This is a genomic window from Paenibacillus sp. LX16, from assembly GCF_036252815.1.
Taxonomy (GTDB): domain Bacteria; phylum Bacillota; class Bacilli; order Paenibacillales; family Paenibacillaceae; genus Paenibacillus; species Paenibacillus polymyxa_B.
In genome coordinates, this window is the sequence record NZ_CP141152.1 from 1,202,843 (window position 1) to 1,260,513 (window position 57,671).

Consider the following 57,671-nt stretch of genomic DNA (forward strand, 5'->3'; position numbering starts at 1 on the left):
GGAATTCGGCAGGAGCAGAAGGATCAACAGGACTGTTCGGTGTCAGTTCATCGGCATCTGGGACGTCCTCCAGAGGAGTATCTGGCCCTTCCGTCAGATTCTCCCAGTTGGTTTCTGCATTTTGCAGAGAAGGCTCAAAATCATTGTCATGTAGCTCAGTAGTTCGATCATCACGATTGGCCATGTTACTCAGCTCCTTTACTTTTTGTTGCTTATTCCGACCTTACCCAAACAGAAGAACGGCTAAACCTTGAGTTAGTGTGTCTGTAGGAAGTTAAAATCATGCGAATAGGGATATGCCCATTCTCAATTAGCGTTTTTTTGGTAACTGCTGTGATATGATAAAGAAGATAGGGAGGGATATGAATTGGAATGGTACATGTTTGGTCCGATGATTAGTCGTATCCGAGTAGGTCAAAAGGCATCTACCCCGGGATTTTCCCGCACCCTCATTCGGCGCCCGGAAGGCTTATACTGGACAGATGGCGGACAGGCTGGAAAAATAGTAGAAATACGCGATTACTTATTTTCCGATATTTGGACGATCTATGAAGATGAAGATTCTGAACCATGGTTGGGGCTTAGAGAGCAGAAGGAGCGGCGCGAACAGGAAATGATCATTAATCAATATGAAGATTTTACAAAAAATGAGTAAAAAGAACATGATACCCTTCTTATGAAGAAGGTATGCACATCATCGTATAGAATAATATAATTTCAGGACGTAAAAAATGTTAAAACGTATACAATCTTGTAAATCCTACTATGTAACTTTGAGGTGCTTAATATGAGGCATGTGCCCAAAGCTGTCGCCGCCCTGCTAGCGGTCATTGTGATACTGTTGTCGCTGGGTCACTCCACCTATGCGGCTAAAATGACCCCGGAAAGGGATTATAAAATACCCTCCTGGGATATGAGATGGGGAGCGGTAAACGAGGATGGCTCTTTAGATGAGGTAAAGGATCCCAGCAAGGTCTGGATGCATATTGAAGATGATACACAACTGCTTAGGCAGCCCGGTAATAAAGGATCTGCTTGGATTCGTATTAAGTTACCTTCGCTAAATGATGAAACGCCAGCGGTACTTTTTGAAAATATTTATGGCAGGCATATTACGCTGTATAAAGATGGGACCAATTTTTACGAATCCTACCGTGGGTACAATTATGAGAATAATCGTATTCTGATTCCGCTGAAGCCGGAAGACAGCGGTAAAACATTATACATATGGACGGAAAGCAGTAAGAATAGACTGGGCATTATCGGCAATGTGATGACCGGTGATTATCGTGATTTGTTGGGGACCTTGGTCAGAATGGATGTTTTAGATATTGTACTGGGCAGTACGTTTATCTTTATCGCCCTGGTACTACTGATCTGCTCATTTTTCCTGTTCCGTCCGAGTATGGCCATGTGGCTGTCCCTAAGTGCGATTGTATTGTCTATTGGTCTGATGATCGTAACGTATTCACCATTCTTGTATACATTCTATCGCGGCTATGGCAAGCTGTACTTACAACTTTTTGATGTGGCACTATTTATTCTGCTGCCTTCATTAGCTTTCTTTTTTGAACAAAATATCAATTCGATTATACTGATTCGCAAATTCAGAAAGTTTTTAACCGCATACTCTTTGTTCTGCTTTATCATGATGATTGTGAATTTAGGAGCACAGGAGCGGTTGAACGATATATATTATTTTTTTAGTGTAGTCATCCTGGGTATATTACTCGTCGCCTTAATGATACTGCTGGTATTTGCTTCGGTTCGCATGGCACTTAAGGGTGATCACGAAGCGATCATTTTATCGACAGGCTTTGCATTTTTTGCAGTCATCTCTATCGGGGAACTGAGCTGGTTCTTCATTCTGGACGGACACTACAATATGTTTTTGTGGAAATGGGGCGTGTTCGGTTTTGTACTGGCGTTGATCGCGATTTTGGGCAGAAGGCTGGCAGAAAAGCACAAGCAGGTGGTTCGGTACTCCAGGGAACTGGAGATGTTCAATAATGAGCTTCAACGTTCGGAGAAAATGGAGATTATTAGCGATTTGGCTGCATCTGTAGCTCATGAGGTACGTAATCCCCTTCAGGTTACACGTGGATTTCTTCAGTTGATGAGCAAGCAGGAGGATGGTAAAAATAAAGACTATCTACATATCGCTCTGGAGGAGCTGGATCGAGCTTCCGCGATTATTACAGATTTTCTGACTTTTGCCAAGCCAGAGTTTGACCAAACCAAAACGTTGACCATATTGGACGAATTCAAACATATTGAAGGAATCATCAGTCCAATGGCTAATTTGCAAGGTGGGAAAATTTCACTGGATATTCCCCAGGAAATCAAAGTACGCGGGAATTCCTCCAAGTTCAAGCAGGCGTTCATCAATATCATCAAAAATAGCATAGAAGCGCTGCGCGACCAGGGTCATATTCATATATGGGCTTATGTGGACAACGGAGAGGCGGTCATTCATATTCGGGATAATGGTGAAGGGATGGATGCTCAGACTTTATCCAGACTAGGTGAGCCTTATTTCTCGAATAAGACAAAGGGCACGGGTTTGGGGATGATGGTGACTTTTCGGATTATTGAAACGATGAATGGCAAAATAACTTTTACAAGTGCAAAAGGGGTGGGAACAGAAGCGACCATCCGCTTCCCCGTAGCCGGATAATATCCGGCTTTTTTGCATTCGGAGAAAACGGAGGGAAGCTTGCTGAGCCCACCCACATGAGATTAAGGAATATAGATTAAATAAGCATTAACAACTAATTTACCACATCGAGCGAGGTTTCTGGGATGCAGCGAGCACGCCGGAGGGGTCTGGGGGGATTACCAGATAAAACTGATCAGGTGTTTCCTCTAACGTTTTGATTTGGATATGATCGGGGATCACGACTCCTAACACATCACGAATTGCAGATTTGGGATCTGTCATCAGCTTTTCTCTAAAACTGGCATCCTCCCAAGCTTTTTGAATGACTTGTGTTTGAAGAACTTCAGTAGCCATCAAAAATCACCCTCTCATTCAATTGGTTATATTTACCTAGTCAGTATACCACGAAAGACTCAGAAAAATCTAGCATTATTTCATATTTTTGGAGAGCCAGTAATCAAGTCCGCCTCTTCTCAAATGCGAGCGTCCGGCTTCAATTTCCGCCGCCACTTCGCCCAGTTCTGCTGTGATAGAATGTGCAAAGCTACGTAGGCCGTGGATAGAAGGCTCCAGGGTCTCTAACTGTTGGACTACTTGATCGGCAATGTTCACATAGGTGGCGAGCGTGCCGCGTACATAAATCGCTTCCTGAATCTGTTTGGGTCCCAATCCTTCACAGTAAGCCGTCTTCTGTTCGGCACTGATATGGGACAAAAGACAGTTATAGCTATCCTCCACCAAATCTTCTGCCCAGTCCGCCCAATCATCCGACATTTGAAGCACGAGTAGCGCCAAGTCCGTCATATCTGTAATGATCTGGATCAGATCGGCACGGCCTGCAAGCAGTAAAGCACCCGTTCCAGCCATTTTTAATGGACTTGCTTTCAGCGCGACCTTATTTCTTTCTCCTTGAAAATAGTCCTCTGTTCCTTCGGATATCACACTAACGGCCCATTCATCAACATACGCTCGGGCATATGACCAAAAAGGAGAGGTTGCAGGAAAAAGGTCCCGATATACGCTTAGACACTCAGTATAGAATAGCTGGCTTAAGGCGAGTTGCGTTTTACGGTTGTCTGCTGCTGTGTCCATCACATCGTCTTGAATTAAATAGTGAGCCATGACGAACACGTTGCCAAGTGACAGCTTGCGGCATGTCTCGGGGGGCAGTCCGGTGAGTTCTTGCAGCCAAAATGGAAGCAAATAGCATATGTAATTACGCGTGCTGTCTTCCCGCAACGGATTAAAACGCGCCAGAAAGTCCAAACCCTCTTGCTGAAAGGGAGCTGGAAACGTGGACGTCCGTTCCTCCGCTTGACGAAATACTTTTTCCAATTCGTCTTTGTATGCAAAATACCATTCCATCGCCATCACCTGCATCTCTTATGAATATTTTTATAGCGATTTCTAGTTGTTACCCGCCATTATACAACAGATTGCAATTTTCAAGATTTTGTTATTTTTACATTGAGAATGTTGTAAAAAGGATATCGACAAAAATCCCGGCTGGGAAGATCCCGCCGGGATTTTGTTTTTTTAAAATTAGATGATCTCTAAATAGTCAATATAAGCATCCCATGTCCCATTATCGGCTGTTACAACAAGCTCAATCTCTTGATTTCCGGTTCCATGGCTGACATTGTTTAAAGTATAGACCGCAGGACTGCTCCCGCCGTAGTAGAAGGTACCCTTCGTTTGTCCACCAATTTTCAAGTCAACTTTGGCCATGTTGGAATTATTTGAAGCACCACGGAGTGAAAAACTATGGGTGCCGCTGGTAAAATTCTGTGTGAATTTCACTGAATCATTGTTGGAGTATAAAGCCACTCCGTTGAACGGCGAGCTGATATTTGAAGTATACTGACCGCCTTTGGTCATATTCTCTGCTTCCACTTTTGTGCCTTTGTTTGGCGGCGTTTCGCCGTTTCCGCCATCAGGCGCTACCGCCCGGCCATTGCTTGGTGAGATCATACCAGAGCAAAGGTTACGTTTTTTGAGGTTCTGTGCAATTTGTGGAATAGCTTGGAGTGTAGTCTGGTACTGATCATGCATCAGGATCACATCGCCGTTTTTAAGTTTGCCCGCAGCAGCTACGATCTGTGCGGTGGAGGCGCCGTTCCAGTCTTGGGAGTCAACGTTCCACAATACTTCGGTAAGACCGTTTTGGGTCTCAATGGATTTGAGGGTTGCGTTGGTCTCGCCATACGGAGGACGGAACAACTTTGGTGCCGTGCCAGTAATGGACTGTATCGTTTGCTGCGTGCGTGTAATTTCCGATGACATCTGCGATGTGCTCAGTTGTGTCATATGCGGATGTGACCATGAATGATTACCGATCCACATGCCTGCTGCTTGCTGGTCACGTACAAGCGAAGGATTATTCTGCGCGTTTTGTCCAAGATTAAAGAGCGTCGCGCGTAAACCGTTTTGCTTCAGAGCACTAAGCAGCGCTTTGGTGTTAGAGGGATTGGGACCATCGTCGAAGGTTAACGCTACATAACCGCTCGAGCAATCAGCCGCAAGCGCCTGGTTGCTCGAGATCACCAGCGAGCCTGTGAATAAAGACAAGGTGATTGACATAATCGCCGTCCATTTTCCTGCTTTAGCTATAAACATGGGTCTACCTCCTAGCTATTTTAATATAGTATGGATGTTCCGATACTCCGAACCGATTCAACTCTTTACTAGATTTGAAATTTTAGTCGATCTCCAAATAGTCAATATAAGCATCCCATGTCCCGTCATCGGCTGTTACAACGAGCTCGATCTCTTGGTTTCTGGTGCCATTATTGCCGCCAATCGTAATTGTATTACTAGTTACATTGGCACTCCGACTGCTTTGGTATCCCTCTACAGTAAGTGAAGCTTCATACATCTTGTCCATGTCTTCCCACTTTTTGAAGTGCTCGCTGACCGATATGGTTTTGCTCGTGCGTTTGGATGTCCATAAAAATAACCTTATTTTTTTGTTTCATTGGACTTTTCTCCTGTAGCCTCACTATGATGCAGTGCATTCTGTAGTAGCTTGATGCAACATGTCTTTCCAAAAATCAAATTGTAAACGTTTACAATTTGATTTTATCATATTTTCCTTAATATATAACTTGAAAAATTTCAAGTTATATTGTAGAAAGTATAGTTATTCATTCTTGCTCACTCTACAGGATAGGGTTCCCAAGGAGCGCGTGTAGATCGAAGGTTGGGTGTAATTGTGATAGCAATGTTCATAATTTCTTTTTTCCCGTCTTATGGTTACTTAACAGGCGAAAATATGAATAAAAATAGCAGGAAAAGAAAATATTATTTTAAAAAGGATGAAAGAAGGGTCTGCAACATGAAAAAACAATGGAAATTGACCGCTGCTATTCTGTATGGAGGAGTGATGATGTATGGCACTGCGGGTGCAGCTGGAGCTTCTGGGACGGAACCGAGTAATTCGTTGCAAACTCTCACTCCCAACGACTCTATCCAAGGGGCAGCCCGCCAATGGAATGCTGAACCACAGGACGACCACGGGCATGGGCATGTTCACAGACATAGACACGGCAAACGGCCTGGCGGCTTGAATCACCATCTCAACGAGAAAGTAGCCAAGCTGCTGGGCATCACTCCTGTCCAATTAGAGAAAGAACTGGGACAAGGGAAGTCATTGGCCGAGGTTGCTAAAAGCAAAGGCATCCAAGAAGACCAGCTCATTGATAAATTGAAGAATGAAATGACCGTGGATTTGAAACGGCTTGTGAACCGTAAAGGCCCGATTACATTCGATCGTAAGTCCGGGGCTTCGAATGAAGCTCAATTAAAACATGAGGCAGGGACGCCCTCAACCTCGACTAACGAAAACTAAATGTATCTTTTTGCACTAAAAAACCTTGAGAATGGCGGTCCTCAAGGTTTCCATATTCACCGGGCAGTACGCATCGGATTCCTGCTCTCGCAGGGTACCTTGGTCTGGCACAGTCCGCAGCCAGCACCCGATTTGGCCTCGCCGCCGTTTAGAACCGCAAAGTCCCGTGAGGCCTGTCCGTACACAAAATTCATGCAGGCGATTTTGTCATGTCCGCCGTCCTTGCTGATGGCTTGCACAGGGCAGCGGGTAATGCACACACCGCAGATGCCCTTGCTGCACAGCAGGCAGTTTCCGGTATGGCCTGTGACTGAAGATGCTCTGGCATCAGGCGGCACCTTGAGATCGGTCACCACGGACAGCAGGCGGATGGCAATTCCTTTTTCGGTGATGAAGCCGTCGTTGATACTGAAGGTGCCAAGACCCGCAGCATATGCAATGTGGCGCTCCGACCAGTTGGAGATCGGCCCCCCCTCGGCGCCATGGATGCTGTACCAATCCGTATCCAGCGGTGCAACTGCACGGTAACCAAGGCCTGTTAAGTATCCCGCCAAATGCCGCCTTGCAGACTGTACAAAATATTCATCGCCAAAGGTCCGCAGCAGCGCCCATTCCCTTGAGGCTCTATCTTTTTGCGCCCGATTAGCCTTGCGGATCGTCTCGCTGATCGGCAGCACAACGCTGATAACGGTACCTCCATCAAAACTCCCCATTCCAAAGGAACGTTCAAATGCTTCCTGCGGCGTGGAGTGGTCGGGCCCGACCACTCTTTTGTACTCCTCAAACAAAGGATCATGGCCCGCGGCAAATTGAATAATCGGCTCCTCGTAATAAGGACTCTGTAGTTCTTCACAAACATTGCCTTTGTCTTCGCTCACATAGGTTTTCATCTCGGCTACGATGTTTTCTCTCATATCCGGTACGGATTCAACCATCCTATCCACATCCCTCTCCGTGGTTATTGTTCACAGTAAAGCTTCCCTTCAGAAGTCTTGTGGCGGGCTAAGGTATATCACTGACCTCTTACTACAGCTGGAAGTACTTCTCCGATGACCCGCAGTGGTGATCAAATGCAATGCGATCGCTATAATAGCATTTTAAAGACATCTCTAGCCTTGATACCGCAATAAACATTTCGATCTTTTTCGTGTATATACACGAATTGAACACAACTCCACCTGGATGAGGAGCCGTCTAATATCCATCCAAATTTTCAATCTTGGATAAGAGTGAGGTCAGTATCTGCAGATTCCCGTTTCCCAATGACTCCTGCAAAAAACGTTGCGCCTCCTCCCAAAGCCCTGCTGCGTCATTGTATACCGTTCTTCCCCTCTCCGTCAGAGTAAGGCAGCGGTTGCGACTGCCCTCAGCAGATGTATCCTCCACATACCCGTTATGCTCCAGCGCTTTCAAATTGCGAACAATCGTGGTCCGGTCGAGCCGCATCTCCAGCGCCAATTCACTTACACTTGCGGGGCCCAGTGCAGTTAAGTGCTTGAGCAGCGAGAATTGGCTAATATTGAGTCCGCTCGGGGCCAGATACCGGTCATACAGTCCTGTAATAGCCATCGAGGAACGGCGCAGATTGATGCAGGTACAGACTGAGGCTGATCGCTCCTGCGAAGATTTCTTATTCTTTCCTGTCGTTTTCATAAGTTCTCCATTCGTGTACTGTTTCGTGTATCTACACCATCTCAAAAGTGGTAGGTTTTGTAAGCGATATTTGTCACAGCAGTCAGTTCTGTCGGTCTATCATGATTTATCCCCTGTAGTCCTTCCTACTAATGAAAAGTTGAAATAACCAGTCGCGCGAAATCAACCAGCGACTGGTTATTTAGCATGGCTAGAATATGAGTTGAGCGATACCTATAACAGCTTTTTAAGCTGGGAAATACGGCCTTGGGATACGCCGAGCCATTCAGCATATTCGCCTTGCTTGGCTGTTGGATGCTCGCGCATGAGTTTTCTTAGATTTTCAACTAAATGTTGTGAAGACGACCGATGGTTACTTTTTTCTTTGTACGCAGGTTTCTTTACAACAGGAACAGGTAATGGACTCACACCTATATTTCCCTTCAGATCGTTTATGCATTTTTTACATAAAAATGAATCCCTGAAATAGCTTAAGTCCTGAATCGAATAGCATAAGTGACAGCAGACTCCAATATACTTCCGCATACTCAATAATCCTGTTTCAACATCTAAATAAAATTCTAAAGACTCACCAGCTTGAATACCCATAGAGGTTCGCAACTCCTTAGGGATAACAATCCGGCCTAACGTATCCAAGGGGCGTGTCATGCCTGTATTTTTCAAATGATCTTCTCCTTCCATTGTCCAACATCCAATGATCCCCTAATAAAAATATAAAAATCAATAAAGTAAAAGCATTTATGTTTGTTCCAAAAGATGGTATTATCGTGAAGGAAAATCAATAATTATACTATTAGTTTCCAAACTATATTGTTTATTGAAATTGAAATTCTATGAAAATGCTGAAAGGGTGGTTTGTCCATGGAAATCACACCTACGATACAGGCAGAAATTCAAACTTATCTGAAACGAAAAGGTTTAACTATGACCAAGTTTGGTCACACAATTGATTTGAATGTAGGTACAGTTAGTAGCATTGTGACCGGTAACCGATCTATTTCTGTTCACCAACTGGATAGTATTACTGCGGGAATGAATTTACCACCGGATTATTTTTACGAACGTTATATTGAAGAATGCATTGAAGAATCTCCGCTAAACTGGAAAAAAATCAGCCCTTTCCTATACCGATGCATTGAGCTAGGACGACTGGACTGCTTGCAGCGAGTGGTAATTTTATTATTGGATAACCCTAATTATCCGCCATCACTCTTTGAAGTAGCCGAAAATGTATACAAAGACGGTTACAATGAAGCAGCGGCATACCTTTACAAAAAGGTGGCTGAAAGTGAGAAACAGCAGCATTCAGAGCGATTGGCGATCTGCCAGTATCGTTTGTTCCAAATCAATATTGGACAAGATAGAGCTGTAAATCTTCAAGCTGCCATTGAATTTGCCCCTTTTGTGGATCGTTTAGACGAGATAGAGCAATTAGATGCTTTAAAAGATTTAGCGAACATACATCGTTCATTGAATCATTGGGACACTGTATATGAGTTAGCTCAGGAAATGGGGCGTAGAGCAAAAATACAGTACAAATTGAATCGTGACTGTGACAAACAAAAGAAACCAAGCAGGCCGCTTTTTGTATATATTGCTTACGCAGACCTGTTGTGCGCAGCCGTTTGTCATGCTCAGGGAGATTACGTACAAGGTCTTAAATACATCCAGGCTCACGCCGATTTAAGTTGGGTAAAGGAAAGTGATCCTGAAACACAACATTGGATCGGTTTGTTTCAAGGATGGGGAAAAATCAATACATGTGTAAATCGGCTGATGGCAGGTGATGCTACTGTTTTGCCGGAATACGTAGAGTATATGGAAGGCAAAGATGAAATTTTTGCCGAACTCTTAAATATCGTAGAAGCAGCCAATCGGTATAATATTGATATAGATCATATCCTGAAACACTTTGAGCCTCAAATTGCAACCTATAAGGAACCAATGTCTGCTGATATGTATACTCAGCAAGTCTTGCCTGAGGAAGCTGCGCGGTTTTGGTACAAGTTAGCTAAGTACAACCTAAATAAAGGTAGATATCCATATGGTTTCAAATGTTTAATAGACGCATTGGAAAAATCTGATAAGATAAATAATGCACAGCTCTCTCATACTTGCGCAGGTTTATTTGATCGTTTCAGAGCTTGTGCCGATCCTGAAATACTGGATCAGTACGAAAAATTGTCACAGGAGGTGTGGGAAAAAAATGATCAAAAAGATGGCTTTGCTTTTGGCAATGACTAGCTTATTGTTGGTATTCGCAGTACCAATCCAAGGCTTGCCTCAAGGTCATGGAACGATTTCTACAACTGGAATTATCGGCGGTGCATAATTCGAAAGTTTACCACTGGACCAGCTTACTGCTGGTCTTTTTTTGTATTATTTTGTATTTTTTTGGTTCAAAAAAAGTTCTGAAGTAGTTGGACATCCCTCCTTAAAATAAGATTCAATAGGAGGTATGCAGGATGAACAGAGATGACATGTTAACGTTAATTCAACAAATGGAAAATGCTAGACAACACTTGCATGATCTTTACGAAGAGTATGGCTTCGGACATGCTTGTGTACTTGAACAGTCTATGCTTTTGGATGAACTGATTAATCAGTACAACCGTATGTTTCAGACCAGAAAGCAGCCTCACCATGTTTTGGATCAGATTATTAACAACGACGATATTATGTTCAGTCCATCCTCCCCTTTCTTTTTATGCAAAACTGTGACTTCTCCCACGTAACGTTTATGATTATTCTATATAATGACTTATTTTAAAATAAAATACATATTCATGTCATAAAATGTTAATCATCTTTTTGAGGGGACGGCATACTAAGGCAATAAAATGTTTGGAATCATGGTGGACGAATTGATTATGTCAAGGATTCAAATCATGTAGAGAAGTATACTTTTTACAAACAATGAATGTAATTCGATTAGAAAAGGATTGATGCGTTATGTTAAAAAAGGCAGTTAACACATTACTTTTTTCCTTAATCTTCTTTTTGACAGTAGATCAGGCCAATGCAGCTCTTCCTAAATACTTGTATAATCTTGTGATTAAAGTCAACAATGTTGAGGTTACATCCGATGCTAATCCTTATATTGAAAGAGCGACGAATACTACTTATGTTCCCATTAGATTTGTATCAGAAAATCTAGGTGAAACTGTAAACTGGAACAGAGAAAAGCAAGAGGTTACAATCCGTTCGGAAGATGGTAAGACAGTGCGCTTGACAATTGGAAGCAAAGTTGCTTATGTGAACGAACAGCAGAAAATACTGCCTAGCGCTCCTGTAATGCCGATATCTCCTAACCGTGTCATGGTGCCACTCAGATTTGTTTCCGAAGTTATCGGTGCTACTGTAGACAGTAGTAAGAAAGATGAGACTCTGTATGTAAATATCACCAAGGCTAATTAATCATTCCGTCTTCTTATTGGAGCTGATAGATAGGATGTTTCTAGTTGGGGCCTCAATAATATCAAATGATAAACGCATTAGTCTGGAATCCTTGTTGTATAAAAGCTTTAGGTAATATGATAATTGTTTTTAATTTAGCTTAAAGAAGGACACTCCCGAATGAATCGGGAGTGTCCTTTTTTAGTGCTGTAGCATCCCTTTTTTTATTATCCAAGCTCCTGCGTGCTTTTGGAAGCGCGTTTGGAGGAAAGGAACTGGAAACGAAACGAATGCCAGTTCAATCGCTGTCTGCCTTTGGAGCCAACAATCCAGTTGCCGCCGGGCAGATGGGCCAAGAGCCAGCTGATGCCCAGAGAAACACTTGCCACGACGACAAACGTAATGAGCGTAGCTGTAAAATGATGATCGCCCAGTGCAAGTGGGCGGGTGTAGTAGGATATGAAGGACAGCACGAGCGCATGGGCCAGATATCCTCCAAAAGAATAACGTCCGATCCAGTTCAGCATACGGCGAAACGGCTCAGATCGCGTATCTTTTTGCAAATGAAGCAGCAGTCCGTACAATAAAAGCAACTGCGAGACAATCAGCACGAAGGTGCTTGGTTTCAGATAAGTAGAAATATTGAGATTGATCGTATCACCCGACTGGATCAGCATTGTGTGACCCATAAGCATGAACAAACCAATAAAGACAAATACATTCCACGGCAACGTCTGTTGGGCCAATCCCCGCCAGGTGTCCGTCATATAGGCGCACACTGCGCCCAGCATAAAATAGAAAAAGTACATGACAAAGTTGTAGGTGCGATAATCCAGCAGGGTCTGCCAAAAGGACGGCAACCCAGTGCTCCATGCAGACATGTCATAGTAGGACCATTGTAACAGCAAAGCATAAGCCGTAGCGGCAATCAGCATAATAGCCAAAATAAGCTGTTTGCGTCTTTTCGTGCTGTAACGACGTAGAAACGCTTGAACCTGCCCGGCTGCCTTTGCAAATAAAGGAAACAAAATATAAAACTGAAAGATCATCACTACAAACCATAGATGATATCCGCTGACGGGGATGATCATTTCCTCGAACATACCTTTGTAAAAGTAAATATTTCCCCACTGCGCCGTTGACCAGTTTTGAGTACATACCCAATAAATAACAGTCCAGCAAAGGAAAGGAACATAAATATCTCGAAACCGCCTGCCAATATAGCGAGGATAGCCAATCGGTTTGTTGCCATTATAAAAAAGCAGCGCCGCAGACAGGAAAACGAACGTCGGTGTGCCAAAACGTGTCAAATGATACAGCATTGCGAGCATAACGGAATCTGGCTGTTGGATGTCGCTGCGATAAATATATTCGCCAATGCAATGCTGAAGCACGACAGCGAGGTAGGCAAGGCCCCGTAGTTCTGTCCACTCCGCGATACGCGGCTTACTCATCCATATCACTCCTTTTCCTCAAGATACGCACATGTTTTTCCTAGCACAATTGTAGGTATTGTAACGTAGAAACATTAGTGCAGGATTAACGCCACCTGAAAGTAAGAAGAGTGAAGTAGTTCCAATTTGATATGATTGCGTTTACAATCTAAGTAAAACCAGAATAAATTAAAGTGAATTTATAACTTAAGGATACACACAGGAAGAGGGAGGAAGGATGAAAAAAACGCTGCTGGTATATATGCTGTTGATTGCGGCCTTTGCTCTCTATGTGTTCAGGTATGAACAAACGGGCCCGTTGAATGGCACTTGGGAGGATAAGGGGCTGCGAGGCAGCATCGGAGAAACTTATATGATGATTACCTTCCAGTCTGGTTTGGAGTATTGGAAAAGCGGGCTTAAGGGCTTCGAGGATGCCGGGGATGCTTTGGGGGTGACTGTGGAGTATCGGGGAGCTACCCGTTATGATGCGCAGGAGCAGACAACTGTTATTGAGCAAGCAATTGCTCGTAAACCCGCAGGGATTGCGATTTCCGCGATTGATCCTCACTCTTTGATTCCGGTGATTAATAAGGCGCTGGATGCGGGCATTCCTGTGGTGCTGTTTGATGCCGAAGCGCCGGGGAGCCGGGCGTATTCCTTTTTGGGCACGGATAATTATAAGGCGGGCGTGACCGCTGCGGATAAAATGGCAGAGCTGTTGGGACGAGAAGGTCAGGTCGCTGTTCTGACGCTGCCTGGACAGCAAAATCATGAGGAACGCTCGCGTGGCTTTCGCGATACCATTCAACGACAGTATCCTGCGATGAAGGTGGTGGAAGTCGCAGATGGCCGCGCAGACGCGATGGTCTCCCGGGATGAGTCGCAAAGGCTGATGAAAGCTTATCCGAAACTGGCGGGCATTTTTGTGACCGATGCAACGGGAGGGGCAGGTGTGGGTGAAGCGGTACTGAGCCAAAAAAACAGCCATCCGCTGAAAATCATTTCTTTTGATACGAATAAAGCGACATTGGATATGATTCGTGGTGGGACGATCTCGGCAACGATTGCCCAGGGAACATGGAATATGGGTTATTGGTCGCTTCAATATTTGTTCCATCTGCATCATCATTTGACGATTCCTGCACCTTCTTCCTCTGGAGACAACACTCCGCTGCCCGTGCGAGTAGATACTGGGATTTCCGTGGTCACCCGGGCGAATGTAGATGATTATTATGCGAAATAAATTTTGGGAGCGTATCCAATTAGGGGTGCGCCAAACGATACCACGGTTACGCTTGCGCAATATGCCTTTACGTTATCAGCTCATGCTGCTGTTCCTGTTGTTTGGCATTGTGCCTTCGCTGGGATTAGGTCTGCTGGTCAATTGGACGGTGGAACGGATTATTGAGCGGCAGGTGGAAGATCATACGATGCAGTTGATTGGCAAGGTGAACGAAGCGCTGGATACCAAAATGGAAAATTTGCAAAACATGACGTATCTGATTGCTTTTAACCCCGATATCGGGGAGTTCTGGAAAGGGAAGACGTTGGCTGACGGCCACGCGGGTCATGCAAGTATCGTAACGCCGGAAAACCAGGGGGAGCGAACACAGAACTCGGTGCAAAATCAGGCCTTCACTTCCAAACAGGCATTAAGTTCTGTACAGGAGCAGGATACGCTGTATAAAATGAAGCAATTTTTGCAGGGCTATACCACGTTATATCCTGAAATTGCAGGGATTCTGATCGTAAACGAAAAAGGCGACTATATCAGCAACGAAATGTACGCTAGAAGCACACGTAGCCTGACGGAAGAAGGCTGGTACCAACAGGCGGCGCAGCATGCAGGCATATTCACTGTGCTAGGACAGCCGAGCCACCGTAATGTAACGACTCATGTCCGGTACAAGGATAGTGAAATTGTCTCCGTCGTCCGTTCGGTTACGGATTCGGAAACCGGACATGTGTTAGGCGTGATTATGATTGACCTCAAGCTGAGGGCTGTGTCGCAGGCCGCCAGGGACGTAACCTTGGGCAAAAGCGGGTATTTAATGGTGACAGATGCTGAGGGACGTAGCGTGTACAGACCAGATATGCCTTTGATTGAGCGCATTCCGCCGCAATGGTTCGGGGCAAGTGACAGCGGGAAGTTTACCCGTGAAGCTGGGGGCAGAGAATTGCTGTTCATGTTCAGGGCTTCCGAATTCACGGGCTGGAGAACAGTGGGGGTATTCCCGGCACGCGAATCTACACTGGAAGTGCGGCAAATTCAATTCTATGTCGTCTGTTTTGTTTTCATTGTATGTCTATTTGGCTTAACGGCATCCTTGCGATTGTCGGGTTCCATTGCGCAGCCGATTTTCCGTCTGATGTCCTATATGCGGACGGCAGAGACAGGGGATCTTACAGTTCGCCAATGGAGTGACCGTGGGGATGAAGTTGGAATGCTGGGGCGGAGCTTTAACCGGATGCTGGAGCAAATTCGTCGTCTCATGTCACTTAGCGAACTGAGGGAACGACAAAAACGGGATGCCGAGCTGCGCAGCCTTCAGGAGCATATTAAGCCGCATTTTTTATACAATACGCTAGATACCATTCACTGGATGGCTCGAAAAAATGGAGCAGACGACGTGTCCGACATGGTGGGGGCGCTATCGAGATTGTTCCGTCTCGGGCTGAGCAAGGGGGATGACTTTATTCCGCTGCGCTCCGAGATTGAGCATATATCGAGCTATATGCAAATCCAGCAAACCCGCTATCGTGATCGACTTCGCTGGGAATTGAATGTACCTGACGAGCTAAAGGATCTGTTCGTGTTGAAGTTAATGCTTCAGCCTGTAGTGGAAAATGCGATTTATCACGGCATCAAGGCCAGACGAGGCCCAGGCACGATTTGGATAGAAGCTAAAGCCGAGGGCGACAAGCTGCTGCTAACGGTACGTGACGATGGCGCAGGAATGACGGCGGACCGTCTGCGTGAACTGCGTGAATGGCTGGAAATACCCCTGGAGGCGATGGAAGGAAAGCAGAAGCAAAAGGGAGTTAGTACCCATGGCAGAAGCTATGGCATGCTGAATGTACAAGCGCGTATCCGGTTGTCTTTTGGCGAGGAATATGGAATTGTACTGGAGAGCAAAGAAGGGACAGGTACCTGCGTTACGATCACTCAACCGTTGCTGCTGGATATGGCACAACTGAAGAAGCCTTATGAAAAAGGAGAGGGTCAGGATGACGAAATCACAGGCCACAGACAACTCGACAACGGTGAGTCTGATTGACCAGGCCATAACGGAAGTGACCATAGGGACGGCAAAACGTTACCAAGTATTGATCGCAGATGATGAGCCGATCATCCGAGAGGGGATACGAGATTGCATAGACTGGGCGGCTCTGGGCATGGAGGTTGCAGCAGAGGCGGAGGACGGAGAAGAAGCGCTGGAGCTGGTGGGTCAGCTTCATATCGACATCGTGCTGGTCGATATGAATATGCCGTTCATGGACGGCATTGAACTGATTCGGCGGCTGCGGGAAGAACGTCCGGAATGCCGCTGTCTGATCATTTCCGGGCATGATGAGTTTGCTTATGCGCAGGAGGCTGTCCGACTTGGCGTAGAGGATTATATTTTGAAGCCGGTAGATGCGGATCAGCTTCATGCTGCGTTGTTGCGGCTTCGTCAGCGAATGGACGAAGAGCACAAGCGTGCCGCCTATGTAGAACAAGCCGCCGGACAGATTGAACGGAATATTCCGCTGCTGCGCCAGCGGTTTTGCCTGGAATGGCTGGAAGGGCAACACACGGGAAAAGACATCATGGAGCAGTTGGCGTTTTTACGGCTTCCATCGCGGCCGCCTGCTCAGATCGGTGTCGTACGGTGGCCTGCGGCAGAGGCCCGGCAGACGATTATGCGCGAGAATGACCGCCAGTTATTTCTTTTTGCTGCTGAAAATATTATTGGCGAACTGCTGGAGGACCGACCGCATGTGTTGTTCCGCGATGCGAACGGGCTGATCGGCATATGCCTGTGGCAGGAGGCACCCGAGACGATAGGCGCTTCCATGGAACAGGCGATTGGACGCTACCTGAATATAGCGGTTCATACGCATGTGGAGTCCAACGCGGGTGGACTAGAAGGTGCAATTGACGCGTACCGGGTGAGTCGGGATCGAGTGTATGGCGAATCGCAGCTGTCTCCCATCGTACGTCGGGCCCGGCAGCTCATTCAGGAAGGTTACGCCGATCGGGAATTAACGCTGGAAGCCCTTGCTTCGCGGCTACAAGTATCCGCCGTATATCTCAGCCGCGTGCTCAAAAAGGAGCTCAACGACAGCTTCGTGACCCTCGTCACCCGTGCCCGTATCCGTAAAGCAGTGCAGCTGCTGGATTCCACAACGTTGTCTATCTATGATATAGCAGAACGTACGGGTTACGACAGTCAGCACTATTTTAGCACCGCTTTTAAAAAGACTATGGGCGTGTCCCCTGTGCAGTACCGTAAAGGCGGGGGAATTCAAGAAAACACGGTAGAGTAGGAAGGATTGAAATGGGGGATGAGTCCCACACTGTCTAATAATAAACTGTAAGAAAAAATGTGTGTGTAATCACACCTACGCATTCAGGGGTTTGTTACGCTGGGGATAACGAATAAATATCTATCAATATTTGGAGGAAAACGATATGTTTTGTTATCAGTGTGAACAGACGCCGAGTGGCGGGTGTAAAGTAGTTGGGGTGTGCGGGAAGGATGAGACGATAGCGAGCTTGCAGGATACGATGATTTTTGCATTAAAAGGGATTGCTGCCTATGCGACACATGCTCGTCAGTTGGGCTATACCGATCCTGAGGTAGATCGCATCACGCATGAAGCGTTATATATGACCTTAACCAATTCTAACTTTAATGTACAAGAGCATTTGGAAATGGCGATGAAGGTCGGAAATGCAGCTGTACGGATCATGGATGTGCTGGATCGTGCGCATACGGATCGTTTTGGCATTCCGCAGCCGATTACTGTCAGCCAAAATAAAATCGAAGGCCAATGCATCGTCGTGACCGGGCATAATCTGTATGCGCTGGAGGAATTACTGCGCCAGACGGAGGGTAAGGGCATCAACATCTATACCCACTCAGAAATGCTGCCTGCTCACGGTTATCCAGCATTGAAGAAATATGCACATCTCAAAGGGAATATCGGTAAGGCCTGGTACGATCAGCGTAGACTGTTCGAGGAGTTCCCGGGTGCGATTCTCGCCACGACGAATTGTGTTATGCCGATTAAAGGCACGTATGCAGACCGCTTCTTCTCTTATGAAGTAGCCGGGCTGGAGGGAGTAGCCAAGATCATGGACGACGACTTTTCACCATTGATCGAGCGTGCTTTAGCACTGCCAGCCGCAGATGTAGATTCGGAGCAGGTGCTTACGACGGGATACCATCACGAGACGGTCATCGGGCTGGCTCCTGAGATTATTCAGGCCGTTAAAGACGGACATATCCGCCGTTTCTTCGTTATTGCAGGCTGCGACGCACCGGGCAAAGGCGGCAACTATTATCGCGAGCTAGCTACATCCTTGCCGAATGATACGGTCATTCTGACCACGTCCTGTGGTAAATTCCGCTTTAATGACGTGGATTATGGCACCGTTGGAGATACCGGCATTCCGCGTTATATTGATTTGGGGCAATGCAACAATTCGGGTTCTACTGTGAAAATCGCTCTGGCATTAGCGGATGCTTTCGGTTGTACGGTGAACGAGCTACCTGTCAGCATTGTACTGTCCTGGTTTGAGCAAAAAGCGGTCGCCATCCTGCTAGGCTTGTTCAGCCTTGGCATCCAGGATATTCGCATTGGACCGAAGCCGCCTGAGTTCATTTCTTCTGGCGTGCTGGATGTACTGGTGGAGATGTTTGGCTTGAAGCTAATTACTACCGCAGAGGAAGATATGAAAGCGATGTTGGCGTTGTCGTAAGAGGTTGGTGGGGAACTGCAAAGCGCAGTTCCTTTTTTTGTTTCATCGTTCATCGATTCTTATAAAGATGTCCGTAAGAATCTTTAATGCCAGCTCAGTATCTTTGGATTCACGAGTTCTTAGGAGAGTCAAAATGGTTTTTATACTCGAATCTTCTTCGGTAAGCTCATCATTGTCCTTCACATATGTAAGCAACTGATAGACGCCCACGTTCAATGCCTTCGCTATTTTCTCCAGATTTTTCAAAGATATATTTCTCTCCGCTCGCTCAATGAATCCAATATAACTCGAATTGAATCCTGCTTTTTCGGCTAAAGCTTCTTGGGAAAGCCCTTTAGACTTTCGAATATCTCGAATACGTGTACCGACTAATTCCAAAAGTTCTGACATGAATACACCTCTCTATAGTAAGGGTTCTACAAAATCGATTCCAATCGCTCCAAAGTGCAATATATAGAGGAACTAGATCATCTCGACCTATATATTATTATTGGAAGTCGCTTGTTGGATTTTGCAAAATCCTCTAGTTAGAAGTGTAGAGAAAGAGTTACATCTAATTAATAAGTGTTAGTAAGTAAATTGAATTAAAAACTACTATATAGTAATATTTATTATGAAGCTTGTCCGGTAGCTAGAAAATTATACATCTTGATGGTTACATAATTGTGCTACGTTGCTCACATTGTTTCAGGATTTTGCAAAACCCTTATTTATGAAATTTTAATTCAGGAGTTGATTCCCCATGAAACATTACTCCTTAAGTCCCCAACTACATAGTGATTCTGATTTCAAATTGCCTAAGTACAGCGACACCTACATATTCAATTGCATGATGGATTTTCAAAAGCTTGCCGAATACCAGATCAAGCTTGCACAGATGATGCGTGACCATAATCAGTTTCAAAACTGCCTCATTCTTTGTGATCGAGCGATGTTTTCTATGGCTAAGGCCATGTATGTTCATCGAAACCAAATCATTCCATCGTACATTCGATCCATGACTGACCTATTCCCTTTAATTCACACAGATGCTGAGCCCAATTTAGATATGGTCCTGTTTATCGGTACGGTACATTATCTGGTTTCGGGAGAGGATGAAGCATCCGAGGAGACGATGAGACAGGAGGAAGTAGACAAGTTGCTTTATAAAACGGACTCTATTCTAGAGTCTCTGTCACAGCGGATCGTAGCTGATCCGTCTAAGCGGTATCCATCTATTTATAAAGAAAATTCGTTCAATTAAATCGTTATTTTATTGTTGGTCACATCATCTACTTTTCCCCATGATCTTATTGCTGGCATACAATATTGACTTTCTCAATATTACTTAAAGTATACATAAGCATAAAAAATTAGTTAGCATATAAGCTTCTTAGTCATAGGGAAAGTATATTTTTTTTGGTATCTATTAACATTCCATGGTACTATTGTCTATAGGTATAGAATGCTATTTTTTTCTGGTTCTATACAAAAGTAGGTCCTAGGACTTAGGGGGATGGACAATGAGATTAAAAGACGTCGAAGTGAAGAATTATAGGTTATTAAAAAATATTACAGGTGACAACAATGTTCATATAGATATGAACACAACTCTAATTGTAGGTAAAAACAATTCTGGAAAGACCTCTTTTACACACGTATTTGAAAGGTTTCTGAAAGATAGAAAATTTGAATGGGAGGATTTTTCTTCTGAGTGCCATAATAACTTTAGAAGTGTTTTTCAAAATTATCTTTTAGCAAAGGAGGATGAGAAGAAAAAGGAAGATTTTTTTCAAACATGTGTTGATGATCTTCCTTCTATTGAGTTGATCTTGACGGTTGAGTACACCGATCAAGATAATTGGAGTAATATAAAGCCTTTGTTGACAACATTGGACGAATCAAATAGCTTGAAGATTTCTTTTAAATATGGATTGGAACAAATAAATATATTTTTTGAATATTTACACAAAGAGTATGTGAAAAATTCACAAAAAGATATCATTAGTCATATTAAAGGCCTTTATAATAAATATTTTAAGTTGTCTATTAAACCTGTATCAGATGATGTGGAAGTAGAAAAAATTAGTCCCACTGATATAAACAAAATTTTTGGTACTTGTTTCATAGCTGCTCAAAGAGAAGTAGATGATGGGAATTCTAGGAGTAATTCTAAATTATCAAGTGTTTTTCAAAAGGAGTATAAGAATAGATCAGATAAAAGCCCAAGCAATAAACAGACAGAAATAGAAATAGAATCATTAAATGAAGAAATATACAAGGCTAATAAAGGTATTGATATTAAATTAGGTTCCTTTTTTGAAGATTTTATACGTTCTTATTCGACATTTGGTTATCCCAATTTAGATGATACGACTTTGACTTTAAAGTCTAACGTGACAGTTAGTAATCTATTCACTGGCATAAAATTATTCTATAAAGATAATGAGCATTTGCTTCCCGAAAAATATAACGGTTTAGGATATAGTAATTTAATTTATATCATCTCAGAAATTCTTAGTTTTAAATCTACTATAAAAGACAATGGCACTGATTTAAATCTTATTTTTATAGAAGAGCCTGAAGCTCATATGCATCCACAATTACAAAGTGTACTTGTGCAAAGAATTAATGTATTTTTAAATCAAAATGAAATTAACGCCCAAGTCATTATCACTACCCATTCATCTCATATTGTTTCTAACTCTTCTTTTGATAGCATAAGGTATTTTTGTCGGTTCAATAAACAATTAATAGTTAAGGATATGAAGAAATTCACAATCACCGAGAACACTACAGTTCAAGATGATCAAGAAAATAGTTATGATATAGATACTCTTAAATTCTTGAAAAGATATATAACGTTGGTAAAATGTGACATGTTTTTTGCTGACAAGATTATTATGGTCGAGGGATTATGCGAACGTTTACTTATGCCCCTATTCATAAAGGAAGTTGATAACGAAATTGCTTTACTACAAAGAAAAAAAGTACCAATTAAAATTTTGGAAGAACAATATATTTCTTTAATAGAAGTTAGTGGTGCTTATATGCATAAATTCAAAGAATTTTTAGAGTTTCTAGGAGTTAAAACATTAATTATTACCGATATTGATTGTTGCAAATTAAATGAAAAATTAGATGTTAATGGAGAAATTAGAAAATATCCTGGTAAATATGAAATTAAGAGTGACGAGATAAATGAATTGATCACCACTAATCCTACACTCATAAACTGGATACCCCAAACAAGACTCATTAAGGAATTGATTGGAATGCCAAATGAAAAGAAGTTTCAAGAAAATGTGGGAGTGGCTTATCAAACAAATTATTATGCTCAAGATGAGCATAAGATTGGAATAAAGTGTGGAAGGACATTTGAAGAAGCTTTTCTGATAGAAAATACAAAGTATATTTTAGAAAATAAAGGAGAATTAAGTAGTATATATAATAAAATTAAAAAATATACTAATGATAAAGAAATATTCGATAATTCCTACTCTATTTATGAATATATAGATAAATATGATAAAAAATCTAATTTTGCTTTTGATCTGATGTATTTGAAAGGCTGGCAAGTACCATCCTATATTAAGGAGGGACTGTTATGGTTGGCGAAGTAGAACAGCAGGTTTACAGATGTATTGATCAAGAAGAAAGTTTTATTATTGAAGCTGGAGCTGGAAGTGGTAAAACATGGACTCTGGTACAAGCATTGAATTATATTATTAGTAAAAAAGCGAACGAGTATCGAAAGGCGAATAAGAGGATTGCTTGTATCACTTATACAAGGGTTGCCAAAGAAGAAATTATTGATAGAATCCAGGGTAATGAATTAGTAGAAGTCAAAACAATTCATGATTTTTTATGGGGAATTATCAAACCATTCCATAGAGAGTTGAAAGATAAACTTATTGCTTATTTACAAGATAGGATAGATAAAGGTAATGAAACGCTAAACTCCTCCAAAGTAAAGAGTGTAGCATATAAAAAGGCTGAAGAAGCTAAAATTAAAAATCTTGAGCGGATTGAAGCTTTAGGTAAACTAACAGATAAAATACAGTACAAAGAAAATGCTAATTATAAAAAGGGTATTATATCTCACGATGTAATGCTTGAAATCGCTAATCAACTTATTAAGCAGAATAAAGTACTCAAAAAACTTATTCAGGACACTTATCCTGTTATTTTTATTGATGAGTATCAGGATACTAAAGAAGATACAGCTCAAGTATTATTAGACCAACTGAAAGTTGACACTAACATACTGTTTGGATTATTTGGAGACTACCACCAACAGATTTATGAGAAAAGTATAGGTAAAATTGACCCACTACTCTATGGATTAAAAACAATTGAAAAAACGGAAAATTTCAGATGTTCTCAAGAAGTAATTAATCTACTTAATAAATTGAGAGACGATCAACTAGAGCAGAAGCAAGCAGGAGATTCAAAGAATGGAAAGTGTCTGTTTTATTATGTTGACGATGTGAATTTAGATACAGAAGATTTTATTAATCATAATCTTTTATCCAAATTTTCGATTTCAGATCCGTATAATATTAAAAAATTGTATTTGGTTACTAAGGCAATTGCTAAGAAAAATAACTACTTAGAATTACATGAATTGTATGATGAGGATGATAAAGCAACTTTTAAAGTAGGGCAAATTAAACAGAGTTTTGTTCATAGACTTCTTCCAGAGGCTCGTCTGAAAAATAAAGTGGCAGAAGAGATTTATGGAATGCTTTCATCTGAATTACAAAATTCACTCAATAACGGAATTCTTTCAAGTAATGACGAAAACTTTCTAAAAGAAATAAATGAAAAAGTAATAAAATCAAAAAAGTTTAATGCTCTTGAAATTTTTGAAAATGATGTTCAGGAATTAAATAGATTAGAATTAGCGTTTCCTATAATTAATCGTCGCTTGTTGGAAAGGTATTTTGTTGATCATTTATCAATATACGGTCGAGCAGAAGGAAGAAGAGAGAAAAAGAAAGACTTTATTTTGAAAAATAAAGATAACAGAGACTGTCCGTTTGCTAATTTTTTATTCGCTATTGAAGAAATGGTTGAGCTGTATCAACAGAACAAGATTCAGTCACTCTTGAGTAAGACTTCATTTAAAATTTCTAAATTACAAGATAAAATAAACTTAAATAGTCTTCTGAATGAATTAATACAAAAATCAGCTGAAAGTAAAATTAGCGAAATTTTTAACTTTGTAATTCAGAATAATTTATTGGAAGTCCCTCAAAAACTAAAGAAATACTATGAATTTGAGGTATTGAAGGATTCGTTTTTTTACGATTTAATGAATTTGGAATATGTCCAATTCCAACGTTTATACTATACAGTAAAAGATTCTTCTCCTTTTTCCACCAATCATGGAACAAAAGGTGCTGAGTTTAATAATGTGGTATGCTTTATAAACGATAATGACTGGAAAAGCAGTTATAGCTTGGATGGTTATCTTAGTGAGGTCGATAAGGATCAAAATCAGAGATATAGCAAAACTAAAAATTTATTTTATGTGATATGTTCACGTGCAAAATATAATTTGGCTATTGTTGTTCTATCTAAATTGTCCGAAGAAAGCATTCATAGAGCTAAATTATTGTTTGGCGAAGAAAGCTTTATTTACTATAATGTTCTACAGGACCAATTGTATTAGCGTAGTAAGGACACTTCATGTGCAAAATTCTTGCTAAGATTTAAAAAGCAACAAATATTCGAAACTATAGAAGTTTAATACACAAGGTGGATTGTTACACTTATCATAATAATCAGTCCATTTGATTAATTTTTTGATTTCCGATTTAGAATCTTAAAAAAATCTTATAGGGAACCCAATTAATATTTTTGTACAGAGTTGAGTTTTTGATTAGCTTTGCCAGCGCTACAAACTGGCAAAGCTTTTTTGTGTTTTTTTAATCCAATCCCGTCTCCTCCCCCATCACAAAGGTTAAAATTTTATAAAAAAAGTTCAAAACCAGCAAAGACCTTTCCTGGCCTGGAATGATACCATGTGTTTGCACATAAAAAAAGGAGAGGCACTTCCTGCCTCACTTATGTAAGCGCTATCTCATTTCGACTCTAATCAGCACTAACCTGAGGATTTTACAAAATCCTTACCTTCAAATTGACCCGCATCACATGAGGAAAGGGGAACTTCATATGAAAAAAGGAGCTGTTGTCGTATGGCTTCTGGTTTTGGCCCTGATGCTTTCGGCCTGTAATCTGGCGGAGAGTGGAACGGGTAGCAAGGAAAAAGGCTATGTGGGCATTTCCATGCCCACCAAATCGTCCGAGCGTTGGGTAGGGGACGGAGAGAATATGGTCCGGTTGTTTCAGGAGCAAGGCTATAAAACGGATTTACAGTACGCCGAGGACGTGGTGGAAAACCAAATCTCCCAAATCGAAAATATGATCACCAAGGGTGTCAATGTTATGGTGATCGCTTCGGTCGACGGAAACACGCTGACGGATGTGATTCAGAAGGCACACGACCGAGGCATTCAGGTCATTTCTTACGACCGTCTGATTCGCAACACACCGTATCTGACGTATTATGCGACCTTCGATAACTTTAAGGTGGGCGTGCTACAGGCGGCATATATTGAGAAAAAGTTGGGACTCAAGGAAGGCAAAGGCCCTTTCAATATCGAGCTGTTCGGTGGTTCACCGGATGACAATAACGCTTATTTCTTCTTTAATGGTGCGATGTCTGTACTTAAACCGTACGTGGATTCCGGCAAACTGGTCGTGCGCAGCAAGCAGATGACGATGGCGCAGATCGCTACACTGCGGTGGGACGGAGCTTTGGCCCAGTCGAGAATGGATAATCTGCTGAGTGCGTACTATTCGGGGGCTAATCTGGACGCGGTACTATCCCCTTATGATGGAATTAGTATCGGTATCATTTCATCCCTAAAAGGGGTCGGATATGGATCAGCGAACAAGCCGCTGCCGATCATTACAGGGCAGGATGCGGAGCTGGCTTCCATCAAGTCCATTGTGGCTGGGGAGCAGACGCAAACTGTATTTAAGGATACTCGCAAGCTGGCTGAGCAAACGGTCGTAATGGCCAACAGCATTTTACAGGGCAAACAAGCGGAAGTGAATGACACCGAATCCTATAACAACGGTAAAAAGGTCATTCCTGCTTACTTGCTTGATCCAATCTCGGTGGATCGGACGAATGTGGAAAAGGATATTGTCGGCAGTCACTATTACACCAAAGAGCAAATCGGATTGAAATAAGAGTAAGAATCCAACCGAAAGGAGCGTAACCCATGACTGGAATCATTTTGGAAATGAAAGGAATTACCAAAACCTTTCCCGGCGTGAAGGCATTGGAAAATGTAAATCTCAAGGTCAAGGAAGGCGAAATCCATTCCTTGTGCGGTGAGAACGGTGCGGGCAAATCGACGCTGATGAAGGTACTAAGCGGTGTATATCCGCATGGAACCTATGAAGGGGATATTGTTTTCCAGGGCAAAACGTGTGAGTTCAAGGATATCAAGCAGAGCGAGGAATTGGGCATTGTCATTATCCATCAGGAGTTGGCGCTAATCCCGTATCTCTCGATTGCGGAAAATATTTATCTGGGCAACGAACGCGCCAGTGGCGGTGTGATTGATTGGAAAGAGACTTTTGTGGGTACACGCGATCTGCTGTCCAAGGTCGGTTTGAGTGAGAATCCCAATACATTAGTTACGAACATCGGGGTCGGGAAGCAACAACTAGTCGAAATTGCGAAAGCGCTCTCTAAAAAGGTGAAGCTGCTTATTCTCGATGAACCGACAGCGGCGTTGAATGAGGATGATAGTGAAAATCTGCTTAATTTGATGCTGGAATTTAAAAAACAGGGCATTTCCTGCATTCTCATCTCCCACAAGCTGAATGAAGTCGCAAAGGTGTCGGATTCAATTACGATTTTGCGGGACGGGAAGACGATTGAGACACTGGATATGAAAAAGGATGAGGTCACGGAGGATCGGATCATCAGTGGGATGGTTGGACGTGATCTGACCAGCCGTTATCCAGAGCGTCATGCCGAGATTGGCAAAGTCGTTCTGGAAGTGAAGGATTGGACGGTGTATCACGAGCATCATGCAGACCGCAAGGTGCTGGATCAGGTGAATTTGAACATCCGTCGCGGTGAAATTGTCGGGATTGCCGGGCTGATGGGGGCGGGACGAACCGAGCTGGCGATGAGTATCTTTGGCAAGTCGTATGGACGCAACATTTCCGGTCAGCTGATTAAAGACGGCAAGCCGATCCAGAACAACACGGTTACGGACGCGATCAACAACGGCTTTGCCTATGTGACAGAGGATCGCAAGGAGTATGGCCTCATTCTGATGGATGACATCAAGCGTAATATTTCGCTGACTGGCTTGAACAAGCTGACGAAGGGCGCTGTCGTCAATGAGCAGGAGGAAGTCGTCGTTGCAGAGGAGATGAAAAAAAGCATGAACATCAAAGCGCCGAGCATTTTACAGAAAACGGGTAATCTGAGTGGCGGCAATCAGCAGAAGGTAGTGCTGAGCAAATGGATTTTCGCCGGACCGGATATTCTGATTCTGGATGAACCGACACGCGGCATTGATGTGGGCGCCAAATATGAAATTTACACGATTATTCATCGACTTGCCGCTGAAGGCAAGGGAGTGCTGGTCATTTCGTCCGAGCTGCCAGAGGTACTAGGCTTGTGTGACCGGATTTATGTCATGAATGCTGGACGGATCACTGGAGAGGTTAGCCGTGAGGACGCGTCGCAGGAAACGTTGATGAGATATATGACCAAGTCAGGAGGCGTGAAGCATGGAAAGCATAACTAAACTATTTAAAAATAACATCCGCCAATATGGCATGATGATTGCGCTGGTCGTCATTATGATTTTGTTCGAGGTGCTGACGGGCGGCCTGCTGTTGAAGCCGATTAATATTACCAATCTGATTCTGCAAAACAGCTATATTCTCGTGCTGGCCATTGGGATGGTGCTGGTCATCATCACTGGACATATTGATTTGTCCGTCGGCTCCATAGCCGCTTTTGTCGGTGCGGTTGCCGCCATAATGATGGTCGACTGGCAGCTTCCAGCATGGATCGCTGTGATTGCATCTTTGCTGGTCGGGGCGTTAATCGGCGCATGGCAAGGGTTCTGGGTCGCTTATGTACGGATTCCGGCATTTATCGTTACATTGGCGGGAATGCTGCTCTTTCGCGGATTGACAATGATCGTGCTGGAAGGCCAATCTATCTCTCCATTTCCAGGGGGATTCCAGAAAATCAGTTCAGGCTTCCTGCCGGATTTTTCATCTACCGGGTATAACCTGGTATCCATCATTGTCGGCATTGCACTCACGGTATGGTTTATCGTGAACGAAATTCGTGAACGCCGTTCTCAGCTTAAATATGGATTCGAGGTTCCGTCACAGACTTTATTTGTACTCAAGTTGATTGTGGTAGCTGCTGTCATCAATTTGTTCACCTTCATGCTCGCGAGCTACGCGGGGATACCTAACATTCTCGTGCTGCTGTTCATACTGATCGTTGTATACTCCTTCGTCATGAACCGCACGATTATGGGCCGTCATGTGTATGCGTTGGGTGGAAATGAAAAGGCAGCGGGTCTGTCCGGTGTCAAAACGAAAAAAGTAACGTTCTGGGTATTCGTCAATATGGGCGTGCTGGCCGCCATTTCCGGTCTGATATTTGCTGCACGTCTGAACGCGGCTACGCCGAGAGCAGGTACGAACTTTGAGCTGGATGCCATCGCAGCTTGCTTTATCGGCGGTGCTTCGGCATCCGGCGGGATCGGAACCGTTTTTGGAGCCATTATCGGTGGTTTGGTTATGGGCGTACTGAATAACGGTATGTCTCTGATCGGTCTGGGTATTGACTGGCAGCAAGGCATCAAGGGCTTAGTACTTCTGCTGGCAGTTGCCTTCGATATTTACAACAAAAACAAAAGATCAGCTTAAGCTCAGATTCGATATCGTAAAACAAGAAAACCTCCAGTTCCACTAGAAATGTGGATGCTGGAGGTTTTCTTGCTTGTTAGGTCTTGTTGCTATTAGCCAACCCAACTAAGTCGTCACCATTTGTCCGCCGTTCACATGCAGGGTTTGGCCCGTAATGTAGGAACCATCATCCGAAGCCAGCAGCACATAGGCGGGGGCCAATTCATAAGGCTGCCCGGCACGCTTCATCGGCGTATTGGTGCCAAAGGTGCGAATGACTTCAGGCGACTGTGTGGCCGGATTCAGCGGAGTCCAGATCGGACCGGGAGCAATGGCATTCACACGAATACCCTGATCAACCAGATTATTAGCCAAAGCGCGGGTAAAGCTGACAATGGCTCCTTTGCTAGCTGAATAGTCAATTAGGTTCTTTTGCCCAACATAGGCTGTAACCGATGCCGTATTGACGATGCTGGCCCCAGCACGCATATATGGCAGTGCTTCTGTGGTCATATGAAAGAAGGAAATTATATTCGTGTCAAACGTGTCACGTAGCTGCTGTTCGCTGATATCCAGATACGATTCGCGTACAAACTGAACACCCATGTTATTAATGAGGATATCAATGCGACCGAAGGTGTCCATCGTTTTTTGAACAACCAGACAGCAGTTGATTTTTAGCCTTAGATCGCCGGGAATTAACAAACAACGTCTGCCAAGCCTGTGAATGACATCACGGGTTTCCATAGCATCTCGATGCTCATCGAGATAGGCAATGACCACATCGGCCCCTTCTTTGGCAAAAGCCACAGCAACCGCACGACCAATACCGCTGTCTCCACCACTAATAATAGCAACCCGATCCAGAAGCTTTCCGGTGCCGATATACTTTGGATTATCATAAATAGGGCGTGGAACCATCAGGTATTCCAACCCCGGCTGTCTATACTGATGCTGGGGAGGAAAAGCTATCGGAACTTCTTTACATTGGGTTTCTGTACCATAATAAGGATATTGCCAATTCATTGATAATCCCTTCTTTAAGCGTTTTGAAATCCAATATATTCAAAATGGGCGCAAGCGGTGACTCTGGATTATCGCCTTATGCCGAAATCGTCGCTCCATCTGCCGGAATATGGACGCGTTCCTTCAAACCTTCACGGTTGATATGTTCCGTAAGCTCGGAGCGAGTCAGTACACAATGGTTAATTGCTTCCATATGGACAGCCACGATTTGTGTATAAGAGGCATGCTGCGCAACAGCTGTTACATCTTGGGCAGTCATAATGATAGGATCACCAATCGTAAACCGTGCTCCTCCAGCGTTCACAATTGTCCACTCAGGACGGTATTTATCTAGTGCTTCCGCGACTTCACTGCACCAGATCGTATCCCCGGCCAAATAGACGACAGGCTCATCTGGAGCCTGAAACACAAAGCCGGATACGGGTCCCATCTGTTCCCCGATTTCTCCGGTGCCGTGATGCCCGGTAGTACGGATGATCTCAATTTCTCCCACGGAGCCAGCCACCGAAATCGGAGTAACCCGTGTAAAACCGTCAACAGTAATTTGTTCTTCATTTCCGGGCTGGCAGAAGACGGGAATTTGTTTGTCCAACCAGCGTACTGCTGCCGGGTCCCAATGATCGGGATGCAAATGTGTGACGATCACAACGTCAGGCTGTCCGAGTGCCTGCCACTGAGGCGGCAAGGGAACCAGCGGATTACGGCGGGCATTTTCCGTATTGGGCACCGGCGGATTTGCGCCAGCATCACTCAACATTGGATCAATCAGAAATTTTACCCCAGCGTATTCGATCCATAAGGTTGCGTTGCGGATTAGTGTGATTTTCATCTATGGAAGCTCCTTTGGTAGTGAATGTTTTTTGACAGGGTGTATTTTCGATGGTTCTTTGTTTCTGTTACAATCATATCTGACGCAAGGAGCTACAGGCTACGGCCTGCTGAAAGGAAAACCAGCATTATCGTTTCATCATGAAAGGAAAAATAACTATGGAACTATTCGTACCTGATGACACCGATTTGCGCATTCTTCATCATTTAATTGAAGACAGCTCTTTATCGCACAAGGAGATCGGTCAGCTTGTTCACTTGACGGGCCAAGCAGTAGGGGCGCGTGTTCGAAAAATGCAGGATGCGGGCATTATCGAGGGCTATACACTGCGCTGGAACCCTGAAAAAATAGGGCAGACGATTCATGCCTTTATTACGGTTTTTTTGAATTCAGGAACAACTCACAGTACTTTCCAGGCTTTTGCACGGGAGCATCCCTATATTGTCGAAATCCATCGAGTGAGTGGGGAAGGCTGTTATTGGATGCGCTTGCGCATGTCATCACAGGCAGAGTTAAATACCATGCTGGATGAGCTTACGAAGTTTGGTAATTACAAATTGAGTTTTTCCATTGGTGAGATTTAACGATAAAAGCTTTCGGCGTTTGTGCCGAAAGCTTTTTTATTTGGGCGAGGGCTATGAGGTCAACGTTATAGGCTCATTTTTAAAATATGCTGCAAGCCGTGTTGTCCCATTTTAGTGTTGCCTTCATCGATAAAGCCGCATTTGCGATACAGACTTTGGGCAGATAGATTACGGGCATTGACGCCCAGTACAATCTCGCGAATATGTGGGAAGTGTCTGGCGATGAACTGTGGTAGTAGAAGCAGCCCTTTCTTAGCGAATCCTTGTCCCTGATCTGCGTAATGAATAGAGAACGCGCGCAGCAGCAGTGCCTCAGAAGTATTCGTATAGTCCGCTAATTCATCCCCATCGTATAAAATGAAAAATCCAACGGGTCTTCTAGTAGCCGTAATCACGACAGGATGGCGGTGCGGATCTTCCTTGGCCAGTGTCAGCATTTCATCCGGCATTCCAGTAAACTGCTTCTGCTCCTCAGGCAAGTAGAAGGTATGTAAAATGGCATCATGCCCACAATGGTAAGGGACAAGCTCTACATTATTCATCATTACACTCCGATCTGTACGAATTGTTAACTTACTATATCATCTAGTTTGCTAAAAAAAGAAACCTGAACTCGCCTTGCTTACGTATTACCCATACATAAACTAGCATAGTCAAAAGGAGACGTCTACGATTATGAAGCAGCTTACAGAATATCGGGAAAGCCAGGACGTATTGCGTCATGAGCTGAAGAATATTGAAAAATGGGAGAAGGAACAGAAGGACATTTTTTTCTGGGAAAAAATCGGCAGATGGCCTTTTATGTTGCTGGATCGGCTGACGCCCAAAGTCATTAAAGACAAGCTGGAGCAGCTGCTTAACGAGATGGGCAGCTTCATTCAGAACGGCGGCAAATATTTGGTGAAGGAAGAAACGGTTCTGAACAGGCTGAAAAAGACGGCCCATGAACATGTAATTCAGCAAAATGGTGCAGATTTCGCTTCGGATACGCAGGACCTGCCTCGTGCCGGGGAAAACGCTGATTCGGAACATAGTGCCGAACCTACGTGGGAGTTGAAGCAGGCGGCTAAGCTCCCGCTAACAATCATGGATCGGACTGCTGACGATATGACGTCGGGTCGCATTACCTTTGCTACTGCTCAGGGAGCAACAACGGGGATTGGCGGTGTGTTTACGATTGCGGCGGATATTCCTCTTTTGCTCGGCTTGTCACTCAAAGTGCTTCAGGAAATAGCCTTGTGCTATGGCTTTAATCCCCATGATAAGCAGGAACGCATTTTTATTATTAAATGTATGCAATTCGCTTCATCCGATATTGTGGGTAAAAAGGCTGTATTAGAGGAGTTGGCTTTGTTCGATGATCCTTCACGTCAGGCACAGGTTTTTTCCCAGATGCAGGGATGGAGAGAGGTCATTAACACCTATCGTGATCAGTTTGGATGGAAAAAGCTGCTTCAAATGGTCCCGATTGCGGGTATTTTGTTTGGCTCCATTGCGAATCGAAGCGCTATTAGTGACGTAGCTGAAGCAGGGAAAATGCTGTATCGGAAGCGTCGGATTTTGATGCGTTTGGCAGAAGTAGAGAATTGATTACAACTTTGGTGTAAGCGGGGATATTCTTTTTTGTGAGGAAATACGTTAGTTGGGTATAAAGGTGTGCAGCGGCCAAGATGGCCGCCACACGTTTGCCTGTTACACTTCGGCTCCATTTTCTTCCGCCCAGTGGTTCAGGGTTTTATCTGTAGGAAGCAGGAAGGTTAAGATGCCGAGCAGTGGCAAAAAGCCACATAGGAACATGATGTGGGTGATGCCTACTTTGTCGATCCAGTTGCCGAGCACGAGTGCGCCCACACCACCAAGGCCAAAAGCCAGGCCCGTAATGAGACCGGACACGGTCCCGATTTTACCAGGCACAAGCATCTGTGCATATACGACTGTGACCGAAAAGCTAGACAGCATAATAAATCCGATAATCGCCAGCAGGATTGCCGTCCAGAATTGGTTGGCATAAGGTAGTGCCAGCGCGAGTGGTGCAGCTAATACCATGGACAGAAAAATCATATTGCGTTTACCAAAACGGTCCGCCAGCGGACCGCCAAAGAAGGTGCCCAGCGCTCCAGCTCCGAGGAACAGGAAAATGTACAGCTGTGCATCAGCCAATGGCATTTTAAATACTTCCATCAGGTAAAACGAATAGTAGCTTCCGATCGAGGTCGAGTACCACGAACGGACGAATACCAGTAGAATGAGGACAATCATGGCAAACATAACGCGGTTACGCACTTCGGGCTTCATGCGGCGTGCCACCGCTTTTTTGCGCGCAATGCCTTCTGTACGTAGGACGTTACCGTACCAGCGGGCGATGAACGATTGCACCACAATTCCCGCTGCCGCAATACCTGTGAACCAGATCGCGCCAAATTGTCCTAACGGGATAAAAATCCAGCTCGTGAGCATCGGCGCCAGCGATTGGCCCGCATTGCCGCCAACTTGAAAAATGGATTGTGCCAATCCCCGACGCGGCCCGGCCGCCATATGGGATACGCGTGAGCCTTCAGGGTGAAAGGCAGCCGAACCCAGGCCCACAAAGATGACTGCGATCAGCACCGCTTTATAATCGGCAGCATAGGCGAGCAACAGCATGCCAGTCAGCGTAAAGCCCATGCCGATGGGAAGGATAGCGGGCGTAGGGCGTTTGTCTGAAAACAAGCCAATCACAGGCTGCATGATTGAAGCTGTAAAATTGATCGCGAATGAAATCCAGCCGATCTGCGTGTAGTTCAGGCTCATAGATTCCTTTAAGATCGGAAAGATCGCTGGAATGACCGATTGAATCGAGTCATTGAACAGATGGACGAAACTGATCGCAATCAGTATCGCAAAAACGGTGCCTTTCGCTTGTGGACCCGGGAGGGGGAGCGATTGGCCCGTTTCATTTTTTGTAGCAGATTTACTAGTCATGGCAACCTCCGAATATGTATGTATATTTTAAGATATAGGAAGCGATCCGTTTGCAGCAAATGGCTGAAAGTGGGATAAAGGCCACCTTTACTCATTACTGCTTGCCCATCCTGCTGGATACTCTTTATTGCTCCATTTAGTTAGAATTACTAAAATGGCATATCTAAATTCAAACATTTACCATCCTCAAAACCGATATATATGTGAGTATTTTGTATCAATCCCAAGAGGCTTTCAAATCAGCAATATAGAGATCGAAGCGATCCAGTTCGTCTATATATTGTACTTTTGAGCGTTGGGAATGGAATTATGCAAGTTACTGATATGGAAATAGAGATAGAAAAGGGGAACCACGATGAGAATAGCAACGAAGATTTTGCTGGCAGTATCCATAGTATGTGGAGCGGTGGTGGGAACTACGTTAAACACTGGAGAAACAGCAGTAGCGGCAATTGTAACGACGAACAACACTTGGAAAAACGCTAAAATTATAGACGTGATCGACCGGAATAACTACATACTGGATGACGGTTCTTTATGGAGAAAGAGTATAGATGGCCCGGTTATTGAGAAATTGAATTTGAAGGGCATAACAGGCAGTAAAGACAAGAGTCAAGGTTATTATGGTTGGACTGAGGACGGGAAGGTAGCCATCTGGGATGATAATTCCGACCCAAAAGTGACGGCTCAATCCTCAGGAGTAAAAGAGATCACAGGTGAGGGTTTAGCTATTAAAACCGATGGAACGGTCTCTTGGGGAAGAGGGCAGGTCGAGGGGATATCTAATGCAATCGACGGTGATAGAGTGAGTACTTACTTTACCGTTCTTACTCAGTCAGGTGATGTATGGTACTCCACTGGATACGAAGAGTCAAAGCCTCGTAAGATTGGACATGTAGACCATGCGTTGGACATCAAAATGAGTACGGCGTATGCTGCAGTGCTTAAGGAAGATGGTCATGTCACGATGCTGGATATGCTGACGAATGAACCACCGCGCGAAGTGGGAAGTGATATTGCTTCGATTTTATGGAAAAAAGGTACACATGTCTTGATTACTGTACATCATGATGGGACTGTATGGAGCTATGACCGAATGAAGAAATATCCAGCTGTGCAGCTTAGCGGGTTATCTAATGTTGCACGGTTGGTTGATTCGCCTGACGAGCTTTTTGCACAATTAAAGGATGGCTCTTGGGTCGGCTATAAGGATGGGATCACGACTGCGCTGAGCTTGCCTACATTAACGGGTATGTCCTTGTTGACGACCTCCAAAGAGGCTGCGATCGGTGACAGTATTCAATTGAATGTACAGGAGACGTATTCCAATGGCTATCGACTCACACGGCATCCCGAAGCTAGTGAAATTGAAGTAGAGAAGCCCCAGGTTGCCGAGCTACAGCAGAACGGCTCAGGCAAACTCAAAGTACGGGGCATTGGCAGCACAGCCGTATCTCTGCGGAACGAAGGTATACCCTCTTCTTTTACACTAAAGGTATCGTCTGACCAAACCTTGACCGGGGCGGCTATACTGAACGGGAGTGTGTATTTGCCTGTGCAGTCTGTGTTCAAGACGCTGGGTGGATCTGTTACCGTGGCAAACCAGGCCTTTACGATCAAGCTGGGTAAAAACAATATCGTACTCCAAAAAGGGAGTTCCACCGCGATAGTGAATGGTAAACCTGTTGCACTGAAGGGCAAGGTTCAAACGGTTAACGGACAGGTTGTATTCCCGGGAACATTACTGACCGATCTGAAGTTGGGCGGATTCAAATGGAATCGTGACCGTCAGCAAGGCGAATTATCTGTGGGCGCTACCAAGTTGGTCATTGAGACGCCGGAAACGGCTAAAATTATCAGAGCCATTGATCTGGGTAGTCTGTCCAAATTAATTGGCAGAACCTATTGGGTCAATAACTTCTATAACGCTGGAGAGCGATTTGGCAAGGTAACAGTTAAAGATATCGAAGTCAGCACGGACCCGAACGGTGTTAAATCTTACGAAGTTATTTTCCAGGGGGCCAATGGCGAAACTTATGACACGTTTTCCATCATCGGAGCTTCACGCATTCCACAGATGCTGTCTGACTCCGATCAATTTCTGACTTACGATCCGTACAAGAAATACCAATGGTCGCAAGCCATCTGGAACAAGATTAAAAATAATGAGGTAAGTTTGGGCATGAATACGACACAGGTGCAGTTCGCATGGGGAAACCCAACAGTCAGAGAAAAGGGGGCTGCTTCAAACGGAACTCAAGTCGAAGCCTGGGTATACGGCAACCGTAGTCTTTATTTCAAGGCGGTAGCTTTCGTGAATGGCAAAGTCATAGAAGTATGGCTGTAGGGTAGTGTTTTTTCTATAACGGTTTGAACGAGGTGTCTTCAGAGTCGTATATACGGCTCTTGGGATGCCTTTTTTTCATTTAACAAAACTAAGCTCTTGATTTAACAAACTTAAGATATGATTCTTTATGTCATACATCTTGTTATATAGATAATAGCTCCGTAGAGAAAGTATGAAGAGCACAAGAGAAGAGAGGATCTGATTTGAGAATGAAATCGCTAAGGAAACCATTATCAGTTGCACTACTATCTTTACCACTACTTCTAGGTTCCCTGGGTGGAAGTTATGCGAGTGCGGCAACTCTACCAACAACGGTAACTCCAACAGAACCGTCGTGGGGATATTTCGTAGATCATTATAAAAATAATAGTTCTGCAAATAAGACGGAAAGCTCTAATCCGACCCTCGGGTTGCTCTCCGAATTTAATAAGCTTTGGACTCCCGGCGCTACCTGGGATACAGGTACCAAGCTAAACAGCAGCGTGCTGGACGCCAATATTCAAAAGGTGATTGATATAGCTGCCCGGCGCACTTCCAGTGAGGCCGATGCGGCTTATTTGGATGATCGCAGAAACCAGAGCTACAGTGTGATCGACGGGCTGGGTTCGCTCACTGATGTATATCGTAAGAATGCAGGTGCCACGACAACGATCAACGATATTCCGGCAGATGCCTTGACTAAGAAATACGAAGATGAGGGAACGAATGCTGGGAGTACAAGCTCCAATCTCGGCAACATCGTAAATCTGGTAAATACCTTGCGTGGAGAATACTCTACGACGAACCCGGCTAAGTCTTACTTTAGCTATCCTCGCCCGTTTCGCTGGAGCGATAACTCAGTAGTTGTTCCGAGCCTTATTCCCGCTCTCAAAGCCGATGCTACTAGCGATGGCGGTTTTCCTAGCGGTCATACCAATGCTGCGTATCTCAGTTCTATTGCTATGGCCTATGCCGTGCCGGAGCGTTATCAAGAACTGCTGACGCGAGCTTCAGAGCTGGGCAATAACCGTGTTGTTGCCGGTATGCATTCCCCGCTTGATGTTATGGGAGGGCGTGTCATGGCAACGGCGATGGCTGCTGCTATCCTGTCTGATCCGGCCAATAGCAGCTTGAAGAAAGCGGCTTATCAGGATGCTCGCAAACAACTGCTGTCCCAAAAGGGTTCAGCTCCAGATCGGTTCAGCAATTATGCCACGAACAAAAAAAATTATAATCAACGATTAACATACGGATTCAGTCAGGTTAATCCAACTACCACGCCAATGACAGTGCCTAAGGGAGCTGAGGTACTATTGGAGACACGCTTGCCTTACCTGGATAGCACACAACGTCGTTGGGTTTTGGCTACCACGGGGATTCCTTCCGGCTATCCTGTACTTGATGATGCTGAGGGATGGGGACGATTGAACCTGTTTTCCGCCGCGGATGGCTACGGTGCTTTCACCAATAATGTGACGGTGAATATGGACGCTTCCAAAGGCGGTTTCAATGCATTGGATCGCTGGCGCAACAATATCACTGGTGTTGGAAAGCTGACTAAAAAGGGAACAGGTACGTTGAAGCTAATGGGCAACAATACGTATTCCGGCGGTACACAGATCGACCAAGGTACTCTGGAGGGAACTACGGAAACGGCTTTCGGAAGTGGTGGAATTACGAATAACGGGGGAACTCTTCTTAAAAATGCTTCTGGAAAGCTGATTATTGGCGGTAATTACAGACAATCTGCCAAGGGAACACTTGAGCTTAACCTGCGCAGTAAAAATGATGTGCTCAAAATGAAGGGAACAGCCATACTCAGCGGAAAATTACGTCTGAATTTTTCTAACAAATATGTACCGGCTAATGGTGCTACGATCTTAACTTATGGTAAACGGAATGGAGCATTTTCTTCGATTGAAACGGTAGGTTTACCAAGCAATTATAAAGTGAAGGTTATCTATACAGCTGACAGTGCTCAGTTGAAAGTCACTAAGTAAAACATAATTAGCTCGCTATATAACAATTGAAGTGCACCTTTAAAATACATGGGGATAAGCCAGAAGGTTATTCCAGTGTGTATTCTAGGGGTGCACTTTATTGTTTCATCATAATTAATCAAGGATATAAAAAGGTCAAAATTTGACCTTAATGTAGTAAAATAATCCCGCTGTTTGAAAGCGCAGTCATGATATTCTTAAGAAGCATATTTGATCAAAGTTTTAAAGGATTCAGACTAACTAAGAGGAACAGAGGAAAGGAAGAGACTGATGAGTCTTGAAAAAGAATACGTTAAAATAGCCCAAGATGTCATTAAAGGGCTTGGCGGAGAAGATAATATTATTTCCATGGCACATTGTGCCACACGGCTGAGGCTGATTGTAAAAGATAGAGAAATTATTGATGATGAATTTATTGAGAATATTGATAAGGCCAAGGGCGTTTTCTTTACCTCTGGGCAATATCAAATTATTTTTGGAACCGGTACTGTAAATAAAGTATACGATGCCATGGTTGGTCAAAGCATATCTGCTACATCAAAGGCTGATTTGAAAGAAATGGCCTCTACCCAAGATGATAATCGGTTCAAAAGAATGATCCGAGTTTTCGGGGATGTATTTGTTCCGATTATGCCTGCATTGGTAGCTACAGGATTATTTATGGGAGTTAGAGGCTTGGTAACTCAGCCTGCACTGCTTCAGTTATTTGGGCTTACACCTGATCATATTTCTGCGAATTTCATACTGTTTACGCAAATATTGACCGATACGGCTTTTGCATTTTTACCTGTATTGGTATGTTGGTCGGCATTCCGGGTGTTTGGTGGATCGCCACTATTGGGGATTTTGATTGGATTAATGTTAGTGAGTCCTTCGTTGCCTACATCCTGGGATGTCGCCCAAAAAGTTCAGGAACCACTAGTGTTTTTCGGATTCATTAAAATTGCAGGCTATCAGGGCTCGGTTCTGCCTGCTTTCATAATAGGTGTCGTGGGGGCAATGCTGGAGAAGAAAATCAGAAAATCAGTCCCCGATGCATTGGACTTAATTCTAACACCGTTTTTGACATTATTAATAACACTGGTACTGGGATTGTTCGTAATTGGTCCCATTTTTCACGAGGTGGAAACTTTAATATTAATGGCTGTTACCGCCATTTTGAAATTACCATACGGAATCGGCGGATTTATTTACGGTGGCATCAATCAGATTATTGTAGTTACCGGACTACACCATGCCTTAAACCTGATTGAAATACAGATGTTAGTGGGCAGCGGTTGGAATATGGTAAACCCGATCAGTTCAGCATCGATTTGCGCACAAGCAGGTGCTGCGCTGGCTGTCGGTCTAAAATCCAAAAATGTAAAAACCAAATCCATTGCGTATCCTTCTACCTTGTCTGCGTTATTGGGTATTACAGAACCCGCTATCTTTGGGGTGAACATTCGATATGGCAAACCGTTCTTGATGGGCTTGATTGGCGGAGCGGTTGGCGGTTTCTTCGCACGTATATTTAATGTTCAAGCAACAGGCATGTCAATCACAGCCCTACCGGGAATGTTATTGTACCTGAACAATCAGATATTCATATATATCTTAGTTTGTGTAATTGGCTTTGCTGTGGCATTTGCATTAACGTGGATCTTTGGGTTTAAAGAAAAAATAGATCACAAATAAAATGATGTGGGGAGAATCATGGACAACAACACACTGCTTAAGAAATTGGACTGCCTTTCAATAGAAGAGAAAATAGGCCAGCTTATCCAACTGACCGGTGATTTTTTTGAAGGGGATATAGACACTGTTGTGACAGGGCCTTTAAAAAAATTAGGGTTAAACGCCGGTTACAATATATATAACACAGGCTCCATATTGAACATCACTAATCCAGAAAAAATTATCCAACTGCAAACGGATTATTTGGAAAAATCGATTCATAAAATTCCGCTGTTGTTCATGGCAGATATTATCTATGGGTATCGAACCATCTTCCCGATTCCGATTGCACAAGCATGTAGTTGGAATTATGAGGGTATAGAACATGCAGGTTCGATTGCTGCCCAGGAATGTTACGACGAAGGTGTTCACGTGACCTTTTCCCCCATGGTAGATATCGTTAGAGATCCCCGTTGGGGGCGGGTGATGGAATCACCTGGAGAGGATACTTTGCTAGCGAAGAAATATGCTGAAAGCCTGGTTCAGGGGATCCAGGGGAGAAACTTGGAAGGAATCATACCAGCGAATAAAATTGCCGCTTGCGTCAAGCATTTTGCCGCTTATGGGGCACCTGTCGCTGGACGTGAGTATAACGCCGTGGATATGTCGGAGCACACGCTGCGAGAATATTATTTGCCAGGGTATCAAGCTGCAATCGAAGCGGGGGCAAAGCTTGTTATGACGGCCTTTAATACCCTGAATGGCGTCCCTGCGACAGGAAACGAGTGGCTTAACCGCGACGTGCTAAGACGAGAAATGAATTTTAATGGTGTGTTGATCTCGGATTACGCCGCTATAGAAGAACTGATCATGCACGGTTATGCCGAAGATGAGGCTTCCGCCGCAAGGCTGGCATTGTTGGCTGGTGTTGATGTGGATATGAAGACAGCAGTATACGCCAATCAATTGGAGAAAGTAGTATCTGATAACGAGCATATGCTGGAGCTGTTGAATGAAGCGGTATACCGTATTTTAAAGCTGAAAAATGATTTGGGGCTTTTTGAGGACCCGTTCCGTGGATTACAGGAAACCGTTCAGCGGTCGAGAAACAGCGTTCTGTCAGATGAACATAAAAAAGCCGCGCTGTCCTTGGCTGAAGAATCCGTAGTCTTGCTGAAAAATGAAAATCAACTGCTGCCATTGTCTAAACATACCAAAGTAGCTTTAATCGGTCCTTACGCAGATGAAAACTCCACCCTGGGCATGTGGGCCATTAAGGGGGATGAGGCGGATACCGTCAATTTGAAAATGGGATTATTAGAGCATGTTGATCCCGACAATCTCTCGGTTTGCAATGGGGCGCACATGCTCCCCGCTAATGCGAGAGAAGCCCTTGGCAAATATGCGGACAAGCTGGCTGTTGAAACAGTCGATGAGGAGGCCCTGCTGCGCGAAGCGATCCGGAATGCTAACGAAGCGGATGTCATTGTCCTCGCCTTGGGAGAAAGTATTTATCAGAGCGGAGAAGGGGGATCGCGAACGAACCCGACGCTTCCTAAGCCGCAAATGAAACTGCTCCATGAATTAAGTTTACTGGGCAAAAAGATGGTTCTGATCGTTTATAGCGGAAGACCTTTGATTCTTACCGAAGTAGCCGGAAAAGTTGACGCTATTGTTCAAGCCTGGTATCCAGGAACGATGGGCGGAGAAGCACTGGCCAATATACTGTATGGGGAAGTCAATCCATCGGGGAAATTAGCCATGACCTTTCCACGAAGCGTTGGACAAATTCCGATATCCTACAATGAGTTGAATACAGGAAGACCCAATTTAAAGGAAAATGGTTCTTATCGGTTTGCGTCTCGATATATTGATGAAGTGAATGAACCCTTGTATCCGTTTGGCTATGGTAAATCCTATACCTCATTTGAATACAGCCTATTAACAATTAGCCAAAAAGAAATGAAAAAAAATGAGTCAGTTGATATCCGTATTTCTATTACCAACACTGGAATTTATGATGGAAAGGAAACGATCCAATTATACATCCGCGATAAATTTGCAAGTGTTGCAAGGCCTGTGAAAGAATTAAAAGACTTTAAAAAAGTTTTTTTGCAAAGTGGCGAGACCCAAAATATCGAATTTTCTATTCATGAAGAGATGCTTAAATTTTATGATCGTGAAATGCAATACAAAAGTGAACCCGGCGAATTTGATATTTATATCGGGTCAAGCTCGCAGGAAATTTTGCTGAGTTTTAGTTTTGTTTTTTTACCGGAGGATGAGCATGAATAAAAGCGACGCTTATAACCTGAAATATCATATTACTCCTCCTTACGGTTTGCTCAATGACCCTAATGGACTTGCCTATTTCAATCATCAATATCATGTGTTCTATCAGTGGAATCCAAAAGGAACTGAGCATAAAAATAAATGCTGGGGCCATGTTGTTTCCAGCGATCTGGTGCACTGGCAAAGGAAAAGTGTCGCGCTGGAGCCTTCGGAATGGTATGACAAGGATGGCATCTATTCGGGCGGGGGCATTGTTCATCATGAAAAGCTGTATCTGTTTTATACAGGAAATGTAATCCGAGATGATGGAGTAAAAGAAAGCTATCAATGCGCCGCGATTTCGGAGGATGGCGAGTATTTCCAAAAAATCGGTCCATTGTTTGAGCACCCCAAAGGTTATACCAGGCATGTTCGAGATCCGAAAGTATGGAGAGACCAACACGGGAACTGGTGGTTGATTGTTGGTGCTCAGAGAGAAGATTTGACTGGAGATACGCTTATCTACAAATCTAAAAATTTGTCCGAATGGGAATGCCAAGGATCATTTGTTGATCACGATCATCAATTTGGATATATGTGGGAATGTCCAGATGTACTTCATTTTGCCGAAAATGATGTTTTTGTTTTCTCTCCTCAGGGTTTACCGGAGAGAGGCGAATATTATAAAAATCCTAATCAATCGGGTTATATTGTTGGCAAATTATCGAATACAGGCAAATTCAACGGCAACCTTTCCGATTTTAAAGAGCTTGATCGAGGATTTGATTTTTACGCGCCACAATCATTTAAGGTTAATGACAGAACCATTATGTTCGGATGGATGAGCGCCATGAATGAGGAAGCGGAGAGAGCTGTCCCGACCATTCAGGAGGGCTGGATTCATGCATTGACACTTCCTAGAGAAGTGGTATTGATGAACGGTGTGTTGTACCAGAAACCATTGCCGGAATTACAATTGTTAAGACTGGATGACATGCATTACAAAGGGGAAATTCAAAATAACAGTGAGTGGTTACTGCCTTCTACACAAGCGGAGCTCATTGTTCATTTTTCCTTACTCACAGAAAACTTTAAAATGATCATTAGGGATGCTGTACAAATTGACTATGATTGGGAACAAAATAGTCTGACAGTTTGGAGAACAAACTGGTTGACTGGCGAGAGGGAGTACAGAAAAGCAACATTAAATAATAAGCTTGCAGAAATGCAAATATTCATTGAAAGCTCAAGTTTGGAATTATTTGTTAACGAGGGCGAAGAAGTGTTTTCCCTGCGTTATTTCATAGAAGATGCAGACCAACGCAATGTATTGTTTGAGGCAGGAGACAATGTAGGTGAAGTTAGAATGTATCAGTTGCAGGAATGTGTAGGGTAACATTTTTTGCTTGCCGAGTTGCAAGCAGGCTAAGGAAGGCTGTTCATTATCCCGTTTACGGGAAGAACTGCCTTCTTTTTTATTTTGGTCCGTTGAATAGATTCTGCTTGTCCGGGCATTTTACTATCGGTATAGTATGAGTATTAGTATAAGAGTTTATTGCTTAATATAGAATACAGATGGATCACTCATGGCTGGCTGATGAGGTGTGGTGATGAAAAAAATATATGAACATATCGAAATAGACAGAAAAAAAATGATTAACCTTTTTATGTTCCAATCCAGAGATACAGAAAGAGTCATTCCTATGCATTTTCACAGCAATATGGAGTTGATCTACTGTACAAGTGGAAGTCTAAAGGTGTGGCATGAAGGAAAAATAACTATTTTGATGGAAAAGGATGCGCTATTCATTAACAGCAATGTTCCGCATTCCACGCAGAGCATTACGGAGAACCAAGTCATTGTGCTGCAATTTCCAGACACTTTCTTTGCCAATGAACAAGTAATCATCCAATTAAACACGCAAGAGAAACAAGTTGAAGATACTATAATCTCTAAATTAAGAGGATTGTTTATGGATATATATGATCTACATATTTCCAAAAGCAAATACGACTACATTTTAGAGCAAAGCCGAATTATTGAACTGAAATATTTGCTTGTCAATCATTTTAGTCAGGCAACAGACATTCCACCGGAAGTATTTAGTGAAAAGCAACGAAAGATAAAGACAATCATGGACTTTATTAAAGAGCATTATACTGAAAATATTAGCCTGGCCAAAACGGCCCGGATCTGCGGTTATTCGGAGGCTTATTTGTCGCGAATGTTTCATGAATATACAGGCCAGACGTTTACCGAATACAAGCAAATTCTTTGTTTGGAGAAGGCGATTGATTTACTGGATTCAACCAATAAGTCACTTACAGAAATTTCTTACGAGGTCGGGTTTCCAAACGAGAAATCTTTCAGAAAAGCTTTTAGAGAAGTTATGGGTAAAACACCGTATGAATATAAAAAATCAAGATTTGATCTGGATGTGTAACGCCACGAGCATGCACAGCATCCTTTCAGTACAACCAAGGGGCTGTCCCTTGTCATTTGATGACTTTAGGACAACCCCTTGATATTTACGCTATGTCAGAAGAGTTATTAGCTTAACGGTTATCGATCTTTTCCGGGTACATATCATGGTTCATCATGCGGTGCTCCGCTATCTGTTCATACTTCGTTCCTGGCTTGCCGTAGTTGGTGTACGGGTCGATAGAGATGCCGCCGCGTGGCGTGAATTTGCCCCATACTTCAATGTAGCGAGGGTCCATCAGCTTAATCAAGTCATTCATGATGATATTGACGCAGTCTTCATGGAAATCGCCGTGATTACGGAAGCTGAACAGGTACAGCTTAAGGGACTTGCTTTCTACCATTTTAATATCGGGAATGTAGCTGATGTAGATGGTTGCAAAATCAGGCTGTCCTGTAATCGGGCACAGGCTGGTGAACTCCGGGCAATTGAACTTTACAAAATAATCCCGATACGGATGTTTATTATCAAAGCTTTCGAGAATGGAGGGATCATAGGCGAACGTGTATTGTGTGCCTTGATTGCCAAGTAGGGTAACGTCGGTCATTTCTTCGGGTGTTCTTCCGGTCATTGGATGGGGCTCCTTAAGTTTAGTTTGGTTTGGTAAAAGAGATAGAGAGTTATGGTGGTGGGGAGAGGTCGCTCCGCGAAGGATTTGAGCTTCCGATCGCTGTTGAAATGGGATTCTTTCTGATAGTTGAAAGATGTATAGGTTAGAATCCCATTTCAAAGGCGAACGCTAACGCTTCTCCAGCTTCAAATCCTCCGCTCCGCTGCCGACCGCCGTCACCACCTTAAAGTCCCTATTCTTTTACATATAGGTTGGGATAGAAGTGAATAATGCTCTCCTTTGTGTATCACATACAGCTCATACGGCATATATTACATATAAGTGTTATACGCCGCGTTTGTTACCCCATACGAGGGTGTGGAGCTGCGGGAGTACTCTTACGTCGTTTAGTTGGGAATCGTCCATGACACGGTCGATAAGCCATTCATAACGATGGAGTAGGGACTCCGCAATCTGTCCGGTGTTCTCCGTGTTCACATCTGGATTACCCGTCTGGAGGAACAGCGGTACGTGTGGATAGCGCTCGTGAACGGTGCGGGCGTAGGCAAGATCGGTGTCATCGAAGATGACGACCTTCAAGCTGCAAGCTCCGGTATAGAGCCGCGCAGATTCATTAGCGGGTTCCTTCAAGCCTGTTGCGGTTGGGACGTTGGACGTAGCTCGGGGTTCACGAGCCCTCTTCCGGTTCGACAGACGGTCGACGATATCATCCAGCACATCCCAGTTGGTCGTCATACCAGAGCTGGGCGGTTTCGGGGATAGGGTTACCTCATCGATATCGTACAGCCATTCCTGCCAACGGGAACCCTGTGTTTCGACGGCGGTGGCAATGCCTTGACTGCGCAGCAGGGTGATTAGCTCCCCAAGCTGCGGTAGCAGGGCAGGATTGCCTCCAGAAAGAGTCACATGCGAAAACCGTTCGCCACCGATGGCCTTCAGCTCCTGCCAAATGTCTGAGGCACTCAGACGACGGATCTGATCCTTGGCGCTACCGTCCCATGTAAAGGCGGAGTCACACCACGAGCAACGGTAATCGCAGCCTGCGGTACGAACAAACATCGTTTTACGACCAATGACCATACCTTCGCCCTGAACGGTGGGACCAAACACCTCCAGTACGGGAATAGGGGCTATTTTTGTGCCGTGGGAGGCTGCCATGGGTTGGTGAGTCGTCACGGTATTACTCATCAAGCATCCACTCCCGTCGGAACTCGGCGTAGCTGGTAGGTGTCTCGAACAACCGTACAAACTCGGTACGTCCACCTTCGACACGGTTGCAGTATGCATCCGAGGTTAAGGCTGACTCCATTTGTTCAAAGATCCAGACGACCATATTTTCCGCCGTTGTATTCATTGGAGGAAGCGTCTCATTCAAGTAACGGTGATCCAGAAAAGGCTCAATCCGCTCTTTCCAGATCGTTTTGATGTCACCAAAATCCAGCGTTAGACCCGTTTCGCCCGGTATACCGCTTATGCCAAACACGACGATATAGGTATGACCGTGCAGATTTTTGCATTTGCCTTCGTAGCAGTGCAAATGATGTGCGGCATCGAACGTAAATTGTTTGCTGACCAGTATACGTTTGCGGTGATAACGCAGCTGAGAGTGCTCAATGTCTGTCCCGAACTGCTGGAGCTTGTCGACAATACGAAAGGTACCTGGCTCACGCATGACTTTTAACTCCTTGGGATGAAGTTCTGCGCACTGCGAGATACTGCTCGAGTCCGGCACGGCGAAGTTTGCAAGCAGGGCATTCGCCACAGCCGTCGCCAATGACGCCGTTATAGCACGTTAGTGTACGTGTTCTTACAAATTCAAAAGCTTTCAGCTCATCGGCCATATGCCAGGTTTCGGCCTTGTTCAACCACATGAGCGGGGTATGAATCACAAAGGGATAGTCCATCGAAAGGTTCAGTGTGACGTTCAGCGATTTGATAAAGGAATCCCGGCAATCGGGATAGCCGCTGAAATCCGTCTCACATACGCCTGTAATGATGTGGCGCGCTCCTTTTTGCTTGGCGAGAACCGCTGCAAAGCTCAGGAACAATAGGTTGCGACCGTCTACAAAGGTGCTAGGCAGTTCGCCTTCCTGTTGAGTAATATCAATGTCGGTACGTGTGAGGGCATTAGGGGCTAGTTGATTAAGCAGGCTCATATCCAGTACCGTTTGCGGAACACCCAGCTCGCTGGCGATTCCAGCGGCTACTTCGATTTCCTGCTTGTGGCGTTGACCGTAATCGAACGTCACGGTTTCTACTTCAGCAAAATGTTTTTTTGCCCAAAATAAACAGGTTGTGCTGTCTTGGCCGCCGCTGAATACGACGACTGCTTTTTCGTTTGCAAACATAAAAAAACCTCTCGATCTTCTTGGAATGGTGCAAGACACGGAGTCTTGTCACTTGGAAGAAGGAGAGTTCTTGAACCGACTTCAACAAAAAACAGGCCTTGCCCCGCGAATTCATTTTTCTTGCGGAGGACAAAGCATCGTTAGTTTTTTATAGAGGGAGTTCGCGAACCTCTCCCATGCATGACACATGGATTTTCTTCATTAGTATCTGCCACGAGGACAGACGACGTTAGCATTGTCATTATAGCATGGCAGGGCTATTTGATAAACACTCCACCAAATGGAATGACTTCCCGTAAAAATCGCTTGATCACGCCATCGTCGTTCATATCCTGTTGGAGCCGCCGATGATGTTCCCCGGCATGAAATAGTACGGTACCCTGTCCGGTCATTTTAAAATGATAATTCATATGTTGGCTGGCCAGATGGTTGCCGTACACGGTCAACTCCAGTTTGGCGTTTTCGGGATAGGCAATGACGCTGCTCGCATCCACATAGATCGGCTCGGTCGGATGAAGCTGTTCTTGACATACCAATCCCTGCGTCAAAAGGCCGATTTGACCCACACCATCAAATTTCATTTTTATAACATCGCGGCTAAACAACATGTTTTTCATGCTTAGCAGCTTGGTACGCATTTGGATACCGGAGCTGTACCAGAACAGGTTGCGAAAATCGTATAACAGATCATCGCTTCCTTCAAGCTTAATCATTTTTAGACTAAAGCCAGGTGGAAGTGCGGCAATTAGGCGACAAGCTCCTGTGAAATCGGCCTGAATCAGTTTGTGTTTGCGATACATGCCCTTAATATTCATCAGTTTATCACTGCGGCCTGAGCTGGGTCCGCGGTATGCGATGATTTGCTGCGGATGCAGAACGTGCAGCTTTTCTCCTTCTGCCAGATCGAGCGTTACGACCGAACCGACGCTTTCATCATGGTGTTGTCCTGCTTGTATGTCCATTCAGACCTTTCATCCTTTCAGGCAGTTAGTATCTTCCCGAACGTCGACGCATCCCGTAACGCAACAGTCGGATACCGATAAAATAACCGGCCAGCAGAATTATAGCTGTGATGATGAGCATTTTATTTCGGTGTGAAGCCTGATCGCGCTGGGTTTGAAGATTTTTTAATTCTGTGACAGTGTCAGTCAGCTTGCGGTTTTGCTCCAGTAATTGGGCGTTTTGCTCTTGATAGGCTTCTAAGCTGTTACGGGCCTTTTTCAGATCCTCCTGTGTTTGTCGGTAGCTTTCCTTGAGCTGATATACATCACCGGGCAACCGCGAAAATTGCTCGAAGCCTTGGTACACATCATCCCAGTAAGCAGCATGTACTTCGGGTACACGAGTTATCCCAAAAATAAACAAAAGTGCTATAGCAGCGCAGACAATGCGGCGGTACAAAGCAAAACGATACGTTGTTCGTGCCAAGAGATGTTCCCCCTTTTGATAAACCAAGATGTTAGATGATATAGATCATTACCCATATGACATGGTTACGTATAATATAACGATTCGGATGCAGATTTTAGAATGAACGGACGACAAATATGAAGAAAATGTTCTCAAAAAAAGTCGATATATGAGTTTAAGTGTACCTTAAAACGGGTATATCAAGGAAGCGGCAACATTCCGGCATTTTTTCCAGCATACGAGTAAAGAACGATCCGCACCTGATCAGGTCTTAAATATGAATATATGAACTGAAATGTATTAAAAATTGATATAAAAGGAGATTTTGCAAGATGAATAAGAGAGAACAAAACTATAAAACTTTAAAAATCACTGTAAATGGAAAGCCGTTATCAAAGGATCTCGTCGTAGATAGTACCACTTTTGCCCCAATATCTGATATTTGCACAAAAACGAATGCTTCTTTAACAGAAACTACAATCTCATAAGTTTAAATATAGAAGTAGACTATAATATGGCCCGGCATACGCCGGGCTATTTTTGCGCATTCATGTAATTCAAATGGTTTAAAATGTTATTTACCAAACTAGGCCCCCCTTCATAAAGATTCCCATGTATAATTTTCACAATCAAACATACGTTCCCTGACAATATAGTGTCAGATAACACTGTTAATTTAGAGTTACATGTTCTTTTAGGGGGAATTTACCAGTGGTGAAGTCAATGCTCAATGTAACGTACACATGGGACAAAGAGTCTATATCTGCGAATGGGTCCAAACAAGTAAATCTACTGATAGAATGGGGCTATGGAGCTATACGTAAAAGAAAAGGAAATCTAATACCGAAAGCAGCGGGATGTGACCTTCAACTCCAGTTCATTCCAGAAAACGGGGTAAGTCTATTAAAAGCTGAAGGGGTAAAGCTCGGTTTTAAACGCTCGGAAAACGGAGATAGCATGTTTGTTCACTGTGGTGATGTACGGCGGGGAAAATATAGACAGGCTATTTTGACGTTTTCTATACCGGCTCACTCGTCCGGAAGACATACGATTGGAATGATGGAGTGGAGCTGGCGCAAGCCATCGCAGGAAAAGCGAACGCTGATCCGGACAGACCAGCTCTACATCCATTTTACGCATCATCTTGGTCTGCTGAGCATTCCATCCAACCCGAAGGTGGAAAAATACATAAAGCTGAATGAGACGTCCCCTATTGTAAAAAAGGCATTGCGTATGTACGAGAAAGGGGAATATGAGCAAGGGGCGTTCATCCTTACCAGACAAGCAGATGAATTACTTATACGTGCAGCAAGAAGCGATGATATGGACTATCTGCAGGAAGCCGAGTTGCTTCTGGCTATACGTAATAAATGGAGTGGTACTTTTGTATCATTTACATCGTATAGTTCTAAAGTCTTTTTCAATAAGGCGATATCGCTAGAAGATGTTCGTTTTACTGAAAATGATACTTTGAGATAGGCAATTATGCTAGTTTATTTGTGTAATATAGTGAGTCTAATTTACTATCTTTTTGTAAAGGAGAGACTTCCTTGACTGATCGGTTGATACGTTTAATGCGGATTATTACTATTGTTCAGGCAAATCCAGGGATATTGGCAAGAGAGCTTGCCGAACGTTGTGAAACATCAGAACGTACCATATACCGAGATATGGAGGCGCTAAGCGCTATGCATATACCGATTGCGAATATGGGGCATGGCAAGGGGTACATTTTTATTAGCAATTTTGCTTTGTATCCTCTGAATTGGACGGAAGAAGAGGCAGAAGCTTTTACTAAGCTGGGAGAGATTATGGAAACGGTAAAGCCTCTTTTACCGCCAGCTTTTGAAAGTGCTTATGAGAAAGTGATGGCCTCTAGTCAGAAAAAAAAGATGGAACAGACGAGCTTCGCGCAGGAAATGAAAAATATTGTCCGGCTCGGCTCGACACTTGATCGGGAAAACCAGCCCTATCTGCTCAGGCTGATTGTTTTAGCGAGTCTTACGCAGCAGACCATTGAAGCGGAATACAGCTCGCCTCAAAATGAAGATGTTTCACTAGTTCAGGTGGATCCTTATTGTTTGGTTCCGCAGGATCGGCGATTCTATATGCTTGGTTTTTGTCACAAGCAATCCGCGATGAGAACCTTTCGGATCAGCCGATTTCGGAACATGAGAATTTTGCCGTATACGTTTCAAAAAAATAAAACTGAAATGGAAATGTTTTTTAAAGGGACCTGGTCGGTGACCAAAGGAAATCAGAATATCCGGTTTGTGGTACGTTTTTCTGCCGAGTCTGTATATCGGGTCAAAGAAGAGGAGCTGTTCATCAAGCCTTATCTTAAGGATTTGCCGGATGGAAGTTTGTTGTTTGAGGTGACGGTCAATCATGACCGTGAATTTTTGGATTGGCTCACTTCCTATGGAGCTGAGGCCGAGATCCTGGAGCCTTTACGGTACCGCAAACGAATGCAAGAAATGCTGCGGACCTGGGGGGCATTCTATTTCGATAAAAAGGCAGGAAATTAAGAATAACAGGGGGAGATCCCCCGGAACGGGCCGGGGAGCTATCCGCTTAACGGTCCTTAAACAGGTTGGCGAGATTGCCAAAAGGACTGTACTGTTCCTGCTCTTCTTCTGGTGAGGAGTAGACGAGCTTCGATCCACGGCTTTCCTCATCGTCAGCAGCATTATGAACTAATGTAATACGATCAAAATGGTACATGAAAACCTGAGCGGTGTTCACGGCATCATCCAGTGCCCGGTGTTGTTGACCATCAAAGTCAATGTTGCACAATTCCAGCGCCTGAGACAGGCTCAACTGACGGTACTTTCCATTGGAACCAAACAGACGGGAAATCTGCTTCTGTATATCATTTGTATTATGAATCCATCCGAGATCTACATGATGGGTACGACAATGGGAGACCAGCTTCTGACGGTCATCCGGGCCCCATGCGCATAAATAATAAGGGGAATCCGTACCGAGCCAGGCTATGAACTCCTTCACAGCTTCAGGAAATAGTGGAGCGGCATCAATGTCTCGTTGAGTAATACCCGTGAACTGAACGGTATCAGTAGAGAGTACAGGTCGATTTGAGGGTCTTACAAAACTGTGAAACGTATCCGCAACGTATAGGCCACCGTCTCCCTGAACAACTTTGACGGCACCGATATCAATGATTTCGGAGGAATATCTGGCGTTACGACTAACGGTAAATTCAAGATCGTAAATAATGTATTGCATTTCTGGACTCCTTCCACACATATAACTGATCCCGATGGGGATCGGGACGAATGTTCTTGCCCGAATGACTCTTCTCCATCATACCTCTCGGTTCACAACTTGTCAGCGGTTAAAAGGTTTGCTTTTAAAAAAAATATGCGATGTCCAAAGGAGCTTGGACTATCGCATATCTAAAAACGCCTGACATACAGCAGCATCCGAAACCACTAGGATTCCGGACGCTGCTTTTGCTAGCTATTGAATTAGGCCGGGAGGTCTAACTTTTGCCCCGGATAAATGCGGTGAGGATTCTTCAACTTATTCAACTGCTGAAGATGTTGCCAGGTGGTACCATGTTTGCGGGAAATGTCATACAGCGTATCCCCGGATTTTACAACATATACATGGCTATTTGTAACTTGTGCAGAATTCGATGTCTGCTGTGGCTCGGCTGTTTGAGACTTTGCCGGCGCCGGTTTTGCGGGTGCTGGTTTCGCAGCCGGTGTAGGAACGGATTGCGGCTTTTCCTGCACAGGTGCAGGTGCTGCGGTTGAAGCAGATGGCGCAGCTTGTGTGGCAGGGACAGAAGTTTTACCATCAGCCTTGGCTTCTTGAATACGACCGTCCGCTTGCACTTGCAGGCTAGCGGAGCCCACCTTTTGCATATAGCGGATTAACGCCTCATCAAGCGAGCCGAACATACCTGCTTGTGGATATTTAGCGAACATCGTATATTGGTCACCACCTACGGCAGTAAAATCATTGGTGGCCAGTGTGTATGTTGCCTCAGGATCAAGTGGCTTTCCGCCGATCAGAATGGAATGAACACGGCTGCCTTTGGCTGCTGACGTGTCTATTTTGAACGTGATACCTGATACCTGTGGGAAACCTCCGCTTGGCTCTGGATAGGAGGCTGTACCATTTTCCAGTGCGGCCTGAATGTCAGAGCCCTTCACTTTCAGGGTAACGATCTGGTTGCCGAAGGGCAGCACAGTGATGATGTCTCCCTTGGTTACTGTCCCTGTCTTGATGGAAGCCCGGATGCCGCCACCATTCGTTAAAGCTACGTCTGCTCCCGAAATGTCACGCATAGCATCGGTGAGCAGGTCACCGAGATTGGTTTCACTTGCACGTACCTTTTCGCGTGCTCCTTCCAGATCCACACTCGTTTGCGTTACAACCTCTTTAAGAATAGGTTCCTGGTCCTTTTGAATGGAGGCGATCAATGCAGCAATCTCAGCGTTGGGCTGAACGTCGACTGCTTGAGTCGAATCAATCAGCTTGGCTTGCTTTTGCGTAACCTTACCGCCGTCGACCCATAAGTCCACAACACCCAGATACTTGGTGTATTCACCTGCGCTAGCGATCAATGTACCATTGTCACTAACCAAGCCTTTTTCCAGTACGGTATGGCTGTGTCCATCGATGAAAATATCAATGCCAGGCACTTCCTTAACAACCTTGAGGCTGGTGTCCTTACTAGACGCATCCTGCCCCAGGTGACCAAGAACAACAACCACATCTACTTTGCTGCGGATTTCATCAACAGCCGCTTTGGCCTCAGCCGCAGGGTCGGTGAATTGAATACCCTCCACATTTTTGGGATTAGTCTTATATGCTGTTTCTGGCGTAGTCAGACCGATAATACCGATTTTAACGCCGTCCACTTCTTTAATAACATAGGGTTTGAACAAACGTGTTCCGTCTGTTTGTTTAATATTGGCGCTGAGCACAGGGAACTGAATCTCCTTACTTAGCTCAACAAGATGCTTCCAACCATAATTAAACTCGTGGTTACCCGGAACCATAGCATCATAACGCAGCTTGTTAATCACTTTCACAATGCTCTCACCGCTAACCAAAGTAGCGAAGGTCGTTCCATGAACGGTATCCCCGTCATCTAGCAGCAGTGTATTGGGATTGGAAGCCCGGTACTGATCAATGATACCCGCCAGCTTGGCGAATCCCATTTCCTTGTCGTTCGCGACCACGTGGGCATGGGTATCGTTCGTATGTAGGATGGTGATGTGTTTACCGCTGACTGGAGTCGTTGCCGTTCCCGCTGTTCCCACATTGGTTGCTGGGTCTGCTGCTGCTGTACCGAGACACCCAAGTAGAAGCGCGGCAGTCGTCAGGATCGACGAGAGTTTTTTCCATGAGTTCATGTTGTTCCTTCAACCTCCCATAAAATGAATGAATTAGAGAAACCGCTTACGACCACATTTTATCAGATGATTGTAAAAATAACTTCTATTTTATATCAAAGCATTAAAATTTTTTGATATATCGGTTGTTAAACCCATCGTCTAGTTACCTATATTATAGAGGAAGTAATCAACAGTAACTCATAGAATAGGAACTAACGTTCTGTTTTGTGATCAAAAAAAAGGGCAGTCTCTTTGGGCAGCCCGATGCGGGGTAAATAGTGATCCAACGTTTCGTCAGCTAGTGGCGGTTTTCCTTCACTCAGCAAAAGCACGGCAAACCGATTGGCCTGCTGTTCAAACTTTCCTGGGGAAAAGTAGGAATGCTCCTCCATAAAAAAGCGGCTGATGCCTTTATGCAGTCGGTCATGTCCCAATTCATGCGCACAGACGAACCGTTCCCATTCGGGTGTGAGGCCATTGTGGATGACGATAAATCTTCTACGCAGCTTGTGGTAATACAGCCCTTTGGTTGTGGGGCCTAGATCGCAGAATCGGATATGGATACCCAGGGCTTTCGCAATATCGAAGGGGCAGTTGGTACGGTATTTTCGGACAAGTTTGTGAATGAGTTCGTTCATACGCTCACCTGCTATCCCTGATCTTTGCCCGTTCGGGGCTCTTTGGGCTTTTTATGTTTGTTCATCTGCTTGGCTTCCCAGAACAGACCTGTCAGCACGTCCTTGATCCGTTGACGATCTTTTTCATCCAGCGGAATACCATCGAACATTAATTCGTCGTCTTCCTCCAGCATTTTTTTAAAATCCCGGCGGTCTTTGGAGGTTGCCCATTCTGGCACAGTAGAACGATAAAGTTCATGTTGATTTTGCTCCATTGAATCATCGTCTCCCCAATATCCGGCGGCCTTCATCATTTCGGTATAGGATACGCTAAGCGCATCCGCTATTTTGCGGAGAGTGGAAGGTTTGGGGATTCCGCGCAGTCCATTTTCAATGCGGGAAATTTGTGAATTGCTAATACCTGCAGCATCTGCCAATTGGTTGATGCTCCATTGTTTGTGCTCACGCTGCTGTTTTAAGTAAGTTCCGAATGCTGGCTGTTCCACAATGGGGGCTCCTTTCTGCAAGAGAATCATAGATATTAGTTTTATTATACCATTAGGTAAATAGTAAAAGCACGTAATATGCCAAAAGGCATAGGAAAATGAAGCGAATATCCTGTTTTTGGAGGTATACTGCTTTTTTTGACGATGGATACCTATCCTAAATAATGTTATGTTATACTCAAGATACGAACAAAAGGGGAACAGATTGTAAACAAGAGCGTTTTTCTATTTCAGGATTTTGCAAAATTCGATTCCAGTCGCTTCGAAGTGCAAAATCCTCATTTAAAATACATCATTGTCAAAAGGCATAAGATAAGGAGTGTTGCTTTACATGAGAAATAACTTACCCGAATTGGACCGTCGCAAAACGCAGAATGCATTGGAGGGTGTGTTTGAGAAATACCGGATTTATAAAACGATTACTTTTATGGATCGGGAGAGCTTTATTACTGCTGGCTATACGGATCGCCCGAACGGCCCCACGAATGTAACAAGCGATCCAACGGCCCGGACAGCCGTATATAATGTAGATGCTCCTGCCGCCCGCTTGGCCTACTGCGAAATGGTGGATGCCGTAGTGAGTCGCTTGAATGAACGCGAACAGCTGCTCATCCGTGAACGTTATTTAAAGGATGACGATGTGTTTGATTACAAGGTTTACAATTATGTGTTAGACCCGCCAGTCAGCAAGGATACGTATACGAAGCTTCGCACGCGTGCTTTTTACAAAATGGCGCTTGCGCTGGCGGACCAAGGCGTTTTAAATTTGGCAGGCTTGCAGAAGGGCGCGGATCGAAAATCGGGTTAATGTAATAATTATCCATCTGTTCTCGTTTATAATTTAATATCATTTCCTAAAGGCTTTGATTTCCTGTAATAACAGGGATCAAGGCCTTTTTTTGTAATAGGAACACACGTTCTCTAAAAACCTCCCGACATCATCCCTAGTCTCTGCTTTTATCGTCCATTTCCCCGGCAACGCATTCGTTATTAGGGTGTAAGATTATATCATCGGGAATCAAGACAAGAGGACATACCGAAGACACACACAGTCAAACGTTAGCCGGCCATTAGGGCCGGTTTTTTCATGCGGTGATCGTCTCTGTCGGTTCCCGGGAATTCGTTGAATAGAAAGGAGGAGTCGTGTTGCCTAAGCAAGGGATGCTGCAATGCATGAGTACGAGGCTACGCCGGATGAGAACACGGAAGTGGAAAAAAGCCTGGCTGAATAGCCACAACATGCGCACGCAGGGTACGCAAAGGTGGCATGCCGCAGAATGAGACAAGCCTTTAAGCAAAAGCTCATTGAAATTATTCCAGCGCTGCAAGGGCGTGTATACGATGTTCAGCCACCGTCGCAGACGGCAGAGGAGCCGTATGCTGTTATGGCGCTGGGCGAGGAAATCTGGAAGTCTTCCTGGGCTGGCTATCGGCAGGTTGTTCGCATCAAGTTGTACGCAGGACAAGCCGGGCTGGCGCAGGCTGATGTATGGGCGAATGCCCTGATTGCTGGGCTGCACCGGGAACCAGTGACAGGTGCAGGTGAGGACACATCGGCTTTTACCGCGCACTATTTGGGCGTGCGGGATGCAGAAAAGCTGGACACTGTTACGGGCAAGGCCTATAGAACGCTGCGTTTTGGCGTGTATGTGCCTGAGTCGGAAGGTGGTTCACCCGCTCCAGCAAACGGTGCTACACAGCCGGAAGAGTGGCTGGCCGCGCTGGTCCGCTGGACGCAGAAGCAACTGGGTGAAACGTGGTCGGTATACGCCGACGCATGGCCCGCACAGCCGGGGCG

At 44.4% G+C, this 57,671-nt stretch carries 53 protein-coding genes and 1 riboswitch (2 of these 54 running past the window's edge); of the genes, 29 read left to right on the plus strand and 24 right to left on the minus strand.

Going from position 1 to position 57,671, the window contains the following annotated elements:
* Positions 1–184 carry the 5' portion of a hypothetical protein gene (locus T3H97_RS05420; RefSeq protein ID WP_025723196.1) on the minus strand. The gene continues 77 nt to the left of window position 1, outside the view, so 184 of the gene's 261 nt are visible here — the first part of the coding sequence; the start codon lies at positions 182–184; its stop codon lies beyond the left edge, outside the window.
* 183 nt (positions 185–367) lie between these two features.
* Between T3H97_RS05420 and T3H97_RS05425 the strand changes: the two genes are divergently transcribed.
* Positions 368–655 carry a hypothetical protein gene (locus T3H97_RS05425; protein WP_103048987.1) on the plus strand — a complete coding sequence of 96 codons (288 nt, stop codon included), beginning with the start codon at positions 368–370 and terminating at the stop codon, positions 653–655.
* 132 nt (positions 656–787) lie between these two features.
* Positions 788–2,677, plus strand: a complete 1,890-nt coding sequence (locus tag T3H97_RS05430; RefSeq protein WP_328801915.1) for an ATP-binding protein — start codon at positions 788–790, stop codon at positions 2,675–2,677.
* Positions 2,678–2,776: 99 nt separating this feature from the next.
* On the opposite strand, the gene T3H97_RS05435 is transcribed toward T3H97_RS05430, so the two are convergent.
* The 4 genes from T3H97_RS05435 to T3H97_RS05450 form a co-directional block, all read right to left on the minus strand.
* The gene (locus tag T3H97_RS05435) at positions 2,777–3,013 is read right to left on the minus strand and encodes an NHLP leader peptide family RiPP precursor (RefSeq protein ID WP_007429107.1); all 237 of its coding nucleotides are present in this window, start codon (positions 3,011–3,013) and stop codon (positions 2,777–2,779) included.
* Between the two features lie 75 nt (positions 3,014–3,088).
* The gene (locus T3H97_RS05440; RefSeq protein ID WP_328802782.1) at positions 3,089–4,024 is read right to left on the minus strand and encodes a hypothetical protein; all 936 of its coding nucleotides are present in this window, start codon (positions 4,022–4,024) and stop codon (positions 3,089–3,091) included.
* Between the two features lie 177 nt (positions 4,025–4,201).
* Complete coding sequence (locus tag T3H97_RS05445) at positions 4,202–5,275, minus strand: polysaccharide deacetylase family protein (protein WP_328801916.1); 1,074 nt, start codon at positions 5,273–5,275, stop codon at positions 4,202–4,204.
* Between the two features lie 82 nt (positions 5,276–5,357).
* Positions 5,358–5,543, minus strand: coding sequence for a carbohydrate-binding protein (locus T3H97_RS05450; RefSeq protein WP_442955655.1), 186 nt, complete (start codon positions 5,541–5,543; stop codon positions 5,358–5,360).
* Between the two features lie 450 nt (positions 5,544–5,993).
* Here T3H97_RS05450 and T3H97_RS05455 point away from each other — a divergent pair, with 450 nt between their 5' ends.
* Positions 5,994–6,506, plus strand: coding sequence for a hypothetical protein (locus tag T3H97_RS05455; RefSeq protein WP_025723192.1), 513 nt, complete (start codon positions 5,994–5,996; stop codon positions 6,504–6,506).
* 56 nt (positions 6,507–6,562) lie between these two features.
* Here T3H97_RS05455 and T3H97_RS05460 read toward each other — a convergent pair whose 3' ends face one another.
* The 3 genes from T3H97_RS05460 to T3H97_RS05470 form a co-directional block, all read right to left on the minus strand.
* The gene (locus T3H97_RS05460; RefSeq protein WP_328802783.1) at positions 6,563–7,441 is read right to left on the minus strand and encodes a (Fe-S)-binding protein; all 879 of its coding nucleotides are present in this window, start codon (positions 7,439–7,441) and stop codon (positions 6,563–6,565) included.
* A 259-nt stretch (positions 7,442–7,700) separates the two neighbouring features.
* A complete protein-coding gene (locus T3H97_RS05465; RefSeq protein ID WP_328801917.1) occupies positions 7,701–8,159 on the minus strand; it encodes a MarR family winged helix-turn-helix transcriptional regulator in 459 nt (152 codons plus the stop codon).
* 213 nt (positions 8,160–8,372) lie between these two features.
* Entirely contained in the window at positions 8,373–8,840 is a 468-nt protein-coding gene (locus T3H97_RS05470; protein WP_103048981.1) for an AbrB/MazE/SpoVT family DNA-binding domain-containing protein, read from the minus strand.
* A gap of 180 nt (positions 8,841–9,020) precedes the next feature.
* Between T3H97_RS05470 and T3H97_RS05475 the strand changes: the two genes are divergently transcribed.
* From T3H97_RS05475 to T3H97_RS05485, 3 genes are all read left to right on the plus strand, one after another.
* On the plus strand, positions 9,021–10,403 hold the full coding sequence (locus T3H97_RS05475; protein ID WP_190298755.1) for a helix-turn-helix domain-containing protein: 1,383 nt from the start codon (positions 9,021–9,023) through the stop codon (positions 10,401–10,403).
* Positions 10,404–10,624: 221 nt separating this feature from the next.
* Positions 10,625–10,894, plus strand: coding sequence for an aspartyl-phosphate phosphatase Spo0E family protein (locus T3H97_RS05480; RefSeq protein WP_328801918.1), 270 nt, complete (start codon positions 10,625–10,627; stop codon positions 10,892–10,894).
* 217 nt (positions 10,895–11,111) lie between these two features.
* Positions 11,112–11,576: a copper amine oxidase N-terminal domain-containing protein gene (locus tag T3H97_RS05485; protein WP_328801919.1), complete on the plus strand. Its 465-nt coding sequence runs from the start codon at positions 11,112–11,114 to the stop codon at positions 11,574–11,576.
* Positions 11,577–11,782: 206 nt separating this feature from the next.
* Here T3H97_RS05485 and T3H97_RS05490 read toward each other — a convergent pair whose 3' ends face one another.
* Positions 11,783–13,009: an acyltransferase gene (locus T3H97_RS05490; protein ID WP_328801920.1), complete on the minus strand. Its 1,227-nt coding sequence runs from the start codon at positions 13,007–13,009 to the stop codon at positions 11,783–11,785.
* 217 nt (positions 13,010–13,226) lie between these two features.
* On the opposite strand from T3H97_RS05490, the gene T3H97_RS05495 reads away from it, so the two are divergent.
* The 4 genes from T3H97_RS05495 to hcp all read left to right on the plus strand — a co-directional run bounded on the left by T3H97_RS05495 (position 13,227) and on the right by hcp (position 18,959).
* Positions 13,227–14,234, plus strand: a complete 1,008-nt coding sequence (locus T3H97_RS05495) for a substrate-binding domain-containing protein (RefSeq protein ID WP_328801921.1) — start codon at positions 13,227–13,229, stop codon at positions 14,232–14,234.
* On the plus strand, positions 14,215–16,269 hold the full coding sequence (locus T3H97_RS05500) for a cache domain-containing sensor histidine kinase (protein ID WP_328801922.1): 2,055 nt from the start codon (positions 14,215–14,217) through the stop codon (positions 16,267–16,269). The genes T3H97_RS05495 and T3H97_RS05500 overlap by 20 nt, the downstream gene beginning before the upstream one ends.
* On the plus strand, positions 16,220–17,521 hold the full coding sequence (locus T3H97_RS05505) for a response regulator (RefSeq protein WP_328801923.1): 1,302 nt from the start codon (positions 16,220–16,222) through the stop codon (positions 17,519–17,521). Before T3H97_RS05500 ends, T3H97_RS05505 begins: the two co-directional genes overlap by 50 nt.
* Positions 17,522–17,666: 145 nt before the next feature.
* The gene (hcp, locus tag T3H97_RS05510) at positions 17,667–18,959 is read left to right on the plus strand and encodes a hydroxylamine reductase (RefSeq protein ID WP_028543172.1); all 1,293 of its coding nucleotides are present in this window, start codon (positions 17,667–17,669) and stop codon (positions 18,957–18,959) included.
* 42 nt (positions 18,960–19,001) lie between these two features.
* Here the strand turns inward: hcp and T3H97_RS05515 are convergent, their stop codons facing one another.
* Complete coding sequence (locus tag T3H97_RS05515; protein WP_023987345.1) at positions 19,002–19,349, minus strand: helix-turn-helix domain-containing protein; 348 nt, start codon at positions 19,347–19,349, stop codon at positions 19,002–19,004.
* A 352-nt stretch (positions 19,350–19,701) separates the two neighbouring features.
* On the opposite strand from T3H97_RS05515, the gene T3H97_RS05520 reads away from it, so the two are divergent.
* The 6 genes from T3H97_RS05520 to mmsB all read left to right on the plus strand — a co-directional run bounded on the left by T3H97_RS05520 (position 19,702) and on the right by mmsB (position 28,934).
* Complete coding sequence (locus tag T3H97_RS05520; RefSeq protein ID WP_328801924.1) at positions 19,702–20,202, plus strand: hypothetical protein; 501 nt, start codon at positions 19,702–19,704, stop codon at positions 20,200–20,202.
* A 259-nt stretch (positions 20,203–20,461) separates the two neighbouring features.
* Complete coding sequence (locus T3H97_RS05525; RefSeq protein ID WP_328801925.1) at positions 20,462–22,561, plus strand: ATP-dependent nuclease; 2,100 nt, start codon at positions 20,462–20,464, stop codon at positions 22,559–22,561.
* Complete coding sequence (locus T3H97_RS05530) at positions 22,546–24,615, plus strand: UvrD-helicase domain-containing protein (protein WP_328801926.1); 2,070 nt, start codon at positions 22,546–22,548, stop codon at positions 24,613–24,615. Before T3H97_RS05525 ends, T3H97_RS05530 begins: the two co-directional genes overlap by 16 nt.
* A 503-nt stretch (positions 24,616–25,118) precedes the next feature.
* Positions 25,119–26,204: a multiple monosaccharide ABC transporter substrate-binding protein gene (chvE, locus tag T3H97_RS05535; RefSeq protein ID WP_025722459.1), complete on the plus strand. Its 1,086-nt coding sequence runs from the start codon at positions 25,119–25,121 to the stop codon at positions 26,202–26,204.
* Positions 26,205–26,236: 32 nt separating this feature from the next.
* Positions 26,237–27,787: a multiple monosaccharide ABC transporter ATP-binding protein gene (gene mmsA, locus T3H97_RS05540; RefSeq protein WP_328801927.1), complete on the plus strand. Its 1,551-nt coding sequence runs from the start codon at positions 26,237–26,239 to the stop codon at positions 27,785–27,787.
* Positions 27,771–28,934, plus strand: a complete 1,164-nt coding sequence (gene mmsB, locus T3H97_RS05545) for a multiple monosaccharide ABC transporter permease (protein ID WP_328801928.1) — start codon at positions 27,771–27,773, stop codon at positions 28,932–28,934. Before mmsA ends, mmsB begins: the two co-directional genes overlap by 17 nt.
* 105 nt (positions 28,935–29,039) lie before the next feature.
* On the opposite strand, the gene T3H97_RS05550 is transcribed toward mmsB, so the two are convergent.
* Together T3H97_RS05550 and T3H97_RS05555 are read right to left on the minus strand one after the other, a co-directional pair.
* On the minus strand, positions 29,040–29,939 hold the full coding sequence (locus T3H97_RS05550) for an SDR family oxidoreductase (RefSeq protein WP_328801929.1): 900 nt from the start codon (positions 29,937–29,939) through the stop codon (positions 29,040–29,042).
* A gap of 76 nt (positions 29,940–30,015) precedes the next feature.
* A complete protein-coding gene (locus T3H97_RS05555; protein ID WP_328801930.1) occupies positions 30,016–30,768 on the minus strand; it encodes an MBL fold metallo-hydrolase in 753 nt (250 codons plus the stop codon).
* A 158-nt stretch (positions 30,769–30,926) separates the two neighbouring features.
* On the opposite strand from T3H97_RS05555, the gene T3H97_RS05560 reads away from it, so the two are divergent.
* A complete protein-coding gene (locus T3H97_RS05560; RefSeq protein WP_328801931.1) occupies positions 30,927–31,352 on the plus strand; it encodes an Lrp/AsnC family transcriptional regulator in 426 nt (141 codons plus the stop codon).
* A gap of 65 nt (positions 31,353–31,417) precedes the next feature.
* Here the strand turns inward: T3H97_RS05560 and T3H97_RS05565 are convergent, their stop codons facing one another.
* A complete protein-coding gene (locus T3H97_RS05565) occupies positions 31,418–31,894 on the minus strand; it encodes a GNAT family N-acetyltransferase (RefSeq protein ID WP_190299507.1) in 477 nt (158 codons plus the stop codon).
* A gap of 133 nt (positions 31,895–32,027) precedes the next feature.
* Between T3H97_RS05565 and T3H97_RS05570 the strand changes: the two genes are divergently transcribed.
* Positions 32,028–32,942 carry an EcsC family protein gene (locus T3H97_RS05570; RefSeq protein WP_328801932.1) on the plus strand — a complete coding sequence of 305 codons (915 nt, stop codon included), beginning with the start codon at positions 32,028–32,030 and terminating at the stop codon, positions 32,940–32,942.
* A 102-nt stretch (positions 32,943–33,044) separates the two neighbouring features.
* Here the strand turns inward: T3H97_RS05570 and T3H97_RS05575 are convergent, their stop codons facing one another.
* Positions 33,045–34,313: an MFS transporter gene (locus tag T3H97_RS05575; protein WP_328801933.1), complete on the minus strand. Its 1,269-nt coding sequence runs from the start codon at positions 34,311–34,313 to the stop codon at positions 33,045–33,047.
* A gap of 355 nt (positions 34,314–34,668) precedes the next feature.
* Between T3H97_RS05575 and T3H97_RS05580 the strand changes: the two genes are divergently transcribed.
* From T3H97_RS05580 to T3H97_RS05605, 6 genes are all read left to right on the plus strand, one after another.
* Entirely contained in the window at positions 34,669–36,660 is a 1,992-nt protein-coding gene (locus T3H97_RS05580) for a copper amine oxidase N-terminal domain-containing protein (protein WP_328801934.1), read from the plus strand.
* A 209-nt stretch (positions 36,661–36,869) separates the two neighbouring features.
* Positions 36,870–38,639, plus strand: coding sequence for an acid phosphatase (locus T3H97_RS05585; protein ID WP_328802784.1), 1,770 nt, complete (start codon positions 36,870–36,872; stop codon positions 38,637–38,639).
* Between the two features lie 270 nt (positions 38,640–38,909).
* Positions 38,910–40,316 carry a sucrose-specific PTS transporter subunit IIBC gene (locus T3H97_RS05590; RefSeq protein ID WP_328801935.1) on the plus strand — a complete coding sequence of 469 codons (1,407 nt, stop codon included), beginning with the start codon at positions 38,910–38,912 and terminating at the stop codon, positions 40,314–40,316.
* 18 nt (positions 40,317–40,334) lie between these two features.
* Positions 40,335–42,590 (plus strand): beta-glucosidase BglX, encoded by a 2,256-nt coding sequence (gene bglX / locus T3H97_RS05595; RefSeq protein WP_328801936.1) that lies wholly within the window; start codon positions 40,335–40,337, stop codon positions 42,588–42,590.
* On the plus strand, positions 42,583–43,962 hold the full coding sequence (locus T3H97_RS05600) for a glycoside hydrolase family 32 protein (RefSeq protein ID WP_025720585.1): 1,380 nt from the start codon (positions 42,583–42,585) through the stop codon (positions 43,960–43,962). Before bglX ends, T3H97_RS05600 begins: the two co-directional genes overlap by 8 nt.
* 214 nt (positions 43,963–44,176) lie before the next feature.
* Positions 44,177–45,010 carry a helix-turn-helix domain-containing protein gene (locus T3H97_RS05605; RefSeq protein ID WP_023987362.1) on the plus strand — a complete coding sequence of 278 codons (834 nt, stop codon included), beginning with the start codon at positions 44,177–44,179 and terminating at the stop codon, positions 45,008–45,010.
* Between the two features lie 112 nt (positions 45,011–45,122).
* Here the strand turns inward: T3H97_RS05605 and queF are convergent, their stop codons facing one another.
* From queF to T3H97_RS05635, 6 genes are all read right to left on the minus strand, one after another.
* The gene (gene queF / locus T3H97_RS05610) at positions 45,123–45,620 is read right to left on the minus strand and encodes a preQ(1) synthase (RefSeq protein ID WP_250243612.1); all 498 of its coding nucleotides are present in this window, start codon (positions 45,618–45,620) and stop codon (positions 45,123–45,125) included.
* A gap of 324 nt (positions 45,621–45,944) precedes the next feature.
* A complete protein-coding gene (gene queE, locus T3H97_RS05615) occupies positions 45,945–46,808 on the minus strand; it encodes a 7-carboxy-7-deazaguanine synthase QueE (RefSeq protein ID WP_328801937.1) in 864 nt (287 codons plus the stop codon).
* Positions 46,801–47,292 (minus strand): 6-carboxytetrahydropterin synthase QueD, encoded by a 492-nt coding sequence (gene queD / locus T3H97_RS05620; RefSeq protein WP_328801938.1) that lies wholly within the window; start codon positions 47,290–47,292, stop codon positions 46,801–46,803. Before queD ends, queE begins: the two co-directional genes overlap by 8 nt.
* Positions 47,285–47,968, minus strand: a complete 684-nt coding sequence (gene queC, locus T3H97_RS05625) for a 7-cyano-7-deazaguanine synthase QueC (protein WP_328801939.1) — start codon at positions 47,966–47,968, stop codon at positions 47,285–47,287. Before queC ends, queD begins: the two co-directional genes overlap by 8 nt.
* Positions 47,969–48,102: 134 nt before the next feature.
* Positions 48,103–48,146: riboswitch (PreQ1 riboswitch) on the minus strand.
* A 79-nt stretch (positions 48,147–48,225) separates the two neighbouring features.
* The gene (locus T3H97_RS05630) at positions 48,226–48,930 is read right to left on the minus strand and encodes an AIM24 family protein (RefSeq protein WP_013309110.1); all 705 of its coding nucleotides are present in this window, start codon (positions 48,928–48,930) and stop codon (positions 48,226–48,228) included.
* 25 nt (positions 48,931–48,955) lie between these two features.
* The gene (locus tag T3H97_RS05635; protein ID WP_103048960.1) at positions 48,956–49,396 is read right to left on the minus strand and encodes an SH3 domain-containing protein; all 441 of its coding nucleotides are present in this window, start codon (positions 49,394–49,396) and stop codon (positions 48,956–48,958) included.
* Between the two features lie 314 nt (positions 49,397–49,710).
* On the opposite strand from T3H97_RS05635, the gene T3H97_RS05640 reads away from it, so the two are divergent.
* From T3H97_RS05640 to T3H97_RS05650, 3 genes are all read left to right on the plus strand, one after another.
* Positions 49,711–49,866: a hypothetical protein gene (locus tag T3H97_RS05640; protein WP_328801940.1), complete on the plus strand. Its 156-nt coding sequence runs from the start codon at positions 49,711–49,713 to the stop codon at positions 49,864–49,866.
* Positions 49,867–50,089: 223 nt separating this feature from the next.
* The gene (locus T3H97_RS05645) at positions 50,090–50,857 is read left to right on the plus strand and encodes a hypothetical protein (RefSeq protein ID WP_328801941.1); all 768 of its coding nucleotides are present in this window, start codon (positions 50,090–50,092) and stop codon (positions 50,855–50,857) included.
* A 71-nt stretch (positions 50,858–50,928) separates the two neighbouring features.
* A complete protein-coding gene (locus T3H97_RS05650; RefSeq protein ID WP_328801942.1) occupies positions 50,929–51,906 on the plus strand; it encodes a helix-turn-helix transcriptional regulator in 978 nt (325 codons plus the stop codon).
* Between the two features lie 46 nt (positions 51,907–51,952).
* Here the strand turns inward: T3H97_RS05650 and T3H97_RS05655 are convergent, their stop codons facing one another.
* The 4 genes from T3H97_RS05655 to T3H97_RS05670 form a co-directional block, all read right to left on the minus strand.
* Positions 51,953–52,624: a 3'-5' exonuclease gene (locus T3H97_RS05655; RefSeq protein WP_328801943.1), complete on the minus strand. Its 672-nt coding sequence runs from the start codon at positions 52,622–52,624 to the stop codon at positions 51,953–51,955.
* 242 nt (positions 52,625–52,866) lie between these two features.
* Entirely contained in the window at positions 52,867–54,768 is a 1,902-nt protein-coding gene (locus T3H97_RS05660) for a 5'-nucleotidase C-terminal domain-containing protein (RefSeq protein WP_328801944.1), read from the minus strand.
* Positions 54,769–54,962: 194 nt separating this feature from the next.
* Positions 54,963–55,388 carry an ImmA/IrrE family metallo-endopeptidase gene (locus T3H97_RS05665; protein ID WP_311081830.1) on the minus strand — a complete coding sequence of 142 codons (426 nt, stop codon included), beginning with the start codon at positions 55,386–55,388 and terminating at the stop codon, positions 54,963–54,965.
* An 11-nt stretch (positions 55,389–55,399) separates the two neighbouring features.
* Positions 55,400–55,873: a helix-turn-helix domain-containing protein gene (locus tag T3H97_RS05670; protein WP_039269479.1), complete on the minus strand. Its 474-nt coding sequence runs from the start codon at positions 55,871–55,873 to the stop codon at positions 55,400–55,402.
* 331 nt (positions 55,874–56,204) lie between these two features.
* Between T3H97_RS05670 and T3H97_RS05675 the strand changes: the two genes are divergently transcribed.
* Both T3H97_RS05675 and T3H97_RS05680 read left to right on the plus strand, forming a co-directional pair.
* The gene (locus tag T3H97_RS05675) at positions 56,205–56,681 is read left to right on the plus strand and encodes an ArpU family phage packaging/lysis transcriptional regulator (RefSeq protein ID WP_165144578.1); all 477 of its coding nucleotides are present in this window, start codon (positions 56,205–56,207) and stop codon (positions 56,679–56,681) included.
* A 469-nt stretch (positions 56,682–57,150) separates the two neighbouring features.
* Positions 57,151–57,671, plus strand: partial view of a hypothetical protein gene (locus T3H97_RS05680; protein WP_328801945.1) — the 5' portion only. 340 nt of this gene lie beyond the right edge of the window; only the first 521 of its 861 coding nucleotides appear in the window; the start codon lies at positions 57,151–57,153; the stop codon falls past the right edge of the window.

Bases quoted from the DNA above. Each gene is read 5' to 3' on its own strand.
- queD (WP_328801938.1), bottom strand. From the start codon at position 47,292: ATGCGTGAGCCAGGTACCTTTCGTATTGTCGACAAGCTCCAGCAGTTC.
- T3H97_RS05440 (WP_328802782.1), bottom strand. From the start codon at position 4,024: ATGGAATGGTATTTTGCATACAAAGACGAATTGGAAAAAGTATTTCGT.
- T3H97_RS05525 (WP_328801925.1), top strand. From the start codon at position 20,462: ATGAGATTAAAAGACGTCGAAGTGAAGAATTATAGGTTATTAAAAAAT.
- T3H97_RS05640 (WP_328801940.1), top strand. From the start codon at position 49,711: ATGAATAAGAGAGAACAAAACTATAAAACTTTAAAAATCACTGTAAAT.
- T3H97_RS05515 (WP_023987345.1), bottom strand. From the start codon at position 19,349: ATGTCAGAACTTTTGGAATTAGTCGGTACACGTATTCGAGATATTCGA.
- T3H97_RS05665 (WP_311081830.1), bottom strand. From the start codon at position 55,388: ATGAACGAACTCATTCACAAACTTGTCCGAAAATACCGTACCAACTGC.
- T3H97_RS05530 (WP_328801926.1), top strand. From the start codon at position 22,546: ATGGTTGGCGAAGTAGAACAGCAGGTTTACAGATGTATTGATCAAGAA.
- T3H97_RS05660 (WP_328801944.1), bottom strand. From the start codon at position 54,768: ATGAACTCATGGAAAAAACTCTCGTCGATCCTGACGACTGCCGCGCTT.
- T3H97_RS05485 (WP_328801919.1), top strand. From the start codon at position 11,112: ATGTTAAAAAAGGCAGTTAACACATTACTTTTTTCCTTAATCTTCTTT.
- T3H97_RS05655 (WP_328801943.1), bottom strand. From the start codon at position 52,624: ATGCAATACATTATTTACGATCTTGAATTTACCGTTAGTCGTAACGCC.
- queE (WP_328801937.1), bottom strand. From the start codon at position 46,808: ATGAGTAATACCGTGACGACTCACCAACCCATGGCAGCCTCCCACGGC.
- T3H97_RS05550 (WP_328801929.1), bottom strand. From the start codon at position 29,939: ATGAATTGGCAATATCCTTATTATGGTACAGAAACCCAATGTAAAGAA.
- T3H97_RS05600 (WP_025720585.1), top strand. From the start codon at position 42,583: ATGAATAAAAGCGACGCTTATAACCTGAAATATCATATTACTCCTCCT.
- T3H97_RS05495 (WP_328801921.1), top strand. From the start codon at position 13,227: ATGAAAAAAACGCTGCTGGTATATATGCTGTTGATTGCGGCCTTTGCT.
- T3H97_RS05630 (WP_013309110.1), bottom strand. From the start codon at position 48,930: ATGGACATACAAGCAGGACAACACCATGATGAAAGCGTCGGTTCGGTC.
- T3H97_RS05585 (WP_328802784.1), top strand. From the start codon at position 36,870: ATGAAATCGCTAAGGAAACCATTATCAGTTGCACTACTATCTTTACCA.
- T3H97_RS05500 (WP_328801922.1), top strand. From the start codon at position 14,215: ATGATTATTATGCGAAATAAATTTTGGGAGCGTATCCAATTAGGGGTG.
- T3H97_RS05570 (WP_328801932.1), top strand. From the start codon at position 32,028: ATGAAGCAGCTTACAGAATATCGGGAAAGCCAGGACGTATTGCGTCAT.
- queC (WP_328801939.1), bottom strand. From the start codon at position 47,968: ATGTTTGCAAACGAAAAAGCAGTCGTCGTATTCAGCGGCGGCCAAGAC.
- hcp (WP_028543172.1), top strand. From the start codon at position 17,667: ATGTTTTGTTATCAGTGTGAACAGACGCCGAGTGGCGGGTGTAAAGTA.
- queF (WP_250243612.1), bottom strand. From the start codon at position 45,620: ATGACCGGAAGAACACCCGAAGAAATGACCGACGTTACCCTACTTGGC.
- T3H97_RS05580 (WP_328801934.1), top strand. From the start codon at position 34,669: ATGAGAATAGCAACGAAGATTTTGCTGGCAGTATCCATAGTATGTGGA.
- mmsB (WP_328801928.1), top strand. From the start codon at position 27,771: ATGGAAAGCATAACTAAACTATTTAAAAATAACATCCGCCAATATGGC.
- T3H97_RS05450 (WP_442955655.1), bottom strand. From the start codon at position 5,543: ATGGACAAGATGTATGAAGCTTCACTTACTGTAGAGGGATACCAAAGC.
- T3H97_RS05445 (WP_328801916.1), bottom strand. From the start codon at position 5,275: ATGTTTATAGCTAAAGCAGGAAAATGGACGGCGATTATGTCAATCACC.
- T3H97_RS05465 (WP_328801917.1), bottom strand. From the start codon at position 8,159: ATGAAAACGACAGGAAAGAATAAGAAATCTTCGCAGGAGCGATCAGCC.
- T3H97_RS05475 (WP_190298755.1), top strand. From the start codon at position 9,021: ATGGAAATCACACCTACGATACAGGCAGAAATTCAAACTTATCTGAAA.
- T3H97_RS05555 (WP_328801930.1), bottom strand. From the start codon at position 30,768: ATGAAAATCACACTAATCCGCAACGCAACCTTATGGATCGAATACGCT.
- T3H97_RS05435 (WP_007429107.1), bottom strand. From the start codon at position 3,013: ATGGCTACTGAAGTTCTTCAAACACAAGTCATTCAAAAAGCTTGGGAG.
- T3H97_RS05560 (WP_328801931.1), top strand. From the start codon at position 30,927: ATGGAACTATTCGTACCTGATGACACCGATTTGCGCATTCTTCATCAT.
- T3H97_RS05470 (WP_103048981.1), bottom strand. From the start codon at position 8,840: ATGGAAGGAGAAGATCATTTGAAAAATACAGGCATGACACGCCCCTTG.
- T3H97_RS05575 (WP_328801933.1), bottom strand. From the start codon at position 34,313: ATGACTAGTAAATCTGCTACAAAAAATGAAACGGGCCAATCGCTCCCC.
- bglX (WP_328801936.1), top strand. From the start codon at position 40,335: ATGGACAACAACACACTGCTTAAGAAATTGGACTGCCTTTCAATAGAA.
- chvE (WP_025722459.1), top strand. From the start codon at position 25,119: ATGAAAAAAGGAGCTGTTGTCGTATGGCTTCTGGTTTTGGCCCTGATG.
- T3H97_RS05430 (WP_328801915.1), top strand. From the start codon at position 788: ATGAGGCATGTGCCCAAAGCTGTCGCCGCCCTGCTAGCGGTCATTGTG.
- T3H97_RS05675 (WP_165144578.1), top strand. From the start codon at position 56,205: ATGAGAAATAACTTACCCGAATTGGACCGTCGCAAAACGCAGAATGCA.
- T3H97_RS05490 (WP_328801920.1), bottom strand. From the start codon at position 13,009: ATGAGTAAGCCGCGTATCGCGGAGTGGACAGAACTACGGGGCCTTGCC.
- mmsA (WP_328801927.1), top strand. From the start codon at position 26,237: ATGACTGGAATCATTTTGGAAATGAAAGGAATTACCAAAACCTTTCCC.
- T3H97_RS05565 (WP_190299507.1), bottom strand. From the start codon at position 31,894: ATGAATAATGTAGAGCTTGTCCCTTACCATTGTGGGCATGATGCCATT.
- T3H97_RS05460 (WP_328802783.1), bottom strand. From the start codon at position 7,441: ATGGTTGAATCCGTACCGGATATGAGAGAAAACATCGTAGCCGAGATG.
- T3H97_RS05520 (WP_328801924.1), top strand. From the start codon at position 19,702: ATGAAACATTACTCCTTAAGTCCCCAACTACATAGTGATTCTGATTTC.
- T3H97_RS05505 (WP_328801923.1), top strand. From the start codon at position 16,220: ATGACGAAATCACAGGCCACAGACAACTCGACAACGGTGAGTCTGATT.
- T3H97_RS05455 (WP_025723192.1), top strand. From the start codon at position 5,994: ATGAAAAAACAATGGAAATTGACCGCTGCTATTCTGTATGGAGGAGTG.
- T3H97_RS05605 (WP_023987362.1), top strand. From the start codon at position 44,177: ATGAAAAAAATATATGAACATATCGAAATAGACAGAAAAAAAATGATT.
- T3H97_RS05480 (WP_328801918.1), top strand. From the start codon at position 10,625: ATGAACAGAGATGACATGTTAACGTTAATTCAACAAATGGAAAATGCT.
- T3H97_RS05590 (WP_328801935.1), top strand. From the start codon at position 38,910: ATGAGTCTTGAAAAAGAATACGTTAAAATAGCCCAAGATGTCATTAAA.